Source organism: Pseudomonas sp. MF7453 (assembly GCF_016405455.1).
In the GTDB taxonomy this organism is placed as follows: Bacteria; Pseudomonadota; Gammaproteobacteria; order Pseudomonadales; family Pseudomonadaceae; genus Aquipseudomonas; species Aquipseudomonas paralactis.
The window spans coordinates 114,838-170,618 of the sequence record NZ_JAEKCN010000001.1; the positions used below are offsets into that span (position 1 = coordinate 114,838).

At 60.4% G+C, this 55,781-nt stretch carries 55 protein-coding genes (2 of these 55 only partly in view); 22 read left to right on the plus strand and 33 right to left on the minus strand.

Features of this window, described 5'->3' with window-relative positions; translation table 11 throughout:
• The 3 genes in view from dsbG to dsbD are tightly spaced (each overlapping or abutting the next) and all read right to left on the minus strand, a layout consistent with a single transcriptional unit that may run on beyond the window.
• Positions 1–217, minus strand: partial view of a thiol:disulfide interchange protein DsbG gene (gene dsbG / locus JFT63_RS00480; protein ID WP_198843179.1) — the start only. The gene continues 545 nt to the left of window position 1, outside the view; the window shows 217 of its 762 coding nt (coding positions 1–217); the start codon lies at positions 215–217; its stop codon lies beyond the left edge, outside the window.
• The gene (locus tag JFT63_RS00485; RefSeq protein ID WP_057700872.1) at positions 193–1,038 is read right to left on the minus strand and encodes a TlpA disulfide reductase family protein; all 846 of its coding nucleotides are present in this window, start codon (positions 1,036–1,038) and stop codon (positions 193–195) included. Before JFT63_RS00485 ends, dsbG begins: the two co-directional genes overlap by 25 nt.
• Positions 1,038–2,765, minus strand: a complete 1,728-nt coding sequence (dsbD, locus tag JFT63_RS00490; RefSeq protein ID WP_198843180.1) for a protein-disulfide reductase DsbD — start codon at positions 2,763–2,765, stop codon at positions 1,038–1,040. The genes JFT63_RS00485 and dsbD overlap by 1 nt, the downstream gene beginning before the upstream one ends.
• Before the next feature lie 444 nt (positions 2,766–3,209).
• Here dsbD and JFT63_RS00495 point away from each other — a divergent pair, with 444 nt between their 5' ends.
• From JFT63_RS00495 to JFT63_RS00515, 5 genes are all read left to right on the plus strand, one after another.
• On the plus strand, positions 3,210–3,890 hold the full coding sequence (locus tag JFT63_RS00495; RefSeq protein ID WP_057700870.1) for a response regulator: 681 nt from the start codon (positions 3,210–3,212) through the stop codon (positions 3,888–3,890).
• Positions 3,890–5,209 carry an ATP-binding protein gene (locus JFT63_RS00500; RefSeq protein ID WP_057700869.1) on the plus strand — a complete coding sequence of 440 codons (1,320 nt, stop codon included), beginning with the start codon at positions 3,890–3,892 and terminating at the stop codon, positions 5,207–5,209. The genes JFT63_RS00495 and JFT63_RS00500 overlap by 1 nt, the downstream gene beginning before the upstream one ends.
• 123 nt (positions 5,210–5,332) lie before the next feature.
• On the plus strand, positions 5,333–6,100 hold the full coding sequence (locus JFT63_RS00505) for an N-acetylmuramoyl-L-alanine amidase (RefSeq protein WP_057700868.1): 768 nt from the start codon (positions 5,333–5,335) through the stop codon (positions 6,098–6,100).
• Positions 6,101–6,371: 271 nt separating this feature from the next.
• Positions 6,372–7,769, plus strand: coding sequence for an aspartate aminotransferase family protein (locus JFT63_RS00510; protein WP_057700867.1), 1,398 nt, complete (start codon positions 6,372–6,374; stop codon positions 7,767–7,769).
• A gap of 82 nt (positions 7,770–7,851) precedes the next feature.
• Positions 7,852–8,076 carry an MbtH family protein gene (locus JFT63_RS00515; protein ID WP_049712200.1) on the plus strand — a complete coding sequence of 75 codons (225 nt, stop codon included), beginning with the start codon at positions 7,852–7,854 and terminating at the stop codon, positions 8,074–8,076.
• A gap of 114 nt (positions 8,077–8,190) precedes the next feature.
• On the opposite strand, the gene JFT63_RS00520 is transcribed toward JFT63_RS00515, so the two are convergent.
• The 7 genes from JFT63_RS00520 to minC form a co-directional block, all read right to left on the minus strand.
• On the minus strand, positions 8,191–10,368 hold the full coding sequence (locus JFT63_RS00520) for a mechanosensitive ion channel family protein (protein WP_057700866.1): 2,178 nt from the start codon (positions 10,366–10,368) through the stop codon (positions 8,191–8,193).
• A 72-nt stretch (positions 10,369–10,440) separates the two neighbouring features.
• Positions 10,441–10,617, minus strand: coding sequence for a hypothetical protein (locus JFT63_RS00525; protein WP_198708147.1), 177 nt, complete (start codon positions 10,615–10,617; stop codon positions 10,441–10,443).
• 191 nt (positions 10,618–10,808) lie between these two features.
• Positions 10,809–12,098, minus strand: coding sequence for a M18 family aminopeptidase (locus JFT63_RS00530; protein ID WP_057700865.1), 1,290 nt, complete (start codon positions 12,096–12,098; stop codon positions 10,809–10,811).
• 195 nt (positions 12,099–12,293) lie between these two features.
• A complete protein-coding gene (locus JFT63_RS00535) occupies positions 12,294–12,929 on the minus strand; it encodes an RluA family pseudouridine synthase (protein ID WP_057700864.1) in 636 nt (211 codons plus the stop codon).
• A gap of 202 nt (positions 12,930–13,131) precedes the next feature.
• Positions 13,132–13,386, minus strand: a complete 255-nt coding sequence (minE, locus tag JFT63_RS00540) for a cell division topological specificity factor MinE (RefSeq protein WP_003175252.1) — start codon at positions 13,384–13,386, stop codon at positions 13,132–13,134.
• Positions 13,387–13,389: 3 nt separating this feature from the next.
• Positions 13,390–14,202, minus strand: a complete 813-nt coding sequence (gene minD / locus JFT63_RS00545; RefSeq protein ID WP_003192835.1) for a septum site-determining protein MinD — start codon at positions 14,200–14,202, stop codon at positions 13,390–13,392.
• 199 nt (positions 14,203–14,401) lie between these two features.
• The gene (gene minC / locus JFT63_RS00550) at positions 14,402–15,139 is read right to left on the minus strand and encodes a septum site-determining protein MinC (RefSeq protein ID WP_057700863.1); all 738 of its coding nucleotides are present in this window, start codon (positions 15,137–15,139) and stop codon (positions 14,402–14,404) included.
• A gap of 119 nt (positions 15,140–15,258) precedes the next feature.
• Between minC and JFT63_RS00555 the strand changes: the two genes are divergently transcribed.
• Together JFT63_RS00555 and JFT63_RS00560 are read left to right on the plus strand one after the other, a co-directional pair.
• A complete protein-coding gene (locus tag JFT63_RS00555) occupies positions 15,259–16,194 on the plus strand; it encodes a lipid A biosynthesis lauroyl acyltransferase (RefSeq protein WP_057700862.1) in 936 nt (311 codons plus the stop codon).
• Positions 16,195–16,249: 55 nt separating this feature from the next.
• Positions 16,250–17,398 carry a patatin-like phospholipase family protein gene (locus tag JFT63_RS00560; RefSeq protein ID WP_057700861.1) on the plus strand — a complete coding sequence of 383 codons (1,149 nt, stop codon included), beginning with the start codon at positions 16,250–16,252 and terminating at the stop codon, positions 17,396–17,398.
• 108 nt (positions 17,399–17,506) lie between these two features.
• Here the strand turns inward: JFT63_RS00560 and JFT63_RS00565 are convergent, their stop codons facing one another.
• The 8 genes from JFT63_RS00565 to puuE all read right to left on the minus strand — a co-directional run bounded on the left by JFT63_RS00565 (position 17,507) and on the right by puuE (position 24,704).
• Positions 17,507–18,292, minus strand: coding sequence for an outer membrane protein OmpK (locus tag JFT63_RS00565; RefSeq protein WP_044271679.1), 786 nt, complete (start codon positions 18,290–18,292; stop codon positions 17,507–17,509).
• A gap of 23 nt (positions 18,293–18,315) precedes the next feature.
• Positions 18,316–18,687, minus strand: coding sequence for a hypothetical protein (locus JFT63_RS00570; RefSeq protein ID WP_157243895.1), 372 nt, complete (start codon positions 18,685–18,687; stop codon positions 18,316–18,318).
• A 44-nt stretch (positions 18,688–18,731) separates the two neighbouring features.
• Positions 18,732–20,075 (minus strand): nucleobase:cation symporter-2 family protein, encoded by a 1,344-nt coding sequence (locus JFT63_RS00575; protein WP_057700860.1) that lies wholly within the window; start codon positions 20,073–20,075, stop codon positions 18,732–18,734.
• A gap of 195 nt (positions 20,076–20,270) precedes the next feature.
• On the minus strand, positions 20,271–21,554 hold the full coding sequence (locus tag JFT63_RS00580; protein WP_186558490.1) for a urate hydroxylase PuuD: 1,284 nt from the start codon (positions 21,552–21,554) through the stop codon (positions 20,271–20,273).
• A gap of 51 nt (positions 21,555–21,605) precedes the next feature.
• The gene (locus JFT63_RS00585) at positions 21,606–22,109 is read right to left on the minus strand and encodes an ureidoglycolate lyase (RefSeq protein WP_003192823.1); all 504 of its coding nucleotides are present in this window, start codon (positions 22,107–22,109) and stop codon (positions 21,606–21,608) included.
• A 119-nt stretch (positions 22,110–22,228) separates the two neighbouring features.
• Entirely contained in the window at positions 22,229–23,224 is a 996-nt protein-coding gene (gene alc / locus JFT63_RS00590; protein ID WP_198843181.1) for an allantoicase, read from the minus strand.
• A 41-nt stretch (positions 23,225–23,265) separates the two neighbouring features.
• Entirely contained in the window at positions 23,266–23,781 is a 516-nt protein-coding gene (gene uraD, locus JFT63_RS00595; protein WP_047711477.1) for a 2-oxo-4-hydroxy-4-carboxy-5-ureidoimidazoline decarboxylase, read from the minus strand.
• Positions 23,778–24,704, minus strand: coding sequence for an allantoinase PuuE (gene puuE, locus JFT63_RS00600; RefSeq protein ID WP_057700857.1), 927 nt, complete (start codon positions 24,702–24,704; stop codon positions 23,778–23,780). The genes uraD and puuE overlap by 4 nt, the downstream gene beginning before the upstream one ends.
• Before the next feature lie 441 nt (positions 24,705–25,145).
• Here puuE and uraH point away from each other — a divergent pair, with 441 nt between their 5' ends.
• Both uraH and JFT63_RS00610 read left to right on the plus strand, forming a co-directional pair.
• The gene (gene uraH / locus JFT63_RS00605) at positions 25,146–25,499 is read left to right on the plus strand and encodes a hydroxyisourate hydrolase (protein WP_034126134.1); all 354 of its coding nucleotides are present in this window, start codon (positions 25,146–25,148) and stop codon (positions 25,497–25,499) included.
• A 158-nt stretch (positions 25,500–25,657) separates the two neighbouring features.
• Positions 25,658–30,889 (plus strand): dermonecrotic toxin domain-containing protein, encoded by a 5,232-nt coding sequence (locus tag JFT63_RS00610; protein ID WP_233102179.1) that lies wholly within the window; start codon positions 25,658–25,660, stop codon positions 30,887–30,889.
• Here the strand turns inward: JFT63_RS00610 and JFT63_RS00615 are convergent.
• A complete protein-coding gene (locus JFT63_RS00615; RefSeq protein ID WP_034126136.1) occupies positions 30,873–31,511 on the minus strand; it encodes a LysE family translocator in 639 nt (212 codons plus the stop codon). The genes JFT63_RS00610 and JFT63_RS00615 overlap by 17 nt on opposite strands.
• 66 nt (positions 31,512–31,577) lie before the next feature.
• The gene (locus JFT63_RS00620) at positions 31,578–32,924 is read right to left on the minus strand and encodes an NCS2 family permease (RefSeq protein ID WP_198843182.1); all 1,347 of its coding nucleotides are present in this window, start codon (positions 32,922–32,924) and stop codon (positions 31,578–31,580) included.
• Positions 32,925–33,216: 292 nt separating this feature from the next.
• Here JFT63_RS00620 and JFT63_RS00625 point away from each other — a divergent pair, with 292 nt between their 5' ends.
• Positions 33,217–33,819 carry a glutathione S-transferase family protein gene (locus JFT63_RS00625; RefSeq protein WP_034126138.1) on the plus strand — a complete coding sequence of 201 codons (603 nt, stop codon included), beginning with the start codon at positions 33,217–33,219 and terminating at the stop codon, positions 33,817–33,819.
• Positions 33,820–33,936: 117 nt separating this feature from the next.
• On the opposite strand, the gene JFT63_RS00630 is transcribed toward JFT63_RS00625, so the two are convergent.
• From JFT63_RS00630 to JFT63_RS00650, 5 genes are all read right to left on the minus strand, one after another.
• On the minus strand, positions 33,937–34,308 hold the full coding sequence (locus tag JFT63_RS00630; RefSeq protein ID WP_057700853.1) for a glutathione S-transferase N-terminal domain-containing protein: 372 nt from the start codon (positions 34,306–34,308) through the stop codon (positions 33,937–33,939).
• 101 nt (positions 34,309–34,409) lie between these two features.
• Complete coding sequence (folE, locus tag JFT63_RS00635) at positions 34,410–34,955, minus strand: GTP cyclohydrolase I FolE (RefSeq protein ID WP_057700852.1); 546 nt, start codon at positions 34,953–34,955, stop codon at positions 34,410–34,412.
• A 76-nt stretch (positions 34,956–35,031) separates the two neighbouring features.
• Positions 35,032–35,589, minus strand: coding sequence for a Smr/MutS family protein (locus JFT63_RS00640; RefSeq protein ID WP_057700851.1), 558 nt, complete (start codon positions 35,587–35,589; stop codon positions 35,032–35,034).
• Between the two features lie 75 nt (positions 35,590–35,664).
• Positions 35,665–35,985 (minus strand): hypothetical protein, encoded by a 321-nt coding sequence (locus JFT63_RS00645; protein WP_057700850.1) that lies wholly within the window; start codon positions 35,983–35,985, stop codon positions 35,665–35,667.
• A gap of 136 nt (positions 35,986–36,121) precedes the next feature.
• Positions 36,122–36,712, minus strand: coding sequence for a cysteine hydrolase family protein (locus tag JFT63_RS00650; RefSeq protein WP_198843183.1), 591 nt, complete (start codon positions 36,710–36,712; stop codon positions 36,122–36,124).
• 239 nt (positions 36,713–36,951) lie between these two features.
• On the opposite strand from JFT63_RS00650, the gene prmB reads away from it, so the two are divergent.
• The gene (gene prmB, locus JFT63_RS00655) at positions 36,952–37,860 is read left to right on the plus strand and encodes a 50S ribosomal protein L3 N(5)-glutamine methyltransferase (RefSeq protein WP_186558494.1); all 909 of its coding nucleotides are present in this window, start codon (positions 36,952–36,954) and stop codon (positions 37,858–37,860) included.
• A 152-nt stretch (positions 37,861–38,012) separates the two neighbouring features.
• Here prmB and JFT63_RS00660 read toward each other — a convergent pair whose 3' ends face one another.
• The gene (locus tag JFT63_RS00660) at positions 38,013–38,816 is read right to left on the minus strand and encodes a hypothetical protein (protein WP_057700847.1); all 804 of its coding nucleotides are present in this window, start codon (positions 38,814–38,816) and stop codon (positions 38,013–38,015) included.
• 99 nt (positions 38,817–38,915) lie between these two features.
• Entirely contained in the window at positions 38,916–39,878 is a 963-nt protein-coding gene (locus tag JFT63_RS00665) for an alpha/beta hydrolase (protein ID WP_057700846.1), read from the minus strand.
• 143 nt (positions 39,879–40,021) lie between these two features.
• Here JFT63_RS00665 and aroC point away from each other — a divergent pair, with 143 nt between their 5' ends.
• The 4 genes from aroC (at position 40,022) to JFT63_RS00685 (ending at position 43,359) form a co-directional block, all read left to right on the plus strand.
• Entirely contained in the window at positions 40,022–41,113 is a 1,092-nt protein-coding gene (gene aroC / locus JFT63_RS00670; RefSeq protein ID WP_198843184.1) for a chorismate synthase, read from the plus strand.
• 76 nt (positions 41,114–41,189) lie between these two features.
• On the plus strand, positions 41,190–42,353 hold the full coding sequence (locus tag JFT63_RS00675; RefSeq protein ID WP_198843185.1) for an MFS transporter: 1,164 nt from the start codon (positions 41,190–41,192) through the stop codon (positions 42,351–42,353).
• Entirely contained in the window at positions 42,350–42,880 is a 531-nt protein-coding gene (locus JFT63_RS00680; protein ID WP_198843186.1) for an acireductone dioxygenase, read from the plus strand. The genes JFT63_RS00675 and JFT63_RS00680 overlap by 4 nt, the downstream gene beginning before the upstream one ends.
• 209 nt (positions 42,881–43,089) lie before the next feature.
• Positions 43,090–43,359, plus strand: a complete 270-nt coding sequence (locus tag JFT63_RS00685) for a response regulator transcription factor (protein WP_057700842.1) — start codon at positions 43,090–43,092, stop codon at positions 43,357–43,359.
• 58 nt (positions 43,360–43,417) lie between these two features.
• Here the strand turns inward: JFT63_RS00685 and JFT63_RS00690 are convergent, their stop codons facing one another.
• Positions 43,418–43,696: a DUF3509 domain-containing protein gene (locus tag JFT63_RS00690; RefSeq protein WP_003172952.1), complete on the minus strand. Its 279-nt coding sequence runs from the start codon at positions 43,694–43,696 to the stop codon at positions 43,418–43,420.
• Positions 43,697–44,101: 405 nt separating this feature from the next.
• Between JFT63_RS00690 and JFT63_RS00695 the strand changes: the two genes are divergently transcribed.
• From JFT63_RS00695 to JFT63_RS00715, 5 genes are all read left to right on the plus strand, one after another.
• A complete protein-coding gene (locus tag JFT63_RS00695) occupies positions 44,102–45,928 on the plus strand; it encodes a long-chain-acyl-CoA synthetase (RefSeq protein WP_198843187.1) in 1,827 nt (608 codons plus the stop codon).
• 106 nt (positions 45,929–46,034) lie between these two features.
• Positions 46,035–46,550: an ankyrin repeat domain-containing protein gene (locus tag JFT63_RS00700; RefSeq protein WP_057700839.1), complete on the plus strand. Its 516-nt coding sequence runs from the start codon at positions 46,035–46,037 to the stop codon at positions 46,548–46,550.
• A 40-nt stretch (positions 46,551–46,590) separates the two neighbouring features.
• Complete coding sequence (locus tag JFT63_RS00705; protein WP_057700838.1) at positions 46,591–47,121, plus strand: hypothetical protein; 531 nt, start codon at positions 46,591–46,593, stop codon at positions 47,119–47,121.
• 69 nt (positions 47,122–47,190) lie between these two features.
• The gene (locus tag JFT63_RS00710) at positions 47,191–47,382 is read left to right on the plus strand and encodes a PLDc N-terminal domain-containing protein (protein ID WP_003172956.1); all 192 of its coding nucleotides are present in this window, start codon (positions 47,191–47,193) and stop codon (positions 47,380–47,382) included.
• Between the two features lie 801 nt (positions 47,383–48,183).
• Positions 48,184–50,271 (plus strand): LTA synthase family protein, encoded by a 2,088-nt coding sequence (locus tag JFT63_RS00715; RefSeq protein WP_198843188.1) that lies wholly within the window; start codon positions 48,184–48,186, stop codon positions 50,269–50,271.
• 173 nt (positions 50,272–50,444) lie between these two features.
• Here the strand turns inward: JFT63_RS00715 and JFT63_RS00720 are convergent, their stop codons facing one another.
• Positions 50,445–50,597, minus strand: a complete 153-nt coding sequence (locus JFT63_RS00720; protein WP_003192767.1) for a DUF3309 family protein — start codon at positions 50,595–50,597, stop codon at positions 50,445–50,447.
• Between the two features lie 327 nt (positions 50,598–50,924).
• On the opposite strand from JFT63_RS00720, the gene JFT63_RS00725 reads away from it, so the two are divergent.
• Both JFT63_RS00725 and csrA read left to right on the plus strand, forming a co-directional pair.
• Positions 50,925–51,740, plus strand: a complete 816-nt coding sequence (locus tag JFT63_RS00725) for an SDR family oxidoreductase (RefSeq protein WP_057700836.1) — start codon at positions 50,925–50,927, stop codon at positions 51,738–51,740.
• 127 nt (positions 51,741–51,867) lie between these two features.
• Entirely contained in the window at positions 51,868–52,071 is a 204-nt protein-coding gene (csrA, locus tag JFT63_RS00730; protein ID WP_057700835.1) for a carbon storage regulator CsrA, read from the plus strand.
• A gap of 8 nt (positions 52,072–52,079) precedes the next feature.
• Here csrA and JFT63_RS00735 read toward each other — a convergent pair whose 3' ends face one another.
• The 4 genes from JFT63_RS00735 to JFT63_RS00750 all read right to left on the minus strand — a co-directional run.
• Positions 52,080–52,307, minus strand: a complete 228-nt coding sequence (locus tag JFT63_RS00735) for a YheU family protein (RefSeq protein WP_003192759.1) — start codon at positions 52,305–52,307, stop codon at positions 52,080–52,082.
• A 75-nt stretch (positions 52,308–52,382) separates the two neighbouring features.
• Complete coding sequence (locus tag JFT63_RS00740; protein WP_057700833.1) at positions 52,383–53,567, minus strand: osmoprotectant NAGGN system M42 family peptidase; 1,185 nt, start codon at positions 53,565–53,567, stop codon at positions 52,383–52,385.
• 164 nt (positions 53,568–53,731) lie between these two features.
• Entirely contained in the window at positions 53,732–55,477 is a 1,746-nt protein-coding gene (gene ngg / locus JFT63_RS00745; RefSeq protein WP_198843189.1) for an N-acetylglutaminylglutamine synthetase, read from the minus strand.
• A gap of 3 nt (positions 55,478–55,480) precedes the next feature.
• Positions 55,481–55,781, minus strand: partial view of an N-acetylglutaminylglutamine amidotransferase gene (locus tag JFT63_RS00750; RefSeq protein ID WP_198843190.1) — the final stretch only. Its footprint extends 1,472 nt past the window's final position; only the last 301 of its 1,773 coding nucleotides appear in the window; its start codon lies beyond the right edge, outside the window — the gene reads right to left on this strand; it ends in the stop codon at positions 55,481–55,483.

Consider the following 55,781-nt stretch of genomic DNA (forward strand, 5'->3'; position numbering starts at 1 on the left):
TCACGTTTTTGCCGTCGGCGGTCAGGTACAGGGCCATGCCACGGTTCTGGTACTGGGCGGCGTAGCCGGTGAGGCCGCTGGGCGCATCGAATTTACCGATGATTTTGGCGCCCTTGGCTTCGATCTGTTTGATCGGCGCCGGCCAGTCTTCGGCCTGGGCCAGGGTGGCGGCGAGCGTCAAGGGCAGCAGGGTCAGCAGGTGGCGGAGGCGAGGCATGTCGGTTTCCTTGTCGTGGTGTCATCGAAGGGTTCCATGGCGCGGGCCAGGCTGGCTTCGGAGAGTTCGCCCAGGTGGCTGTTGATCAGGCGCCCATCGGCTTGGTAGAACAGCGTGGTCGGCAGGGCCATGGAACCCACGGCCTGGCCGAGGCGGCCGCTGGCGTCAAACAGCACGTTGTCCAGGTTCAGGCCCTGAGTGGCCAGGTAGGTGCTGACGCTTTGCATGCTTTCGGCCTGGTTGACGAACAGGAAGGTCACGTCGGGGCGCATACGCTGGGCGTTTTCCAGCACGGGCATTTCGCGCCGGCACGGGGGGCACCAGGTGGCCCACAGGTTGATCACCAGCGGGCCGCCCTGGTAGTCCGCCAGTTGCACCACTTCGCCGTTGGCGTTGCGCAGGGTGATGTCCGGCAGGCGCGTGCCTTTTTCATACAGGCTCAGGGACAGGCTGGCCATGCCCCAGAACAACAAGCCGGTGATCACCCCGGCGCTGAGCGGCTTGCGCAGTGCGGGGCGACGCCAGCCGTACACCAGTGCGCCGAGCACCAGCGCGATGATGCCGGGCCAGGCGAGGAAACCACCGTCACGCAAGTCGACCATCTCGACCCAGTCGTTGCTGTAATAACTCCAGTACATCAGCACGAAGCTGATGCGCGCGGCCAACATGCCCAGCAGGAACAGGCTGAACAACACCGATTCGGGGTTTTCACCGCCACGCTTGGCCACGCGCCAGCCCACCAGAGTGGCGAGAATCAGTGCGCTGATCAGCAGGATGTGATTCAGGGCGATGGCGAAGGTGCCGATGGTCAGGGTCAACATCAGCGCGCGTCTCGGGTTTGCGTCCAGCGTTGCAGGAAGGCGGTGGCATCCACTTCGCCGGTGATGCGTTGGGCACGGCGTTCTTCACCGTCCGGGCCGATCCACACGAAGCTCGGTGGCCCCGGCACCTTGTAGCGGCCCAGCAGCTCGCGGCTGGCGGCGTTGTCGGCGGTGACGTCCAGGCGCAGCAGGCGCACGTCTTTGAGTGCGTCCATTACCTCGGGTTTGCCGAATACCTGTTTTTCCATGATCTTGCACGACACGCACCAGTCGGCGTAGTAGTCCAGCAGCACCCATTGGCCCTGGGCCTTGGCGCTGTCGAGTTGGCTTTGCAGCACGGCCGGGTCGTTGATGGTGGTAAAGGCATCGTGGGCGCTCGGTGCACCGGCGACCTTTGAGCCGCTGTAAACCTTCAAGGGTTGCCACAGTTCATCGCTGCCACCGGCTGCGCCCACCACCAGCACCGCGCCCCACAGGCCCAGCACCAGGGAACCGGCGCCGAACACCTTGGCCGCCAGGCCGAACTCACGGGCCAGCGTCCAGCCGCAGTAAGCCATCACCAGCGCCAGGGCACCCCACAGGCCGATCCACAGGCTGTCGCCGACCACCGGGCGAATCATCAGCACCGCGGTGCCCAGGAACAGGAAGCCGAAGATGCCCTTGAGCACGTTCATCCAGGTACCCGGCTTGGGCAGGAAGCGGTTGCCCACAGTGACCAACAGCAACAACGGAATGCCGATACCGATGCCCATGGCGAACAGGATCAGGCCGCCGTGCAGCGCATTGCCGCTTTGGGCGATATACAGCAGGGCGCCGGCCAAAGGCGCGGTCATGCACGGGCCCACCAGCAGGCCGGACAACGCGCCGAGAATACCGGCGCCCACCAGGCTGCCACCGCTTTGCTGGCGGCTGACGTTATCGAGACGGTCACGCAGGAAGGCGGGCAGTTGCAGCTCAAAGAAGCCGAACATCGGCAGAGCGAGCAGCACGAACAACGCCGCAAAGCTGCCGAGGATCCACGGGGTTTGCAAAAGCGCGGCGAGGTTGGCGCCGAGTAGCGCGGCCATCACACCCAGGGCGGCATACACCAGCGCCATGCACACCACGTAGCTGCCGGCCAGGGCAAAGCCGCGACGCGGGCTGGCGCCGCTACCGACCACCAGGCCGGCGAGAATCGGCAGCATCGGCAGCGAGCACGGCGCGAACGCCAGCAGCAGGCCCAGACCGAAAAAGATCAATAGGCTCCAGCCCAGGCTGCGTTGCTGCAGGCCGCTGGCCAGGCTTTGGTCCTGGGCCTGCGCGGTAGCGGCTACGGCCGGGTTGCCACCCAGGTCCACAGTGATCGACTGCGGTGGATAGCACAGGCCCGCATCGGCACAGCCCTGCCAACCCAGCTTGACGTTGCCGGTGGCGCCGGCCGGGATCTTCACTTCCAGGCCCTGGCGGTACACTTGCTGTTCGCCGAAGAACTCGTCGCTATGGGCTTCACCCTCGGGCAACACGGGTTGTTCGGCCAAACCGTCGAACTTCATGCGTTGCTGGTACAGGTAGTAACCGTCGGCAATCTGCCAATACAGCTGGGTTTCGCCACTTTCAAGGCGTTCGGAGGTAAAGGTGAAGGCCTTGCCCACCGGGAGGAAATCGGGTTTGGTTTCGAAGGGGTTGCCCGGCGCTGCCTGGGCGAATCCCGCGAACAACACCAGCAGAAAGGTAAACAGATGCCGCATGGTCAAGCCTTAGTTCGATGCAAGTGAGGCACACAATGTGTGGCGTTGATTAACCGATGATTAACCGGACGCTATTCTAGGGGGCGTTCTCAATTAGTTTCCCCGCCGCGTTGTCGCCTTAAAGCGGGCCAGGCAAGGCGCAGGCCGCAGGGAATGGTTGTTCCCTTTCCAAGGCCTGCAACGCAGGCTGGCCCGCTTTAAGGCACAACCCGAAGGGCCGGGCCTGCTGTTGTGCAGGGCTGCGTTGCTCGAAGCTTATTTGGAATGACCAAACCACGCTTCTCGCGCCTTGCCCTGCACAACAGCAGACCCGGCGCGACGGGGAAACTAATTGAGAACGCCCCCTAGAGTGTAGGGATAATCTGATGTTGCGAACTTTAGCGGCATAATGCGCGCTTAATCTGCCCCTTTTCTAATCACCCCATCTTTCATGAAGGGTTCAGCATGCACGTACTGGTCTGTGAAGACGACGAACTGATCGCCAGCGGTATCGTGGCCGGCCTCGGTGCCCAGGGCTTTACGGTCGAGCGCGTGGCCACGGCCGCAGCCGCCAGGGCGATGCTCAAGGCCGCGGCGTTCGACATCATGGTGCTCGATCTCGGCCTGCCTGACGAAGATGGCCTCAAGCTGCTGCAACAACAGCGCAGCCAGGGCCTGGAAATTCCCGTGCTGATCCTTACCGCACGAGACTCGGTAACCAACCGCGTCGACGGCCTGCAAGCCGGCGCCGATGACTACCTGCTCAAGCCCTTCGACCTGCGCGAACTCGCCGCTCGCCTGCAAACCCTGTTGCGCCGAGTGGCGGGGCGCAGCGTCAACCTGATCGAACACGGCCGCCTGGCCTACGACCCCAGCAGCCGCGAGACCTTCCTGGGCGGCGAGCCGGTGGACCTGTCCCGTCGTGAGCAAGCGCTGTTGCAGGCGCTGCTGCACAACAAGGGCCGCGTGTTGTCCAGCGAGCAGCTCAAGGACAGCGTCTACGGGTTCAGCGATGAGCTGGAAAGCAACGCGCTCAACGTGCATATCCATCACCTGCGGCGCAAGTTGGGCAATGGCATCGTCGAGACCGTCAGGGGCCTGGGCTATCGCCTGGGCCCGGCTGATGCTGGAGAAAACACTCAGTGATGAGCTTGCGCCTGCGCCTGACATTCAAGCTGGGCGCCGCTTTTGTGCTGATCTGGGTGCTGGCGGCCGCCTGGATGCTCAACGATTTGCGTAACCAGATGATGTTTTCCCTCGACCAGCGGCTGGTGGCCTCGGCGCGCATGGTGGCTGGGCTCACCGAGCAGATGCCGGGTTTGGCCAGCGTCAGCGGCGGCGCGCATTTGCGCACCGAACAGTTGAATGTGCCGGGGGGCATGGCTTGCCAGGTCAGTTCCTTGCGCGGCGAGATCCTGGCCCGCAGCCATACCACCCCGGATGAAGGGCTTGAGTCGCGCCGCAGCGGCTTTCGCGACCAGATGATCGACGGCGTGGGTTGGCGCAGTTTCACCCTGTCTCGGGGCGACCTGCTGATTACCACCGCCGACCGCCAGGTAGAGCGTGAAGCGCTTAACCTGTCGATCCTGCTGGCGGCTTCGGTACCGGTCGGCGTGGCGTTGCTCGGTTGCCTGTGCCTGTTGTGGCTGGGCATTGGTCAAAGCCTGGTTCCGCTCAATCGTATGCGTGATGCCTTGATGCGCCGTAGCGCCGACTCTCTTGAACCCTTGCAGATTCATCCGTTGCCCAGCGAGCTCAAGCCGTTGCTCGACACCCAGAACCAACTGTTGCAGCGCATTGCCAAGACCATCGAGCGTGAGCGCCGCCTGACCGGTGACGCCGCCCATGAACTGCGCAGCCCGCTGACGGCCATCAAGACCCACCTGCAAGTGGCGCGTATGACCGAAGGCGCGGCGCGCGACCAGTCCCTGGCGCACGCCGAGGAGGGCGCCGATCGCTTGCATCGCACCCTGGAGCAATTGTTGTTGCTGGCGCGGGTGGAAGGCAGCTTGTCATTTGACGATGGTTTGCAGTCCAGTGCCGAAGAAGTCGCCCGGTTGGCGATCCAGGACGCCAACGCCGGTGATAATCGTCGGATCGACCTGGTGTTGGCCGATGATCTAGCCGGTACACCGCTGGAAATGCCCGTGGGCCTGGCCGTCGCGGCCTTGCGTAATCTATTGGATAACGCCTTGCGCCATACCCCGGCCGATAGCCGCGTGGAACTGAACGTGTCCAGCCACGCTGATCACGTGGTGTTTCGCGTGCGTGACCATGGCAAGCAGATCTCCAGTGAAGACCTGCAATACCTTACCCAGCGCTTCTGGCGTAATGGCAACAGCGAAGGCTGCGGCCTGGGCCTGGCGATCGTCCAGGCGATTGTGCAGCGCTGCGCCTGCTCGCTGACGTTCGACAGCCAGCCGGACGGCTTGCGGGTTGAGCTGGGTATGCCGCTGCGCCGCTGAACCTTGCTTTTCATGTGCCAAGTAATTACCGCCCGCCTGACATTCAACCCTTCAGGATGGCGGTAATTTTTTTGCGCTTGAACGGGCCGAATGATTCGGCCTGAAATGAAAAGGACGGTTCTTATGTTGGTGATCGACACCAGTTTCCCTGCCAGGGATTTCAATGAGCGCGCGGGCGAGCCCGTGCAGCAGGTTGTTCTGCATTACACTGCGGCGCCTTTTGCGTCGTCCCTGCGTACCCTCACGCACCACGGCGTCAGCGCCCACTATCTACTGCCCGATCCCGATGAACCCAGCTACCGCGCCGCGGGTTATGAAGAGCTGCGCGTGTTTCGCCTGGTGGATGAAGACAAGCGCGCCTGGCACGCGGGGGTAAGCCATTGGGCGGGGAGAGACGACCTCAATAGCCGCTCGATTGGCGTTGAAATCGTCAACCTGGCGCGGTATGACGCCGGGGTATTTACCTTTCCTGAATACCCCGAAGCACAGATCGACGTGCTGATTGCGTTGGTTCGCGACGTGCTTGCTCGTTATCCGCAGGTCGGCCCGACTGACCTGCTCGGGCATTCGGATGTGGCCTATTGGCGCAAGAGCGACCCGGGGCCTCGGCTGCCCTGGCGTGTTCTGCATGAGGCCGGGATTGGGGCCTGGTTTGATGAGCCAGCACGAGCAATGTACCAGCGCCGCTTTTGCGTCGCTTTGCCGCCAGAGGTCGAGGTGGAGCGGGCGTTTCAGCGCTACGGCTATAAGCCGGCGCAGAATCGCCGGGCTTTTGAACAGCGCACCCGAGCGTTCCAGATGCACTTTCGGGCCAGGGATTATTGCGGGTTCCTGGATGCAGAGACCTGCGCGATCTTGTATGCCCTGAACGAAAAATACCGCGGGATTTAATACCGAGCACTGTTCAAAGGTAGGAGCGAGCTTGCTCGCGAAAAACGTCAACGATACCGCGGGCTTTCTGGATAAACGCGGCGCCGGGGAGTTTTTCGCGAGCAAGCTCGCTCCTACAATTGGATCTTCATTCATCAGTTAACAGCCCTTGTCCCCTAAATCCTTTTCCCGCTGATGCGTTTCCACAACAGGAAATCCGTGCGCATGCCCTTGGGCCAGCCGCCAACGGATCGGCAGTTTGGTCATCATCAGCGTATTGAGGGATCGAGAGATGTCAGTCGCTACCAGCCGTATCGAAGACGCCCTGGCGCCTGCGGAAACGCTCTACCAGTTCGACGAAAGTCCGCTGCTGGCCCGCCAGCGCCAGCAGGAGTCCAACGCCCGCAGCTACCCGCGGCGTATCCCCCTGGCGCTCAAGCGCGCCAAGGGCCTGTATGTGGAGGACGTCGAAGGGCGTCGTTTCATCGACTGCCTGGCCGGCGCCGGCACCCTGGCGCTGGGGCATAACCACCCGGTGGTGATCCAGGCCATCCAGCAGGTGCTGAGCGATGAGCTGCCGCTGCACACCCTGGACCTGACCACGCCGGTCAAGGATCAGTTCGTGCAGGACCTGTTCGGCTTGTTGCCGTCGGAGTTGGCGCGGGAAGCGAAAATCCAGTTCTGCGGCCCCACCGGCACCGATGCGGTGGAGGCTGCATTGAAGCTGGTGCGCACCGCCACCGGGCGCAGCACTGTGCTGTCGTTCCAGGGGGCTTACCACGGCATGAGCCAGGGCGCGTTGAGCCTGATGGGCAGCCTGGGGCCGAAGAAACCGCTGGGGGCGTTGCTGGGCAATGGCGTGCAGTTCCTGCCGTTTCCGTATGACTACCGTTGCCCGTTCGGACTGGGCGGCGCCCAAGGTGTGCGGGCCAACCTGCATTACCTGGAAAACCTGCTCAGCGATCCCGAAGCCGGGGTAGTGCTGCCGGCGGCGGTGATTGTTGAAGTGATTCAGGGAGAGGGCGGCGTGATCCCTGCCGACCTCGACTGGCTGCGTGGCTTAAGGCGTATCACCGCGCAAGCGGGAGTGGCGCTGATCGTCGATGAAATCCAGAGCGGCTTTGGGCGCACCGGCAAGATGTTTGCCTTCGAACACGCCGGCATCATTCCGGATGTGGTGGTGATGTCCAAGGCCATTGGCGGCAGCCTGCCGCTGGCGGTAGTGGTGTATCGCGACTGGCTCGACACCTGGCTGCCAGGCGCCCATGCCGGGACGTTCCGCGGCAACCAGATGGCAATGGCGGCAGGTTCGGCAGTGATGCGCTACCTCAAGGATCACGACCTGGCCGGTCATGCGGCGGCCATGGGCGAGCGCCTGTGTGAGCACCTGCGCATCCTGCAGCGCGACTTCCCGCAGTTGGGAGATATCCGGGGCCGTGGGCTGATGCTGGGGGTGGAACTGGTGGATCCGACGGGCCCGCTAGATAGCCAGGGTCACCCGCCGGTGCATCGCCTGTTGGCGCCGCTGGTGCAGCGTGAGTGCCTCAAGCGCGGGTTGATCCTGGAGATGGGCGGGCGCCATGGCGGCGTGGTTCGTTTTCTGCCGCCGCTGGTGATTACCGCGGCGGAAGTCGACCAGGTGGCCGAGATCTTCGGGCGCGCTTTGGCAGCGGCGGTGGCCGGCGTCTAATTTTTTCGATGCCTGGTACGTTTTTACAGATATCAGCGCTGCGCGTGGTGCGCAGCCAGCCTTTGAGCGATGGAGAACAGCAATGACCTCAGTATTTGACCGCGACGATATCCTGTTTCAGGTAGTGGTCAACCATGAAGAGCAGTATTCGATCTGGCCTGACTATAAGGCTGTGCCGGAGGGTTGGCGTACTGTGGGCAAGAGCGGGATGAAGAAGGAGTGCCTGGCCTATATCGAGGAAGTGTGGACGGATATGCGGCCGTTGAGCTTGCGCCAGAAGATGGACGGCGCCGCACTGACTAACTGATTCACCATTGAGCCAATGTGGGAGGGGGCTTGCCCCCGATGGCGTCCTGCCGAGCCGCCCAAGATCAAAAGCAGATCAAGAGCGGCTCGCTTCGTATCGTAATTACCGGTGGGGCTACAGCGTTGTGTTGGGTTGCGGGTCCTTTTCCTGCACGCTGCCTGCCGTCACGACCTGCACACTCAAGCGCGGCGTTGCCAGGTCGAGTCCGGCTTCATCCAGGTGGCGCTTGAGCGAGAGGTTGAACGCTCGTGAGACTTCCCATTGTTTGATCGGCGCGGTCTTGAAGCGTGCGCGCAGGATTGCGCTGCCGGATTCGAAGCTTTCCACGCCCTGGATCTCCAGCGGCGACCAAATGTTGCGGCGCTGCAATGGGTCGTTGCGCATGGCGTGGCCGACATCGCGCATTAGCTTGATCGCGTCGTCGATTTCCATGTTGTAGGGGATCGCCACCCGGAAGATCGCGTAGCCGAACTCCCGGGAGTAGTTCTTGATGCTCTTGATTTCACTGAACGGGATGGTGTGCACAATGCCGTCGATATCGCGCAGGCGCACGGTGCGGATGGTCAGGCCTTCCACCGTGCCGAGGTGGCCGCCGACGTCCACGTAGTCGTCGATGGCCAGGGAGTCTTCGATGATGATGAACAAGCCGGTGATCAAGTCGGCTACCAGCGATTGCGCACCAAAACCGATGGCGATACCGATCACACCCGCACCGGCCAGCAGCGGCGTGACGTTCATGCCCATGTTCGCCAGCGCCACGATGGCGGCGATGATGAAGATGGTCACGAACAGCACGTTGCGGATCAGCGGCATCATGGTTTGCGCACGCGCGTTGGCCAGGCCTTTGCGCGAGCGGGTCAGGGCGTGGTGAATCGCGGTGTCGCTGAGGATCCAGATCAGCCAGGCAAACAACAAGGTCCCACCGAGGCCGAACAGCTTCACGGCTATTTCATGACCTTCACCTTCAGTAAAGCGAATCATCGACAGGCCCCAGACCCGCAGTCCCAATTCGATAAACACCAGCCACACCACCAGGTGCACCAGGGTGTAGACAAAGCCTTTGAGGCGTTCTGAGTACAGTGCGTGGCGTTTGTGCCCGCGTTGCGGCTTGAGAGCGTGGCGGCGCACCAGGCCGTTGATCACCATGCACAACACCAGCAACACCGTGCACAGCAGCGACTGGCGCAGGGCGGTGCTGGTGTCGCCGGCCGACAGGAAGGTGGCGAACAGTGAGATGCCCACCAGCAGCAGAGCCGGGATGTACCAGAAGGTGCCGATGATCGACAGCGTGTCGGTGAGGGCGCGGCGGGTCAGGCGGCGCGACAGCGGCTGGTTGCGGATCAAATGCGCAATCGGTCGGCGGAAACGCAGGATAAACACGCCGGTGGACAGCGCCGCCATTACATTGGCGACCGTCGCGGCGGTGTGGGCCAGGTGTTGGCCAAGCGCCTCGACCAGGCGCGGATCGCTCAAGGCTTCACCGAAGGCGGCAAAACTGCCGATCCACCACAGCGGACGGAACGCCTGGTGGCGCAGGATATACAGCGCGCGGTGGCGGTGCGGGCCGTCGAGCACGGAGAAGGCAATCACGCAGATTGCCGAGAAACAGGTGCCCACGACCAGGGCATAGGCCAGCACCATCGCCAAGGATTTGCCCAGGGAGGAAGGCAGGGCGTAGCTCAGGTAAACCGTGATCACCAGGGCGATCAACCAGGGGCCCAGCTTGCGCAGGGCAAAGCGCAGCATGTCCCAGGTGCGCGGGTGTTGCGGTAACTCTTCGGGTAGGCCGAAGCGCTCACGCACCCGGTGGCTGAGCCAGATCAGCGCGGCGGCCAGCAGGCTCCACACCGCCAGGATCACGGCAAAGCCGAAGATGATCGGCAGCCACTCGCTGGCCGGCAGCATCAGCGCGCCCAGTTCGTCCTTGGCCAGGTCGACTTCATTGGACCAGCGCCCCAACGGGCTGTCGGCACCGGAAAACTGCTGTTCAAAGCCCGACAGCGTGCTGCCGATCAGCCCGAGCACACCTTGTTCGGCAGCGGGTTGGGCCTTTTGCGTGGCGGCGCGCAGCTTCTTCAGGTCGCTCAGCAGTTGGGTGCGCTGTTGGTCGTTTTCGAGGGTCTTGATCACCTCGTCCAGCGACTGCCCCAGGGGCACTTCGGCCTGGGGTTGGGTCTTGCTGGAACCGCCCAGCATCCCGGGCAAGCCGACGGCTTGGGCGGATGACAGCGGCAGCAGCGTGAGCAGGGCGATCAGCAGGTAGCAGGGCAGGGCAAACAGACGGGAAAGCACGAGGCGGTCAACCTTGAAAACGACGAATTGACCGAGTGTACGAGGCCGCTATGCCCAATGCGAGCGCATTTGTCATTGCGCCAGCTTGGCGAGGATTTTGTAGACCACGGTGCCCAGGATCAACAGCATACCAATCCACATGCCGAATACGCCGAGGGGCTTGTCGCGAAAGTTGAAGCCGACCGCGAGCATGATCATGCCGATCACGATGGGGATGAGCATGGAGTGGAAGGAGGACATTGAGATCATGGCGAGGGGCGGCCTTGTCGGACTGGAAGTTCTGACAAGTCTAGGCCGGATTGGCAGAAGTGCAGTTGATGTGAGTCAGATAGCCTTATATCTGTTTGGAAACCCATCGCGGGCAAGCCCGCTCCCACACTGAAATGCATTCACAGATCAAATGCGGGAGCGGGCTTGCCCGCGATGGGCGCGCCTCGGTCTCAGGGTAAATCGCGACTGGCGTAGAACGCACCCAACACCTTCACCAGATGTGCCAGGTCATGGCTGCCGCACAGCTCGCGGATCGAGTGCATGGCAAAGGTCGGCAAGCCGATATCCACGGTGCGTACGCCCAGGTGGCTGGCGGTGATGGGACCGATGGTCGAACCGCAGCCCATGTCGCTGCGCACCACAAAGCTCTGTACCGGCACTTCCTCGGCCATGCACAGATGACGGAAGAACCCGGCGGTTTCGCTGTTGGTGGCGTAACGCTGGTTGCTGTTGACCTTGATCACCGGGCCGGCATTGAGTTTCGGGCCGTGGTTGGCGTCGTGCTTCTCGGCGTAGTTAGGGTGCACGCCGTGGGCGTTGTCCGCCGATACCAGCAGTGATTTCTGAATGGTGCGTACGAATTCATCACCTTCAGGCAACAGGCGGCGCAGGGTCTGTTCCAGCATCGGGCCATCGGCGCCACAGGCCGAGCAGGAGCCGACTTCTTCGTGGTCGTTGCACACCAGCACACAGGTTTCGTCGGTCTCGCTGGTCAGCAGGGCTTGCAGGCCGGCGTAGCACGACAGCAGGTTGTCCAGGCGCGCCCCTGCGATGAAGTCGCCATTGAGGCCGATAACTGCCGCGCTTTGGGTGTCGTAGAAGCTCAGCTCGTAGTCGAGCACCACATCGGCGTTCAGCCCATGCTCGCGGGCCAGCTGCTCGGTGAGCACGGCGCGAAAGTCTACGCGCTCGTCACCGGCAAATTGCGCAAGGATCGGCGGCAGCTCGGTCTGGGCATTGATCGCCCAACCCTGGTTGGCCTCACGGTTCAAGTGAATGGCCAGGTTGGGGATGATGGCGATCGGCAGCTTGAAGTCGATCAGTTGGCTTTCGACCTTGCCGTCGCGGCGGAAGGTGACGCGGCCGGCCAGCGACAGGTCGCGGTCGAACCACGGCGCCAGCAGTGCGCCGCCGTAGACTTCCACGCCCAACTGCCAGAACCCCTGCCTTTGCAGCTCAGGCTGAGGTTTGACCCGCAGGCACGGGCTGTCGGTGTGGGCGCCAACCAGGCGGATGCCGCCCAGCAGCGGCGAGTGGCGGCCGAGCTTGAAGGCGATGATCGAGGAGTCGTTGCGGGTCACGTAGTAGCGACCGTTGGCCTCGGTGGCCCAGGTGTCGCGCTCGTCGAGCCGCTGGTAACCGGCCGCTTCCAGGCGCTGGGCGAGGGCGGCTGTGGCATGAAAAGGAGTAGGGGAGGCCTTGAGGAAGTCGATCAGGCCTTGATTCAACGCTTCGCGCATAATTAGCTCCAGACAGCAGTGGCGAGAGTTTACCGTATTGGCCAGATATTTGGAGTGAGCGTGCATGGCCGAGAACCACACCAAACCCTGTGGGAGCTGGCTTGCCTGCGATAGCGGTCTTTCTGTGCCAGATGTAGTGGCTGGCACGCCGATATCGCAGGCAAGCCAGCTCCCACATTTGACCGCATCAGCCCTTCAAAAAGGGGCTGGGCACTCGAAGCGCAGGCGCTCGCCGCTTTGCGGATGGGTGAAGCTCAACATGCTTGCGTGCAGGCACAGGCGTGGCCATGCGGTCAGGGCTTGTTCATGGGCATACAAACCATCACCCAGCAACGGATGCCCGATGGACAACATATGCACGCGCAACTGGTGCGAACGCCCGGTGATCGGTGTCAACTCCACGCGGCACCAGTCGCCGCAACGCTCCAGTACTTTCCAGAAGGTCAGTGCATGTTTGCCGAACTCATGGTCGACCACGTGGCGGGGCTTGGTCGGCGGGTCATAGCGCAGGGGCAGGTCGATACTGCCGCTGTCCAGTGCCGGTTGGCCCCAGGCCAGGGCGGTGTAGGCCTTTTCGGTTTCACGGTCGTGAAACTGGCGGGACAGTTCGCGGTGGGTATCCGCGTCCCGGGCCAGAAGGATGATCCCTGAGGTTTCCCAGTCCAGGCGATGGACGATGCGGGCTTCGGGGTAGCCGTTTTCCTGCAGGCGGGTGATCAGGCAATCCTTGTTGTCGTCGGCACGACCAGGCACCGAAAGCAGCAGGGTCGGCTTGTTCACCACCAGGACGGCGTCGTCCTGATGCAGGATGTGGATATTGGACAGCGGCATTAAACAGCCTCGTAACAAACGCCAACGGCGGCTCCACTGACTGCCCCCTCACCCTGTAGGAGCGAGCTTGCTCGCGAAGAACTCATCGGCACCGCGTTCATTCAGGTGAAACGCGGTGTTCTCAGGTTCTTCGCGAGCAAGCTCGCTCCTACAGCAGTACAGGGGCCAGGTAGCGGAGCCGCCGTGGCGACCGCCCTTTCGATCAACGATCGGGCAGGGTGATATTGAGTTCCAGAATCGAGCAGCTGCCGTCATTTTCCAGAGCGACATGCACGTCATCGTTGCCGATATTGACGTACTTGCGGATCACCTCGACCAGTTCCTTCTGCAAGGCTGGCAGGTAATCCGGCGTGCTGCGTTGGCCGCGTTCGTGCGCCACGATGATCTGTAGACGCTCTTTCGCTACCGACGCGGTACTTGGCTTTTTGTTGGCGCGAAAGAAGTCGAGAAATTTCATTGTTTAGTTGCCTCCAAAGATACGCTCGAAGAATCCCTTCTTCTTAACATCGAGGAAGCGGTGTTCCACGGTCTTGCCCAGCAAGCGATCGACTGCATCGCTGTACGCCTGGCCGGCGTCGCTCTGGTCGTCAAGAATCACCGGCACGCCCTGGTTGGATGCCTTCAGGACGGCCTGGGATTCCGGAATCACGCCCAGCAGGGTGACGGCGAGGATTTCCTTCACGTCTTCAACGCCGAGCATTTCGCCATTGTTGACGCGCTCCGGGTTGTAGCGAGTGAGCAGCAGGTGTTCCTTGATCGGGTCCTGGCCTTCTTCGGCGCGCTTGGACTTGCTGGCCAAGAGGCCCAGCATACGGTCCGAGTCACGTACCGAGGAGACTTCCGGGTTGGTCACCACGATGGCTTCATCGGCGAAGTACATCGCCAGGTGAGCACCGGTTTCGATACCGGCCGGGGAATCGCACACCACGTATTCGAAGGTTTCCTTGAGCTCGGCCAGAACCTTGCCCACGCCTTCCTTGGTCAGCGCGTCTTTGTCGCGGGTCTGGCTGGCGGCCAGTACATACAGGTTCTCAAGGCGCTTGTCCTTGATCAGGGCCTGTTGCAGGTTGGCTTCGCCGTTCACCACGTTGACGAAGTCGTACACCACGCGGCGTTCGCAGCCCATGATCAGGTCGAGGTTACGCAAACCGACGTCGAAGTCGACGATGACTGTCTTGTGGCCGCGCAGAGCGAGGCCGGTACCGATAGCGGCGCTGGTGGTGGTCTTACCCACACCACCCTTGCCGGATGTAACCACGAGAATCTTGGCCAAGGTGTTTCACCCCTAAGGAAAAAGGACTTTCGGTCCCTGAAAAACATCTCTTGAAACTCGCTGCAGGCGGACAGCCTTTGCAGGAAAAAGAAGGAGTTTCCATGGGGAAACACCAACTTCCAATTAGTCCTACACAAGTCTTGCCGGTTTCGCTTTGCTATCAGAGTCTAGAGATGCTTGGAAAATGCGGCAGTATCCGTTAAAGCCGGATGATGTTCAACACATCGCCCGACAGGTTGACCTGTACCGAAGCGCCCCACAGCGGATCACGGCGCAAATCTTCGGAAACCTTGTACTGACCCGCGATGGAAACCAGCTCGGCGGTCAACTGCTGGCAGAAAATCCGCGCTCTGGTATCACCCTTGATGCCGGCGAGGGCACGTCCGCGCATCGGGCCGTATACATGGATGTTGCCATCGGCGAGAAGTTCCGCCCCCGGGCTGACCGAGGAGATCACCACAAGGTCACCGCCCTGCGCATAAATCTGCTGCCCGCCGCGTACCGGCGAGGTGATGATCTTTGTAGGCTTGATCGCAGGCTCGGGTGGTTTTTCCGGTTTTTTCTTCTCTTCACCGACCGGCGGTTCCAGGGGACGCTCGCGGGCACCGGACGGTGGCAGTACTGGCAGTTCAATGGCGATGGCGGCGGCAATGTCTTCGATGCGGCTGGCACGAATCGCCAGGGTGCGCAGGCCATGGGAGCGGCACACGCGCATCAGCCCGGGCAAATCAATCACGCCCTGGCCGGCCGGCAGCTTGTCCAGGGCCAGCACCAGCGGGGCGTTGTTGAAAAAGTTAGGCGCCAGGGCGACCTTGGCGGCCAGTTGGCGGTCCAGGGCATCGAGGTCATTGCGGGCCAGTTCCAGCACGGTAATGGCGAGCATGCTGCCTTTTAGCTGGAACACGGGATCTTGGTCTAGCGGTTCGGTTTGGCTCATGGTCGGCGAAAGCGGCTTGTCACGAAAAGTGTCGAGACTTATAACGAGAACACTCACCCGCCGCAAGCCGAGTCGAACCGTTGTAGAATGCGCGGCCCTTGTCTTTACCGGAATCTGTAATGGATCGCCCGCGTTTTCGAGCTGTATTTCTTCACCCGCGTTTTTGGCTGCTATGGCTGGGGCTCGGCCTGCTGTGGCTGGTCACCCAGTTGCCGTACCGGGCGTTGTTGACCATTGGTCGCCTGCTGGGCGCGAGCATGTACCGTGTGGCTGGCGATCGTCGCCGTATTGCGGCGCGCAACCTTGAACTGTGCTTCCCGGAAAAATCCGCCAAAGAACGCAAACGCCTGCTCAAGGAAAACTTTGCCTCCACCGGTATCGCCTTCTTTGAAATGGCCATGAGCTGGTGGTGGCCCAAGCCGCGCCTGGCGCGCCTGGCCCATGTTGAAGGGCTGGAACACCTCACCCAGGCGCACCTGGAAGGCAAGGGCGTGATCCTGATGGCCCTGCACTTCACCACCCTGGAAATCGGCGCGGCGCTGCTGGGGCAGAAGCACACCATTGACGGCATGTACCGCGAACACGGCAACCCGCTGTTCGACTTTATCCAGCGCCGTGGCCGTGAACGCCATAACCTCGATTCCCTGGCCGTGGAGCGCGACGACGTGCGCGGTATGCTCAAGCTGCTGCGCGCCGGCCGGGCCATCTGGTACGCACCGGACCAGGACTACGGCGCCAAGCAAAGCATCTTCGTGCCGCTGTTCGGTATCCAGGCGGCCACCGTCACTGCCACCAGCAAGTTCGCACGCCTGGGCAAGGCGCTGGTGGTGCCGTTCACCCAGGAGCGCCTGGCCGATGGCAGCGGTTACCGTTTGGTGATCCATCCGCCGTTGACCGACTTCCCGGGTGAAACCGACGAAATCGACTGCCTGCGCATCAACCAATGGGTCGAGGCCTCGGTGCGCGACTGCCCCGAGCAATACCTGTGGACCCATCGCCGCTTCAAGAGTCGGCCGCCGGGTGAGCCCAAGCTATACGAGAAGCGCCGTCGATAACCGTGCCGTGATATGACGTTGATAAGCCCAACTTTTCGCCACATGGAGTGACGCAATGCGCCCAGTTGAACCGGTCACAGGCTTGATTCTTTCCGGCGGCGGGGCGCGAGCGGCGTATCAGGTGGGGGTGTTGGCGGCAATTGCCGAGTTGCTGCCGCCGGGGGCGCCGAATCCTTTTCCGGTGATCGTCGGCACCTCGGCTGGTGCGATCAATGCGGTGAGCCTGGCCAGTGGGGCCAGTGACTTCTGCGCGGCTGTCCAACGGCTGACAGCGTTCTGGCAAGGCTTTCGCAGCCACCAGGTGCTGCGCAGCGATTGGCCGGGAGTCATACGCCAGGCCAGTCGCTTCCTGATCCACAGCCTGTTGGGCCTGGGTGCCCAGGTGCCGGTGGCGTTGCTCAATAGCTCCCCACTGCGCGACTTGCTGCAAGCGCGCTTGAACCTGGACGGCATCGACGAGGCTATCCGCCGCAAGCACTTGCAGGCGGTGGCGGTGACGGCCTTTGGTTATGAGTCCGGGCAAGCGGTGACCTTCTACCAGGGCGGCGGCACCATCGATGCCTGGTTGCGTCATCGGCGCATTGGCATACCGACCCAATTGACGGTAGAGCACCTGTTGGCAAGCTCCGCGATTCCGCTGTTGTTCGCTCCGGTCAAACTTGACGAAGAGTACTTTGGCGATGGCGCCGTGCGGCAGTCAGCGCCCATCAGCCCGGCCTTGCACCTGGGGGCCAGCCGTGTGTTGGTCGTCGGTGTGAGCGGCAATCCCAGGGGTAACGAAGCCTCGACGCAGCGCACCTACACCGGCCAGCAACCGACCCTGGCGCAAATCGGTGGGCATATGCTCAACAGTACCTTCATTGACAGCCTGGAAAGCGACATTGAACTGCTGGAGCGCTTGAATCAGTTCAGTCGGGTTGTCCCTGCCGATGCCGCGGTACAGGGCCTGGCGCCGGTGGATGTGCTGGTGATTGCGCCCAGCCAGCCCATCGATGAAATCGCTGCACGACATCGTCAGGAACTGCCAGCGGCGTTGCGTGTGTTTTTGCGTGGGCCGGGGGCGACCAAGACCAGCGGGGCGGGGGTGTTGAGTTATCTGCTGTTCGAGGCGGGGTATTGCAGCGAGTTGATCGAACTAGGGCGCAAGGATGCGCTGGCCAAGCGCGAAGAAATCGCTCGGTTCCTCGGCCTGACGCCGAACTGAATGTGGGAGCTGGCTTGCCTGCGATAGCGGTATGCCAGCCAACACTGCTGGTACAGACACACCGCGATCGCAGGCAAGCCAGCTCCCACAGGGAACCGCGATCGACCTTTAGAAGTGGTACTTGACCAGGAAGCTTGCTGTGTCCTGAGTCGTTTTGAATGCCCCCGAATCCTCGATCCCGTACTTGTTCTTCCAGTAGTCGTATTCAAAACCCACATACAACTGCTTGTCGCCCCAATGCAGCGCCTTGCCCAAGTCATATTTGACCTGCGGGTTGAAGTGCAGGTTGGCGTGATAAGTGCCGCGGGCGTTCTTGTCGTTATCCACCACCCAGTCCATGAAACCGTCGATCAGCACGTCGGAATTACCCACGGGAATGGTGTACGACCAGACCGGAGTGATCTGCCATACACCGTCACCCGGACGATTGCCCTCGGTCTGGCGCTGGTAGAAGTTCAACTGGAAGTAGTCGAAACCGGGGATGTTCAAGTCGAATGCCGGACCCAGCAGGTAGGACTCGTTATCGCCCTCGCCGAACTCATAGGTGAAGGCCAGCAACACGTCCTTGATCGGGCCGAACGACAGGTCCTTGTTCAGGATCTTGCCGAACGACAAACGCGGGCTGAACTCGCCGTAGTAAGTATTCGGGCCGACATTGCCGTCTTCCTTGCCGTTGTAAAAGATACGGTCGAGGAAGAAGAAGTTGTCGCCGTACTTCCATGCGTCGGCATGTTCGAAGGTGACGGTTTGCTGGATCTGCGGGTTGACGGTAAAGCTCTTGCCCCACAGGTAAGTCAGGCTGTTGTTCTGCCACTGCAACAAGTCACCGGCTACGGCCTGGCCACCCGCCAGCAGGGATCCCGCCAGCATCAGGCCTTTGAACATGGGTTTCATTCGGTTGCTCCCGAGTTAAAGTTTTATGGTTTTTTTTCTTCTACGCAGGCGCTCTGGTATGGCGCCTTTTGGTTCGCTGCAAAAATCGTCTGTTCGGTCAGCTTTAATGCTTTTAGCAAGAGCTGCGCCAAGGTGTTTGAAAAGCCAAAAAATCCCCGTCGGCTGCAGCGGATGCAGTCGAATTCAGAGGACTTTTGCGCACTTTGGCAGCAAACATAAGGCCGGGATAAGTTGGCCTTGAAGTCAGCTTTTACATTCGCTGTTTTTTTTTGAGTCGATTCGAGCGGGCGCGGAGAATACTGGCTCCCAGGCCTGGGCTCAAGTGCGCTGTAACAGAGCGCAAGGGGCGAGAATGGGGCGCGGCGTGTGGCCGGCCCCGGTTCAAGGCTGTGCATGTGGGTGTTCCCTGTTTGTTGTTATTTTTGTACTAACAAAGGAATCAATGCGTATGGGCGACTTCGGGGCGTTCAGCGCCGCCGAGGATGTTGAACAGTATGTTCAGCGACAACGCGCTGAGGGTGGCCATGGCGATGCCGCTGTGGGTAATCGGGCTCATCCACAGTGGCAGCTGCGCGAAGAACTCCGGGCGTACCACGGGGATCAGGCCCATGCCGATGCTCACCGCCACCAGCAGTTGGTTGCGGCGGTCGGCGATGTCGGCTTCCTGCAGGATCTTGATCCCGGTCGCAGCCACCATGCCGAACATGGCTATCGCTGCGCCACCGAGTACCGCCGGTGGGATCGACGCCACCAGGTAGGCGGCCTTGGGCAACAGGCTCAGCACAATCAGAAAGGCCCCGGCCATGATCGTGACCGAGCGGCAACGCACGCCGGTCATTTGTACCAGGCCGATGTTCTGGGCGAATGAGGAGTGGGTAAAGGTGTTGAAGAAACCGGCAAAAAACGACGCACCGGCGTCACACAACAGGCCGCGGCGCAGCATTTTCGGCGTGACCTCCTGGCCGGTGATCTTGCCCAGGGCGAGGAACATACCGGTGGATTCGACAAAGATGATCACCACCACCAGGCACATCGACAGGATCGGCGCCAACTCGAACTTGGGCATACCGAAGTGCAACGGTGTCACCACCTGCACCCAGGGCGCCTGGGCCAGGCCGCTGAGGTCAACCATGCCGATAGCACCGCACAATCCGTAACCCAGGCCCATGCCGATCAGCACCGAGATATTCACCCAGAAGCCGCGCATGAAGCGATTGATCAGCAGGATGGTCGCCAATACCAGGGCGGCAATCGCCAGGTACACCGGTGAGCCGAACGTGGCGGCAGCGCTGCCGCCACCGGCCCAGTTCACGGCCACGGGAAACAGCGAAAGTCCGATGGCGGTAATCACCGTACCGGTCACCAACGGCGGGAAAAAGCGCACCACCTTGGACATGAATGGCGCGATCAGCATACCGAAGAACCCGGCGGCTATGGTCGCGCCGAAGATGCCCTGCAAACCGATACCGGGCATACCGGCCATGGCGACCATGCTGCCGACCGCGGCAAAACTGGCGCCCATCATCACCGGCATACGGATACCCACCGGGCCGATGCCGAACGACTGCACCATGGTGGCGATACCGGCCACCAGGAGGTCGGCGTTGATCAGAAAGGCAATTTCTTCACGGCTCAAGCCTGCGGCCTGGCCAATGATCAGGGGGACGGCGACAGCGCCGCCGTACATCAGCAAAACGTGTTGCAAGCCAACCAGAATCAGTTGCAAGAGGGGCAGCCGCACCATGGCGGGCGCGGCAGGAGTCTGCGTTTCTAACTGGGACATGCAACACCTCGAATCTTTTTATTTTTGTGTTGTTTGGCATTCAATTGCCGGATGAAACTTAATCTTCAAACCATCACTGATCTCCCTTGTGGGAGCTGGCTTGCCTGCGATGGCGGTGTGTCAGTCACCGAAAATGTTGGTGATCTGCCGCTATCGCAGGCAAGCCAGCTCCCACATGGGAACGGTGTGAAACAGTCAGTTGGTGCGGGCCCCCTGGTTGATCCAGGTGCCAATCAAATCCCGCTCCTGCTGGGTCATCTGGGTGATGTTGCCCAGCGGCATGATCTGGCTGGCCACGGCCTGCGCTTGAATCCGCGCGGCCTGCTGCTGGATCTGTGCCGGTGTGTCGAACATCACCCCAGCCGGGGCGGTGCTGAACAGCGGGCTGGTGGGCTTGGCCGAGTGGCACACGGTGCAGCGTTGCTCGATCACATGGTGTACCTGACCGAAGTCCGTGGTGGCCTGGGCGGGTGCCGGTTCAGCGGCGGGTGCTGACGGCGCTGCGGGTTTCAAACCACCGCCCAATGCGGTTTCCGGCAGCGGCTGATACTCGATCGCCGCCGGTGCCTTGGCAATCGGTTCGGCAGGCTTGGGCCCGGTCACATACGCCAGGCTGATCATTGCCAACGCGCCCACCGGCAAGGTCCACGCATACTTCTGGCTGTCATGCCGGGTATTGAAGTAATGCCTTACCAACACCGCCGCCACGGCGATCCCGGCCAGGATCAGCCAGTTGTATTGGCTGCCGTAGGTGCTCGGGAAGTGGTTGCTGATCATGATGAACAGCACCGGCAAGGTGAAGTAGTTGTTGTGCCGTGAGCGCAGCAAACCCTTGGCCGGCAGCGCCGGGTCCGGTGTGCGGTTCTCGGCGATGGCCGCCACCAGCGCACGCTGGGCGGGCATGATGATGCGGAACACGTTACCGACCATGATCGTGCCGATCACCGCGCCCACATGCAGGTAGGCGCCACGGCCGCTGAACACCTTGCTGAAGCCATAGGCCGCTGCAATCAACAGCACAAACAGGATCAAGCCGAGCAGGGCAGGGCGTTTGCCCAGGGCCGAGTCGCAGAGGAAGGAGTAGATGAACCAGCCGGCGAACAGTGAGCCGATGCCCAGCAATACGCCTTCGGTGCCGCTGAGGCTGCTGCCGGGGGCGAGCAGGTACAGCGTCGGGTTGAGGTAGAACACCACGCACAGCAGCGCGACGCCCGACATCCAGGTGAAATAGGCTTCCCATTTGAACCAGTGCAGGTTGTCCGGCATGGTCGGCGGGGCCAGTTTGTATTTTTCCAGGTGGTAGATACCGCCACCGTGGATCGCCCACAAGTCACCGGCCAGGCCGTTTTTGGGGTTGACGCGATTAAGGTTGTTTTCCAGCCAGACAAAGTAGAAAGAAGCGCCGATCCAGGCGACGCCAGTGATCATGTGAACCCAGCGCACGCTCAGGTTCAGCCATTCCAACAGATGTGCTTCCACAGTCTTTACCTCTCGCCTGTCACCCTTGTTGTCGGGTGATCAGACCTTCTCTTATTGGTGGGGGGCGAGGATCAAACGCTCATCCTCTTTGAAAAAATGCTCATCGCAGTTATTGCCTGTGCCACTGCGATCAACCACCAGGAAGTCATCCCGCTTTTCGATCGTCAGCACCGGGTGGTGCCAGACGCCGCGATGGTAATTAATGCCCTGCCTGCCGTTGGTAACGAAGGCGCGGACCAAGCCCGATACAGGTTCATCGCCAAGTGGCGCGACCACGATCAGAAAGGGGTTGCCGAGCAGCGGTATAAAAGCCTGGCTGCCCAGCGGGTGTCTCTCCAGCATGCACACGGTCAGCGGCATGTCCTGCGCGTCGGCGCGGAAGATGCTGATAATGGCGTGGTCTTCCGGCTTCGCGGTTTCGACCGTGGCCAGTTTGTGAAAGCGCATGGTCGACCCGTTGTTGATCATGAAGTGATCGCTGCCATCGGTTTCGATAACGTCTCCGAAGGGGGCGAAGGCTTCTTTGGTCAAAGGTTCGATCATCAGTGTGCGCATGGCTGTCTTCTTATCCGAATACTGTGTTGTTTGTTCTATTGCTATCGCGGGCAAGCCCGCTCCCACATTTGGAATGCATTCCCCTGTGGGAGCTGGCTTGCCTGCGATGGCATCACCGCTTATTTCGACACTTTGCCCAGCACGCGCAGGCGACTCACACCACCATCCGGGAACACGTTCAAGCGGATGTGGGTAATCGGCCCCAGCGCCTTGATCTGCTCGGCGAAGGTGTGTTCGGCGTGCATTTCCAGTTTCTGCGCCGGCAACAGTTCACGCCAGAACAGCGACTGGGTTTCGACCTGGCTGTCGGTGCCGCCTTTCACGAAGGCGCCCTGGATCGAGCAGGTGTCCGGGTAGTTGCCCTTGAAGTGCAGGGTGTCGACCACGATTTTCTCGATCTCGCCCGGGTGGCCCAGGGCGACGATCACCCAGTCATTGCCTGGCGTGCGACGACGTGCGGTTTCCCAGCCATCGCCCATGTTGATGCCGCGGCCCGGGTTGAGGATGTTGCTCATGCGGCCGAAGTGTTCGTCGGAACAGGCCAGGGCACGACCGCCATTGAGCGCGGCGGCCAGGTCGACCTGTTCGTTGTCGCCCACCGAAGACCAGTCGCGGAACGGCACGCCGTACACACGCAGACGGGCCACGCCGCCATCCGGGTAGATGTTGAAGCGCAGGTGGCTGAACGCCTGGTCGTTGTTGATCTCGTGGTAGTGGTGGCTGTTGCCTTGCAGCTCGACGGCCGACAGCACTTCCACCCACTGGGTGTTGGCATCCGGCTCGCCCGAGGCCAGGAAGCAGGCTTCCAGGGAGGCCGACGGCGGGAAGTTGCCGGTGAAGAATGAAGTGTCGATGTCCACGCCTTTGATCGAACCCGGCACGCCCAGGCGGATCACCGCACTGTCGTAGCCTTCGAAGCGCTTGCGGCGTGACTCCCAGCCGTCCATCCACTTGCCGTTGTCATCGAAAACGCCCTCCTTCCACACGGCCGGTGTCGGCTGGAACAGGCGGTTGGCGTCAGCGAACCAGTCATCGGTCACCGAGATGATCTTGGTGCCCAGGCGGGCGTCGGCCAGGTTGACGAACTTTTCGAAAGGTACGGCGTAAGCTTTCATTCTTCTTGTCTGCCTTAGATAGAGTGGCTGGGGATGGACTGCTAGAGGGTCAGTAAACGGAACAACGCGATCTTGTTGATCTCGTCCAGCGCGCACTTGAACTCGGCGTCCGCAGAGTTGTGGATGCGCGTTTCGAACGCGGCGAGGATCTGATGCCGGTTGCTGCCTTTTACCGCCATGATGAAGGGAAACTTGAACTTGGCTTTGTAGGCCTCGTTCAGCTCGGTGAAGCGAGAAAACTCTTCGGCCGTGCATTGGTGAATACCCGCGCCCGCTTGTTCATCGGTGCTGGCTTGGGTCAGTTGGCCCTGGACGGCAGCTTTTCCGGCCAGGTCCGGGTGAGCATTGATCAGCGCCAGTTGCGAGGCGTGATCAGCACTCAACAGGATATCGCTCATGCGCTGGTGCAGGGTTTCGATCTGGTCGATCGACGCGTCCTGGCCCAGGTCGAAGGCCTTTTCGGCCACCCATGGCGAGTGTTCGTAGATGTCGGCAAAGGCCTGGACGAAGGCGTCGCGGCTCAAGGTCGAAGGTTTGAGGGTTTGGAACGCAGTCATTTCGCCGCTCCCGGAAAAGGGTGGGTTTGGTGCCAGTGACGGGCGATGTCCACGCGGCGGGTGAACCACACCTGTTCATGGCCTTTGACGTATTCAATGAAGCGCTTGAGCGAGGCCAGGCGTGCCGGGCGGCCGATCAGGCGGCAATGCAGGCCGATCGATAGCATCTTCGGCGCTTCGGCGCCTTCGGCATACAGCACGTCGAAGGCATCCTTGAGGTACTCGAAAAAGTCATCGCCCTTGTTGAAACCCTGCACCTGGGTGAAGCGCATGTCGTTGGTGTCCAGGGTGTAGGGGATCACCAGGTGCGGCTTGCCGTTGGGGGTGTTGGGTTCCCAGTAGGGCAGGTCATCGTCGTAGGTGTCGCAGTCGTACAGGAAGCCGCCTTCCTCCATCACCAGGCGACGGGTGTTGGGGCCGGTGCGACCGGTGTACCAGCCCAGTGGGCGTTCACCGGTGAGTTCGGTGAGGATGCGGATGGCTTCGAGCATGTGCTCGCGCTCCTGGGCCTCGTCCATGTACTGATAGTCGATCCAGCGGTAGCCGTGGCTGCAAATCTCGTGGCCGGCGGCGACCATGGCGCGGATCACATCCGGATGACGCTGGGCGGCCATGGCCACAGCGAAGATGGTCAGCGGGATGTCGAATTCTTTGAACAACTTGAGGATGCGCCACACACCGGCACGGCTGCCGTACTCATACAGCGACTCCATGCTCATGTTGCGCTCGCCTTGCAGCGGTTGGGCCGAGACCATTTCCGAAAGGAAGGCTTCGGACTCTTTGTCGCCATGCAGGATATTGCGCTCGCCGCCTTCTTCGTAGTTGAGTACGAACGACAGCGCAATGCGTGCCTTGCCCGGCCAGTGGGGGTGAGGAGGGTTACTGCCGTAACCGATCAGGTCGCGTGGGTAGTCAGCGCTCACTGCAGTCTTCCTTCTTGTTCGTGGTAGCAGATGTGTGTGGCGTCCGGGCAGTGAAATGACTGAGTGGCGTCACAGCGATGAGTGATTGTATACAACTTATTGCGAACTTTGTAAGCCTGCATTTCTGCATTTTTTCTGAACGGTCTCTCTGCGGGTCTCTGCAAGAAACTTGCCTGCGTGGTCAGGTTAAAATGAAAAAGCCCACTGCAGGAGCGAGCTTGCTCGCGAATAACCTGAGGGCGCCACGTTTCACCCTGAAAGCCCGCGTCATCGTTGGCGTTTTTCGCGAGCAAGCTCGCTTCCACGGGGGATTGGAAGGCTGTTGAATTTATTGTGTACAATTTTTCTGAAAAGTGTCTTAATCAGCCATCGCCGGCTTTTTCACTGCCCTGAAAGAGTGCGGGTTTCTCTATGACTGACTTCGGGAGGCGCATAAACGCCATGGGACGTTTAACCACACACGTTTTGGACGCCGCGCACGGTTGCCCCGGCAGCGCAATCAAGGTTGAGCTGTACCGCGTCGAAGGTGCGCAGCTTGAGCTGGTCGCTACCGCTACAACCAACAGCGACGGCCGCTGCGATGCGCCGCTGTTGCAAGGCGACGATTACCGCAGCGGTGTCTACCAGCTGCAATTCAACGCCGGCGATTACTACCGCGCCCGTGGCGTGCAATTGCCGGAGCCGGCTTTCCTGGATGTAGTGGTACTACGCTTTGGCATCAGCGCCGAGCAAGAGCATTACCATGTACCCCTGTTGATTTCGCCTTACAGCTATTCCACCTATCGCGGTAGCTGAGTCGTCACCTCGCTTCATACCCCCAAATGCTCTTCGTTGGTTTCGCCCGCGCACACTGCGGGCTTTTTTTCGCCCGTGGTGTGTTCAACTATCTAACGCCTTTTGAGCCGCTACGCTGCCTAGGCTGGTGTTTGTCCTTCCATCAAGAAGAAAGCACCATGACTTCAGCCATCGGCAACATCTATTCAGATGATCCGGATATCGCTGCCGAACGCCTGCAGCAGATGCGCGATCAACTGACTCGGCGCATCAACACTCATCCCCAGCCCGGCCGCCTGATCAACCAGCTCGCGCAGGCCGACCGGCGGTGCGTCGATTCGACCAGAGCGCTCGCCCGCTTGATAGGTCATGCGCCCCGGGTTCTGGGCGTGATTCGTGCCGCGCTGCGCAAGGAATTTGAAATTGACCCTGACAGCCTGCTGTTTACCCAGGCGGCATTGCCGGGGGCGGCCGCCAAAGTTGACAGTTTGACCGACCGGGCGCTGCTGTCGCTGGCATTGCCTTCGGTACCGGACAATCTCAATCAATTCACCTCCTTGAGTGTCAAGGGCGATCCAAACCGTCGGCTGCCGTATACGCCTTTGCAGGTGTTGCGACGCATGATCGCGATGAACCTGCTGGAGCGGTTGCCTCAAGCGGTCACGGAATATTGGCAGGCCTTGGCGCATGGATCGTGGCACACACGTCAGGAACGCTGGGCCGAATCATACGCCGCAGCTTTTGCCGAGCAGGCATTCATGGCACGGCAACTGGACGAGATATCACTTGCGGGAATGACGCTGGTCCAGCAATTGGTGGATGCCCCCGACACCGAGGCGCGCCAGCGCGCCGGGGGCAGTTGGGCCAGCGTGCGGGTAAGCCAATTGATGTGGCCAGGCTTGCCGGCAGTCGCGATTCCCGGGGCACTGCATATTTATCGAGACGGCGACCCCGAGGGCGCGCCGCATGTGATTTATCTGCCGGGCGTGGCCCGCCATTTTTACGAGTACCCGTCGTTCTTCTCGCTTCAATGCGGCCTGTTGGCGTTGGCCGGTCAGACGCTGTTCGATGAACTCTGGCAATGCTTGCCATTAAAGCGTCGTCACCAATTATGCCGACCCGATCACCTGAGCCCAGCCTCCGTTGTCGTGCGTGGCGCGGCGGTGACGGAGGATGCGTTGGCGCTGAGCGCCCGGGCGTTGCTGGATGGCCAGTGGGCGAATGAGTTGGCCTGCGCGCTGGCGATCAATCACGCACATGTGTTCGCTGCAAGCAGGCCGCGGCCTGAAACGTTGTCGGCCACGGCCTTTCTCCGTTCGATCGAGCAAGCTCGCAAACGGCTGGCAGGCAGCGCCCGGCTGCACAACGTGTGCGACCAATTACTTACCTGGGACCGGCAACGACGGGAGCCAGAAATCCTGTTTGCCAGTGCGATGCCCGAGCTGGCCCGGCTTACGGCAGAGCAACAGGTCAAACGCTATGAAAAAGGCCTGGTTGCGTTGCTTAACCAGGATGATCCGAGTGCGCAGAGCGCGGCGTTTGAACAGGTGTTGGCGCTCGAGCGTCAGCGCAAGGAGCACACGCAGGTGTTGAGCGCACAGATCAAGGATGCGCAGCATCAACTGTTCGATTTGCCGTTCTGGCTTGCGCGCCCTGGGGGAGGGCGCAGGCGTGCTGCGCTGTTTTTGCGCGCCCAGGTCGAAGCATTGCGCTGTGAGGTTGAGTTGCAACACCAGCTCAAGCTCATATCCACGGCGCATCGTGACGTGATTAGCGAAGTGCTGGACCAGCCTGCAGCGCGCAAACGCCCTGGCAGTCGAACCCAGGTGCTGTCGGTCTCGGTGGGCAGCGCGCCGGATGCCTTCTATCCGCTGCATAACGTGTGGGTGGTGACGCGAGTGACTGCGCTGAAAAAATCGGCAGGCGCAATTCCGGTGGTGCTGTATGCGTTTGGAGGCTATGGCGGGCTTATGGCTTTTTCCGGCCTGGAGGCGCTGACGCAGGGGCTCAAAGCGACACTGGGCAGCAGTGACTATTCCAGGTTATGGGGTTGTGTCGAACGGGATAAGCTCCACGACTTGCGCGCCCATGCGGTGCGCAACACGCTGGCTGTGCGTTACGAGCCTGTCGACATCAGCCCCACGGGTCTCTCGCTGAAAAACCTGGTGATGTACTACGCAGGTTTGAGCAAACGCATCGGTGGCATGGCGGGGCTTTTCGGCGAGGTGAAGGATGCGATGGTCAGCCGCTTGTTGTGGGTGGTCGAGTTGCACCAACATCTCGCGTTTCCTCCCAACCATGCCTTGAGCCAGGCGTTGGCCAATGTGGACGTGCTGCGTAAAGTTGCGCTTGAGATGAAAGAATCTCCACCGTGGCTGGCCAGCGCAACGCGTACCCAGCTCAAACAATTCCAACGCCTCAAGCGCAGGTACCTGGGCAGTGCCGTTGCCGCTGAAAGCGGGCTCGTGCAGATCCTGCCTGACCTGGACACCTTCGCCCGCAGTGCGTTGATCGCTCGTTTGACTGAAGACGGTTTTTACCCGGAACTGGACATCGACAAGCCGTTGATCGACTTGCCGGATGACACCTACAGCAGTTTTTGTGGCCACGAAAGTCGCTGCACGCCGGGCGATCGCAAAGTCATCGTGACCCCCAGCCTCAAACGCCACACGTTCAGTATGCTGCAACTGGCGTTGCATAACCTTGACTCGCAAGCGCCCTGGACACGCCCGCGATTGACACGCGGCCGCTATCTGCAACCGCAGTGGCGCCAGCGACTGAACGCCGATTATCTGATCAACACCGTGTCTTCGCTGGATATCGGCGGTCATTACGCGATACGGGCCCACCGTGCATTTTACCCTGCGGGGGCGAGCGGTCAGAGGGAAGAGCGTATCCCTGTGCTGATAAATCGCACGTTGCGGGACTGCGCGCAGATGCAGCTTTTTTCGGCGATCGCCCAGGGTTTGAGCGCCCAGGCGCAGAGCCTGTTCAAGGTTGCAATGGCAGCCCGCACGGCTGAAGACCTGTTAAAGAACGGGCATCGGCTGACGCTGTTCGTGGTACATCTGGTAGGGCACACGATGCTGCACGATCGTTACATCGCAGGCATTGTGGTGATGGCGGACCAGGCCAGCGGACGTTGCGTGGTTTACTGGCCGGCCGCGCCCCACGCGTTGGTCATCAGCGAATACACCAGTGTGGGAGTAGCCCTGGCGGCGCTCAATCGTATGGCGGCAGCGCCCGATTACGTTAAGGTTCTGGCGCGACAGGTTGCACCGGGTTGGGCATTCGAGGCCATCGCCCATAACGTCGATGCAACGAACAAGAACAGCTCGATTTATTACGTGGACTATATCCTCGCCGGTTTTTCATTCGTCGCAGGTGTGTGGAAGAGCTATGAGTTTTTCCGCTCATTCAAAATCACGCACCTTGAGCCTACGCCAGCGGTCAGTGAAATCGAAGAGCTGATCCACGAGCAGATTGCCAGTGCACCGTCGAACTGGTTGGCGGTGGTGCCCACCACCTACTGTGACGCCATGGCACTGCTGTATGCGGCCAGCTCGCTGGAGCTGCAAGGGCGGGTTCAAGCCGTCAGTAACTCCAGCTGGATGTTGGCGACTTATCGGGTTCAACGTCTTGAAGAGCAGAGCGAGGTCACCAGGCGCGGGTTGCTGGGTATTTTGATTCCGTTATTCGGTAAGGCTAACGACTTCCATGATTTGCTGTTGGCTGCCCGACGCTATCATCGCTTTGGTGACCCTAACGATGCCGTGGATGTGGCGTTCATGACCCTGTTTCTGGCGGTCGAACTGGCGACAGACTTTGCGCCTGTTCCCAAAGTGAGGGGCGGTAAGATCATAGGTATGCGTTCGCCGATGAAGGTTCTGAGTCGTATCCGTCGCTTGCCGATGGCAATACGTAGTCATTTGCCCAGCGCGTCTTCGTCGCTGGTGACGCAATCGAAGCTCTTGGACCGTTTCAGAATCAAGGGTAAGCCTGAGGGCGCCGTAGCGTTGAAAGGGCCGGGCAGGCAAGGCGTGCATGTCAAGAACGGCGAGCAGTTCGTTGCGGACAATACGCACCATTACCCGGTTTACCAGCGTGAAAACGAAGAGGTATTTCGCCTGCGAAATAGCCGGGAACCGGGGCTGGATGAGTTGGTCCTCAACATTCAAGAGCCTAAAGAGTGGTTGTTGGGCATGAATGCGCCACAACCTGGGCCCAGCTCCGGGGTGCATAACCCATGGCCCGTTTCCCCATTGCCGGATTGGCAACCCCCTCGTACACGCACGGCTACCGAGAACCGGATTGTGCAGTCACGTACAACGGATACTCAGTGGCTGAGTTGGCGTGTTCAAGTCCAACCCAGTCAAATTGTGGACTTTCCGGCGGCTGGCGTGTTTGAGGTAGGCGTGGGTCCCAGAGGTTCTGAGCTCAATGCCAGGTTTTTACGCGTGGCTCCTCCTTATACCGCCATCCAGGATCCGAACAGCGGTTTCTACCGGATGCTCCCGCAGGGTGATCGTGCACCGTTGAACGGCCTGGTGTTTATCACCCGAAATGAGCCACCGGGGCGATCCGCGCTAGCCGATATCATGCGCTGGACAAGCACTGATATTCGCGACCAGCCTATTCCCGTATCACGCCTGCCTTCAGGGGGGTGGCAAAATCATCCGGCACTGTTCGACAGGCCGTTGAGGCAGTATGTGACCATGGCCTTTCCCACCCTGACGAATGACGCTCGAACGTTTGCCGTCATAAGGTTGGTTGAATTGTCAGGTCCTTCCCGGGCTGCCACGGCAAGCCATTTGCTTGACATCCGCGCGACGCTGGACGAATGGCTACCCGCGCCTCCTGCGAGGAGCGGTCAAACGGATGATTTACTCCGGATGTTGCGACCTAATGAACGGCGCAGCGAATATCTATACATCGGTTTTGAAGGCAAGGCGCCCGGCTTCACGCGTGTAGACTTCATACCGCCTCATCCGTTAGACCCGAGCCTGCAATATGCTGTCACACCGGTCAGGACGCAGAGGCTTGAAGCAGAGCGCGCCGCCGTCAGAACCGTGTTGGAGCAGCAGGGTTACCGCATTGTGGACTTGTCTGTGCGACGCCCAGGGTTACCTCCTGGAGAAAACAGTATTGAATCAGTCGTGACTCATCCCCGTTCGAGCACAATTTACTACGTGGCCTACCAATGGTTTGAGATAGGGCGAATTAGCGTGAGAACGAAGCTTTCGGACAAGTGGGTTCGGGTAGCCATCAACTCCCACCCTGACTCGGCTTTATTAAGGGCGGTTGACAACGCGATGCAAGAACAACGCTTGGTGCGGATTGTGGCCGGTATCCAGTGGCCCACAAAGGGCCAGCTGGCCCCCACTGTTTATTTCGTCAAATTGAACCCTTAGCGTTGATGAGAGCCATTGCACCGGCGCCGCCAAACAGCGCAGCGCTGGTGCGGTTGAACCAGCTCTGGCCCGAACCGCTGCGCAAATACCGCGCGGCGCCATGGGCGCCCAAGCCGTAAGCCAACTTGCATAACAGGTCGAGCACCGTCCAGGTGGCGATCATGATCAACAATTGCGGTAAAAACGCCTGCTCGGCGCTGAGAAACTGCGGCAGGAAGGCCGCAAAAAACAGGATGTCCTTGGGGTTGCTGGCCCCCAGTACGAAGGCCCGGCCAAACAACGCACCAAAGCGCGGCACCGCCGGGGACTGCGGCACTTCGGCGCCTGCGCTCGGCAGGCGCGATTGCTGCCAGCTTTGCCAGGCGAGGTAGAACAGGTACAGCGCGCCGACGATCTTCAGTGCGCTGAACAATTGCTCGGATGCCAGCAATAGCGCGCCGAGGCCAAGTGCCGAGGCGCTCAGCAGGCAGATCGAAGCAAATACGCCGCCCAGAAACGCCGGGTAAGAGCGGCGCAGGCCGAAGTTGAGGCTGTTGCTGATCATCAACAATGACAGCGGGCCGGGGATCAGGATCACCACCAGCGCAGCGCCGCTGAACAACAGCCAGGTATCCAGGTTCATCTACAGTTCTCCCTTACGTGCAAAAGCCCCACCCGAAGGTGAGGCGGTTTTTCAGCCCTTCCTGAACTACAGAAAGATGAACTTGGCGATAAAGATCGCGCACAGCACCCACAGGCTGATGGAAATCTCGCGGTACTTGCCGGTGCCGGCCTTCAACGCCACATAGGTGATAAAGCCCAGGGCGATTCCGTCGGCGACCGAAAATGTCAACGGCATCATGATCGCGGTCACGATGGCCGGGATGCTGTCGGTGGCTTCATCCCAATTGATATGGGCCATGCTCGCCATCATCAGCATTGCCACGTAAATCAACGCGCCCGCCGTGGCATAGGCGGGAATCATGCCCGCCAGCGGCGCGAAAAACATCGCCGCCACAAACAGCACGCCTACGGTCACGGCAGTCAAGCCGGTGCGGCCGCCGGCAGCGACACCGGCAGCGCTTTCCACATAGCTGGTCACAGGCGGCACGCCAACCATGGCGCCGAACACGCTGGAAGCACTGTCGGCCTTTAGCGCACGAGACAGGTTGTCGATCTTGCCGTCTGCCTTGACTAGCCCTGCGCGTTGGGCAACGCCCATCAGTGTACCGGCAGTGTCGAACATGTGTACAAAAAGAAAGGCAAATACCACGCTTATCATGCTCACATTGAACACACCCATCACGTTCATGGCCATCCAGGTCGGTGCCAGGCTCGGTGGGGTAGAGAGAATGCCGTTGTAATGCACCAGGCCCAGGCCCCAGCCCGCCAGGGTCACGGCGATGATACTGATCAGGATCGCGCCGAATACGCGGTGGTAACTGAGGATGGCGATCAGCAGGAAGCACACCGCCGCCAGCAGTGGGGCGGGTTCATGCAGGGAGCCGAGCTTGATCAGAGTGGCCGGGCTGTCGACGATGATGCCGGCGGTTTTCAGGCCGATCACCCCCAGGAACAGGCCCACGCCCGCGCCCATGGCATGACGCAGGCTGACCGGAATACTGTTGAGCAACCATTCGCGGATACGCGACAGCGTCAGGATCATGAACAGCACACCCGAGACAAATACCGCACCGAGGGCGGTTTCCCAGTTGTAGCCCATGGTGCCGACCACGGTGTAGGTGAAAAACGCGTTCAAGCCCATGCCCGGCGCCAGGCCAACCGGCCAGTTGGCGTACAGGCCCATCAACAGGCAGCCCAGGGCGGCGGCGATGCAGGTGGCGACGAAAGCCGCGCCGTGATCAATACCGGCGTCGGCCATGATGTTGGGGTTGACGAAGATGATGTAGGCCATGGTGATGAACGTGGTGAGGCCGGCGATCAACTCGGTCTTCACTGTGGTGCCATGCAAGCGCAGTTTGAACAGGCGCTCCAGCCAGCCGCCTCGGGGCGCGACCAGATCCAACGTAGGGGCTTCGGTTTTACGGCTATCCACAGCGAGTACTCCTCAATCGTTTTATTGTTATGTCCAGCGCCGGTCACATGAGTGGGCGACAGCGCTTTGAGGTACCGGCGGGCTTTGTTGACCAAAAGGTCAGGAACTCGCACGAAGCGAATTATGCTTTTGTATACAAATAAAGCAAATAATGTTTTCGATTATCTGGGCGAAAAGGGATGAAAGGCCCAGGCCAAGGGATTTATTCTGCACGACGCCTTGAAACAAGCCTTCGATACCCGCACCTTGTGGGCGCAAGCATTCGGTCAGCGCGGCGAAAAAGGGGAGCCCCATGTACAAGGTTTATGGCGATTACAAGTCGGGCAATTGCTACAAGGTCAAATTGATGCTCAATCTGTTGGGCATCCCGTATGAATGGATCGATATCGACATCCTCAAGGGCGATACCCAGACCCCGGCGTTCCTGGCCAAGAACCCCAATGGCAAGGTCCCGGTATTGGAGCTCGAAGACGGCACCTGCCTGTGGGAATCCAATGCGATTCTTAATTTCCTCGCCGATGGCAGCGAATTTCTGCCGACCGAACCGCGCCTGCGCACGCAAGTCCTGCAGTGGCAATTCTTCGAGCAATACAGCCACGAGCCCTACATTGCGGTGGCGCGCTTTATTCAGTTTTACCTGAACATGCCCGAGGATCGGCTGGAAGAATACAAGACCACCCACAAAGGCGGTTACAAGGCCTTGAGGGTGATGGAGCGTCAGCTTCAAGCCACGCCTTATTTAGTGGGCGAGCAATTTTCCATTGCCGATATTGCGTTGTATGCCTACACCCATGTGGCCCATGAAGGCGGCTTTGATCTGGCGCCGTATCCTGCGGTGCAGGCGTGGTTGCAGCGCGTGGCCAGTCATCCCAAGTACGTGGCGATGCTCGACTGACTCCCTCGGTCCAATGTGGGAGCTGGCTTGCCTGCGATTGCATCACCTCGGTACATCTGCTGCACCGCGGTGCCCGCATCGCAGGCAAGCCAGCTCCCACATTGACCGCAGCGGGCTTCAGATCGCTGCGAAGCGCTTGTCCAGGTAGTCGATGATCACCTTGGAGTCGTACATCCAGGTGGTTTGGCCGTTCTCTTCGATGCGCAGGCACGGCACCTTGATCTTGCCGCCTTGCTCCAGCAGGGTCTGGCGGTCCTGCTCGTTGTTTTTCGCGTCTTTAAGGGCTACCGGCACGTTCAGGCGATGCAGGGTGCGGCGCGTTTTCACGCAAAACGGGCAGGCGTGGAACTGATACAGCGTCAGCGCTTTGGCCGCTTCGTTCACTTGCGCCTGTTGTTCGGCAGGGCGTTGCTTTTTGCGTGGACGGGTCAGGAAATCGCCGGCGATGATGATCTGGCCGAGGCCCACTCGAAGTGCTTTGACGAACATGGCTGTTACCTCTTGCCCATAACTGAGGGGGCGCAGCTTACCTGATTTCTGCAGGCGAAAAAAAACCGGCGATGAACGCCGGTTCTTTTCTGCCCCGCCCGTTACTTGATCAGGCTGAGGAATTCGCTGCGAGTGGCCGCGTTGTCGCGGAACTCACCGAGCATCACCGAGGTAATCATCGACGAGTTCTGTTTCTCCACACCGCGCATCATCATGCACATGTGCTTGGCTTCGATCACCACGGCCACGCCCAGGGCGCCGGTCACTTCCAGCACCGCATCGGCGATCTGGCGGCTGAGGTTTTCCTGGATCTGCAAGCGGCGCGCGTACATGTCGACGATGCGTGCGACCTTCGACAGGCCCAGCACTTTGCCGCTTGGGATGTAGGCCACGTGGGCCTTGCCGATAAACGGCAGCAGATGGTGTTCGCACAACGAGTACAGCTCGATGTCCTTGACCAGCACCATTTCGCTGTTATCGGAGCTGAACAAGGCACCGTTGGTGACTTCTTCGAGCGTCTGTTCATAACCGCGGCAAAGGTACTGCATCGCCTTGGCGGCACGCTTTGGCGTGTCGAGCAGACCCTCGCGGGAGACGTCCTCGCCGAGTTGGCCGAGAATCTCTGTGTAATTCTGTTCCAGGGACATGAAACTACCTGTGGGATTTTCGCAAAGCGCAAGGTTACGGTGGCGGGCACATCGCTGCAAGCCTGACGATGGCACTTTACTCGTCGCGGCCTTCGAGCATGGTGCGCTTGAGCATCACATACACCGCACCGGCGCCGCCGTGGCGGGCCTGGCAGGAGGTAAAACCAAGCACTTGGGCATGTTGACGCAGCCAGGTGTTGACGTGGCTCTTGATCATTGGCCGCTTGCCATCCAACCGCACGGCCTTGCCGTGGGTCACACGCACACAGCGGATTTCGAATTTGGTTGCTTCGGCGAGGAAGGCCCACAGGGTTTCCCGGGCCTTTTCCACGTTCATGCCGTGCAGGTCGAGGCTGCCTTCGAACGGGACCTGGCCGGCCTTGAGCTTGCGCATCTGGCTTTCCTGCACGCCGTCGCGGGCCCACATCAGCTCGTCTTCGGGGCCGACGTCAATCACGAACTGATCCGACAGGCCATCCACGGTGGTGGCATCGGTGCGCACGGTCGCGGCCTGGCGCAGCTTGGCGATCTGCGCCCGGTCGGCCTTGGGTTTGCCGGTGTCGGCGCGGTCGTGCTTGATCGGCTTGACGCCGCGCAGCTCGTTTTTGAACAGGGAAAAATCGTCGTCTTGCATGTCAGCCTCCGCGAAGGGCGGGCAGTTTACCTAAATCGCGGCGGCCAGGGCGTAGCAAACGCTATCCAAGCGCCATCAGTCGTGCTTTTTCATCAGATGCGAGGCGATATTCAACGACAAGGGCTGGCGCATCCGCCGACGGCTGCGGCGCCATAACCATACGCCCAACCACAGCACCAGCAGGCCGATCACCAGCAGAATCGCCGAGCCGCCTGGGCTGGCATTTAATTCGCCCAGTGCCGGCGAGTGCCCAAACAGGCCGGCGCCACCAGCGCCCGCCAACAACAAACCTATGATCGCCAGCAACGCGGCAATGCCCGCCACCAGGCGCAGACGCCAGTTGCTCGGGCCCTTGGGGCGCAAGCGACGAGCATCAAAACCATCGGATATCTTCATTCCGACCTTTCCTCCAGGGTATCGGCCCTTCGACCGGACAATACACAGGTTGTTCCGGAGAGAGGGGTAAATGCGCCAAATGAAAGGGCTTTGCGGATGAGCGGAGCAATAAACGCGCCGCTCAACGCAGGAATGATCAGATCAGATCTTTAGTCAGTGCGAGGGTGGCGAAGTTGTCGGCCATGATCGCCATTTCGGTCTGCTGCACGTGATCGGCGCTCAGGATGCCGCCCTTGTAGGGCAGGTCGCGGGTGGCGCAGGCGTCTTCCACCAGGGTGCAGCGAAAGCCCAGGTTCTTGGCCGCACGCACGGTGGTGCTGACGCTGGAGTGGCTCATGAAGCCGCAGACGATCAGGTCCAGGGAGCCAAGGTCTTGCAGGTGTTTTTCCAGGCCGGTGCCGTGGAAGGCGCTCGGCAGCAGTTTGCCGATGATGGTTTCGTCACCTTCAGGCTCAAGGCCCGGGATGAATTCGCCGCGCTCGCCCTGTGGGTCAAACAGACCGCCTACGGTGCCCAGGTGGCGCACATGCACAATCGGGCGCCCGGCGTTGCGCGCGGCGCTGACCAGTTGTTTGATATTAGCGACAGCTGGGTCCATGCCCGAGAGGGCGAGCGGGCCGCTGAGGTATTCCTTCTGGGCGTCGATGATCACGAGGGTCGCATGACTGAGGTTGGCTGCTGCGTAACCGCGACCGCTGAGTTGAAACATCGTCTTTGGAACGGACATTCTGGGGCTCCTGTGAGTGGGGCTTTTGCGACATTGTCCACTGGCTGAGCGCTTCTGTGAATCGCTACTATCGTAAGGTACGCCGTTGCTGGCGTGCAGCCATGTCAAGAGGTGAGCCTGTTTAACACAATGCGGGTCAATTGGATGAAAATCGACGTACGGTGCCAGGCTTTTCGTACATCGTCGGTACAGGTGAAGGCTGTTAGAATCGCCAGTCGTTTTTTCCAGGAGCTTGCCCCGTGATCACTTCCCGCCTGCGCACCTTGCGCGACCATATCCGTTGGGCTGTCAGCCGTTTCCATGGGGAAGACCTGTTTTTTGGCCATGGCACCGACAATGCCTGGGACGAAGCCCGCCAATTGGTGCTCGGCGCCTTGCACCTGCCGTGGGAAATTGCCGACAGCTACCTCGATTGCAACCTCGAAGAAGAGGAAATCTCCCATGTGCAGCGTTTACTGCATCGTCGTATTCACGAGCGTGTGCCCACCGCTTACCTGTTGAAAGAGGCCTGGTTCTGCGGCATGTCGTTTATTGTCGATGAGCGCGTGCTGATCCCGCGTTCACCGATTGGCGAACTGATCGAAAGCCGCTTCGAACCCTGGTTGGCGCAGCCACCGGCGCGCATTCTTGACCTGTGCACCGGCTCCGGTTGCATCGGCATTGCCTGTGCCTACGAGTTCCAGGAGGCCGAAGTGGTGCTGGGTGACCTGTCCTTCGAAGCCCTTGAAGTGGCGAACCAGAATATCGAGCGCCATGGCGTCGATGAGCGGGTCTATACCGTGCAGGGCGATGGTTTTGACGGTTTGCCGGGCCAGCGTTTCGACCTGATCGTGTCAAACCCTCCGTATGTGGATGCCGAAGACTTTGCCGACATGCCGGACGAATACCAGCACGAGCCGGAACTGGGCCTGGCCTGCGGTGACGACGGTTTGAACCTGGTACGCCGGATGCTGGCCGAAGCGGCGGACCACCTGACCGAGAAGGGTTTGCTGATTGTCGAAGTGGGCAACAGCCAGGTGCATGTTGACGCGCTGTACCCGGAAGTGGACTTTGCCTGGCTGGACTTCCAGCGGGGTGGGCATGGGGTGTTTATGTTGACGGCTGAGCAGTGCCGCCAACACCAGGCCGTTTTCGCTGCCCGGATCTGATTGTAGACACGCTGTAGGAGCGAGCTTGCTCGCGAAAAGCGCCAACGATAACGCGTGTTTCCTGAATAAACGCGGCGCCTATGGGTTTTTCGCGAGCAAGCTCGCTCCTACTGGCATCAGGGCAAGCCACACACTGACCGCATTGCAGCCTATCAGCGGTGCGTGGCAATCCAGATCAACAAGCCCGCCTGAAACACCGTAAACGCCACCAGGCAGGTGATGGTAAAGCGCAGCCCGCTGTCCTCACGCTTGAACTTGATGACTTTTTCCTCTTCCTTGCGCAGCTTCACTTCCTGTTCCGCCAGGTTCTGATCGGCCTGTTGCAGCATCTGCGCGGCTTCGAGGATCTCCACGAACTGCACCTTCTCGGTGTTCCAACTGTCCAGCACGTCGCCGACCTTGCCCGGCTGCACATTGCCTTTGAGGTGCTGCACATCGGCATAGGCCACATCAAAGCCCTGGATACGCAGGAAGTGATCGCGGCGCAGGCGCGTGGCTTCGTTGAGGGCGTCCTTGTTGGCCAGGTCCACACCGTCGACGCGGTAGTGGGACCACTTCTTTTTCGCCCAGGCGGCGGCCTGAGCCACCAGGAAGCGGCCGATACCGCGGTTGGCCGGTTCGATTTCCAGGCTGTTACCAGGGCCGAAATGCACGCGGTGTTTATCGTGGTCCACCCAGATATCCAGGTGGTTCTGCTCGCTGCGTACCCGCTGGCCGGGCAGTTGAACAACCATGCGCAACAGGCTGTGGTGCCTGTCATGGCGCTCGGCATAGCCGAACTGCACAAAGCGCAACGGTCGTGCACCCGTGGCACGGTCGGTTGTCAGCGGAGCCAGGCGCAGCATCTTGAAATGTTCGGCGTGGACGTCCGCCCACGGCAGGGCCGCCGCCTCGACGGCCGCGGTTGCAGTCGAGGTGTCGGGGGTAGATTCGGGTGTTGCTTCGGTGGTTGTCATGCGGCGCGATCCTGTCCAAGCCCAGCAAGCCGACAGTCTTTTTACTGTCGACTCTGGACTTATCGGCCGCTTTCCCCAGGACTGGAGGCAAATTGTCGCTTAACGGGGTTGAAGTCCGTCGATAAACGCGACGATACGCTGGCCCAGTTCGGCGGCCAGCGGCAGTTTCGGGTCATTGTAGGAGGCCAGTTGCTGCTTCACGTTGTTGGGCACGATGCGCATGACGTGGTTCATGCCTTCGATGACCCTCAACTGCGCGTCGGGCTTGGCTTGTTTGAGCTGCTGGGCATCCGCGACACCGACCTGAATATCGTTGGTGCCCTGGATGATCAATGCCGGCATGTTCAGCCTGGCGAAGGCGGCCGATGGATCGGCGCGGAACAGGCTGATCAGGTAGGGCTGCACGCTCGGCCGGAAGATGCCCTCCAGTGGGCGCGGTACGTCGGTATCCACCTGGCCGGCCTTGAGGTGGTCGAGGATTTCATTGCTGCGCAGCAACAGGGCAGGGGGCAAGTGATCGGCCAGTTGCTGACGAATCACCTGGTCGACCGGACGCGCGCTGCCAGACAAGGAAATGACCCCGGCCGGTTCAAGCTGCGGCGCGGCGAGGGCGGCGACCAGCGCGCCTTCACTGTGGCCCAGCACAATCAGTGGGCCCATGCGCTTGTCGGCCTTGAGCAACTTGCCCCAGGCCACGGCGTCGGCCACATAGGCGTCGAGGGTGAGGTTGCGCTCATCCGGCGTGGCGGCCAGGCTGGCGGCCACGCCGCGCTTGTCGTAGCGCACGCTGGCGATGTTATGCCGGGCGAGCACCCAGGCCAGGCGCTTGAGGCTGTCATTGCGGGCGCCGTCGGCGCTGTTGCCATTGCGGTCGGTAGGGCCGGAGCCGGCGATGATCAGCACCACCGGCACGGGTTTGTCGGATTGAGGCAACAATAATGAGCCAAACAGTTGGCCGCTGCCGGTGTCCAGGCTGATAGGGCGTTGCAGTACCACAGGGGAGGCGGCCTGGACCGCGGCGGTAAACAGGGTGAGGGTGAACAGCAGAACTCGCAGCATCATCGCGCCATCATCAGTGAGGTGCCGGTTGGACCAATGTCTACCGGTAAGGTTTCGAGGATGAACTAGTCGGTTAGCCTGCGTATACTGGCCGCCTTAAGTTATTACGGTTGACTTGATTCAACTGATTTCACGGAGCGCCCTGCATGTCCGGCAATACCTTCGGCAAGCTGTTCACTGTCACCACCGCCGGCGAAAGCCACGGCCCGGCGTTGGTCGCCATTGTCGACGGCTGCCCACCAGGCCTGGAGCTGTCCCTGGAAGACCTGCAGCGCGACCTCGACCGCCGCAAGCCCGGCACCAGCCGCCACACCACCCAGCGCCAGGAGCCGGACGAAGTCGAAATCCTTTCCGGGGTGTTCGAGGGCCGCACCACCGGCTGCGCCATTGGCCTGTTGATTCGCAACACCGACCAGAAGTCCAAGGACTACTCGGCCATCAAGGACCTGTTCCGTCCGGCCCATGCCGACTACACGTACCACCACAAATACGGCGAGCGCGACTACCGCGGCGGTGGCCGCAGCTCGGCGCGCGAAACCGCCATGCGCGTGGCCGCCGGTGCCATCGCCAAGAAATACCTGGCCACCCAGGGCATTGTCATCCGTGGCTACATGAGCCAGTTGGGCCCGATTGAGATCCCGTTCAAAACCTGGGACAGCGTGCAAGACAACGCCTTCTTCTGTCCCGACCCGGACAAGGTGCCCGAGCTGGAAGCCTATATGGACCAGCTGCGCCGCGACCAGGACTCCGTCGGCGCCAAGATCACCGTGGTGGCCGAAGGCGTGAAGCCGGGCCTGGGCGAGCCGATCTTCGACCGCCTTGACGCCGAACTGGCCCACGCGCTGATGAGCATCAACGCAGTGAAGGGCGTGGAGATCGGTGCGGGTTTCTCCTGCGTTGCCCAGCGCGGTACCGAGCATCGCGATGAGCTGACGCCTGAAGGTTTCCTCAGCAATAACGCCGGTGGCATCCTTGGCGGTATTTCCTCCGGCCAACCGATTGTTGCGCACTTGGCGCTCAAGGCGACTTCGAGCATTACTACCCCGGGCCGTTCGATCGATGTACACGGCAACCCGGTGGACGTGATCACCAAGGGCCGTCACGACCCGTGCGTCGGCATCCGCGCCACGCCGATTGCCGAGGCCATGATGGCCATCGTGTTGATGGACCACCTGCTGCGCAACCGTGGGCAAAATGCCGATGTGCGTGTGATCACACCGGTACTGGGTCAGCTGTGATCGCCGCCGGCACGCGAGCGAGCTTGTTGTGGCGAGCAAGCTTGCTCGCGCTGGGCGGTGAAGCAGCCCCAATAAAATGACCCCCGTGCTCCCATACTGGCGCCTCTCCAGCTTCTACCTGTTCTACTTCGCCCTGCTCGGGGCGACAGCGCCGTTCCTGGCGCTGTACTTCGATCACCTGGGTTTTTCCAGCGCGCGTATCGGCGAACTGGTGGCCATCCCCATGCTGATGCGCTGCGTGGCGCCGAACCTGTGGGGCTGGATCGGCGACATCACCGGCCGGCGCCTGGCCATCGTGCGATTTGGCGCGGTCTGTACCCTGGCCAGTTTTTGTCTGATCTTCTTCAGCAAGACCTACGCCTGGCTGGCGATGGTCATGGCCCTGCACGCGTTCTTCTGGCACGCAGTGCTGCCGCAGTTTGAAGTCATCACCCTGGCCCACCTGCACAAGCAAACCTCGCGCTACAGCCAGATCCGTCTGTGGGGCTCCATCGGCTTTATCCTCACCGTCGTGATCATGGGGCGCCTGTTTGACTGGCTGAGCCTGGATATCTACCCGGTCGTGGTCGTGGTGATCATGGCCGGCATCATCGGCGCCAGCCTGTGGGTGCCCAATGCCCAGCCGGCCAGTCAGGGCAACCGCCTGGCCGGTGACGGTTTCCTCAAACAACTGCGCAGCCCCGGGGTGCTGGCGTTCTATGCTTGCGTAGCACTGATGCAAATGAGCCATGGCCCGTATTACACCTTCCTCACCCTGCACCTGGAACACTTGGGCTACAGCCGTGGCGTGATCGGTATGTTGTGGGCCCTGGGGGTGGTGGCGGAGGTGCTGATGTTCCTGTCCATGAGCCGCATCCTTGCGCGCTTTTCGGTGCGCCGGGTGCTGCTGGCCAGCTTTGTGTTGGCAGCGTTGCGCTGGTTGCTGCTGGGCTCCTTCGCCGAATTTTTCTGGGTGTTGCTGTTGGCGCAACTCATGCACGCGGCCACATTCGGCAGTTTTCACGCGGCGGCGATTGCCTTCGTGCAGCGCAGCTTCGGTGATCGTCAGCAGGGCCAGGGTCAAGCCCTGTATGCTGCTTTGGCCGGTACCGGCGGTGCCCTCGGTGCTCTGTATTCCGGGTATAGCTGGAACCTCTTGGGTCCGACCCTGACATTCAGTATCGCCAGCCTCGCGGCCCTGGCCGCCGCCATTATTATTGGCCTTCGATTGCAAGAGCCGAACCAAGGAACCGTGCAATGAGTTATGTAGCCGTCTACCACATCGCCACTGCAAACACCCCCAACAAGGTGTTGACCCATTTCGACGACATCCAGTCGACCCTGGCCGAGCACGGCGTAGGCTTTGAACGCTGGCAGCCCGGCGTTATCGAGAAAGGCGCCAGTGAGGCGCAAATGATCACAGCGTACCGTCCACAGATCGATGCCCTTGGCTATGCCACGACGCAGGTGGTCAGCGTGACGGGTGATCATCCCCACAAGCCCGAGTTACGTGATCAGTTCCTGGTAGAGCGCACCTACAGTGAAGATAGCGCGTGCTTCTTCATCGCCGGCCAGGGCCTGTTCATGTTGCATGTGGGGGATTACGTATACGGCGTGCGTGCCGAGAAAAATGACCTGTTGGTTATCCCCGCGGGTATGCCGCACTGGTTCGACATCGGCGAGAACCCGCATTTGGTGGCGCTGCGTTTGTTCAACACCGCCCAGGGCGAGGTGCCGACGTTCAGCCCAGATCCTATTGCCGCTGGTTTTCCAGGGCTGGACGACTAAGCATACATATCTAAATGTTCAACCCAGGCAAGTTGGAACTTGTTGTGGGAAAAAGCCTGAATATTCGTAGGGTAAAGCTGTTTGTTCTGTGTTGTACGCTTTCATTCCGCTCGTTATGTAACTCTCTGTGCGGCGCCAATGTTTATGTCATCTGTCAATAGGAGGAGTCCGAAAGGCGGTGCCGCATCAGCATATATAAGGAGAGAGCAATGAGCAGCCCAGACCAGACGTGTCACCCCATGGATAGCGTGCCGACGGCTATCAGAAAACGCCTGAACTTGTCCGGCAAGCCCCTTACACCAACGGAGCTGGAAATCCTGCGGTGGGCTTCCGAGGGCAAGACCATCTGGGAGATCAGCCAGATTCGCGCCACCTCCGAAGCGGCGGTCAAGTTCCATCTGCGCAATATCTACGGCAAGCTGGACGTCACCAACCGGGTACAGGCGAAAAACGAAGCCACTCGCCAAGGCTTGTGCTGAAGGCACAAAAAAGGGCCGCGACGCTCAACGGCGTCGCGGCCCTTTTTATGTGTGTCGTTTATGCCGAATGGTAAGTCGGCAGCGCGAAGCGGTTCTGGCTTTGCAGCATCGAAATCTGTGGCAACTCGCTGGCTTGCTCGGCCAGGTCACGGCGAATGGCGCTGATCACCCAAGTCAGTTGATCGGCGGTGTGCAGTTGCTGGTACGAGATCGAGCGCTTGACCTGTTTGCCTTCGCTGTTGCGCAAGGTCAACAGGATGCCACCGTCTGGACGGGGCTGGGTGGTGACGTCGTAGTTGGAGAATACTGAAGCGAATTTATCTTGGATCAGGCTCATGTCTATCAGCTCCATTGGCTCAAGTTGGCAAGCATGGAGTGATAAGTGCAGTGATTGTGCCAGTATTGGTTAAAGAAAAAAGTCTTTTAAAATCAGTAAGTTATAAAATTTTCTGATTTTCATTTTCGTGCAATTTGCATGAAAGGCCATCGTGCATCCTGCATTTTGCGTTATTTGCTCGACGACTTGGGGGCGGTGTCGGGCTTGCCTTACCGCTATTGACCGCTTTTTTTGCAGGAAAATTCCATTGATCGCGGCAGCTGTCCTTTGGGATACAAAACTTTGCAAATCCCGCGTGTACAGCCAAAGAAGGGCTGACGTATTTTCCTGTAACGCATCGCGCGAACCCAAGGGCCTGTCGATGTATCCGGACCCGACCAAAAATAAGAAAAAGGACGTCCCGCCATGAGCCATCGGCAAAACGACATGATTACCTGGGGCATGATGCTGCGAAAGGTGCCAGCCATCGTTCGAGCGCTCCCCCGTGTGGTTCGCGGTATGCGTGCGGCCAATGTCACTGACCCCAGGCAACCTTGCGGCCTGGGTTGGCATTTCCAGCAAGCGACCTTGCGCAATCCTGACGGGGCTGCGCTGCTTTACGCTGACCGGGTGATCAGCTATGGCGACGCCAATCAGCAGGCCAATCGCATCGCCCATTACCTGCACGACCAGGGTGTTCGCAAAGGCGACGTGGTGGCGCTACTGATTGAAAATCGTCCCGAGTTGCTGCTCAGCGTATTGGCCGTGGCCAAGTTGGGCGGTGTCTGCGCCATGCTCAATACGTCGCAGACCCAGGGGACGTTGGTGCACAGCCTGACGTTGGTCAACCCGGTTGCCATTGTGGTGGGGGCAGAGTTGCTGAGCGCCTACGCGGCGGTGCGCGATCAGGTGCAGATTCCGCCCCAGCGCACCTGGTATGTGGCGGAGCCACCCGACAGTGCGATTCCCGAGGGCTATATCGACCTGATGGCCGCCAGCGCCGGGCACCCGGTAGACAACCTTGCGATCTGCGCGCAGATTTCCTACAACGATCCCTGCTTCTATATTTATACCTCCGGCACCACCGGCTTGCCCAAGGCCGGCATCATGAAGCATGGACGCTGGACCAAGACCGCCGTGAGCTTCGGCAGCATTGCCCTGGACATGTCACCGCAGGACGTCCTCTATTGCACCTTGCCGCTGTATCACGGCACCGGTTTGTGTGTGTGCTGGGGCTCGGCCATTATTGGCGCGTCCGGCTTCGCCATTCGACGCAAATTCAGCGCCAGCCAGTTCTGGGAGGATGCGCGCAGGTTCAACGCGACTACTCTCGGCTATGTCGGTGAGTTATGCCGCTATTTGCTCGACCAGCCGCCCAGCGACCAGGATCGCGATAACCGCGTGACCAAGATGGTTGGCAATGGCCTGCGCCCCGGCGTGTGGGCGCAGTTCAAACGGCGCTATGAGGTCGAGCATATCTGCGAGCTGTATGCGGCCAGTGACGGCAATATCGGTTTTACCAACGTGCTGAATTTTGACAACACCATCGGCTTTTGCCTGCAGCATTGGGCATTGGTGGATTACGCCCCTGATACAGGGGAGCCGTTGCGCGGCAGTGACGGGTTCATGCACAAGGTCTCCACGGGCGGGCAGGGCTTGTTGCTGGCGAAGATCGATGAAAAGTCGCCGTTCGATGGTTACACTGACCCCGAGAAAAATCGCAAGGTGGTGATCAGCGACGTCTTCGAGAAAGGCGATCGCTATTTCAATACCGGCGACCTGGTACGCAGCATCGGCTTCGGTCATGCGCAATTTGTTGATCGCCTGGGCGACACCTACCGATGGAAGGGTGAAAACGTCTCGACCACCGAAGTGGAAAACGTGCTGCTGCAACATCCGCAAATCGCCGAAGTGGTGGCTTATGGTGTCGAGATCGCGAACACCAATGGCCGTGCAGGCATGGTCGCCATCACCCCCAGTGAGTCTTTGGCTGCCCTGGACATGCGCGAACTGCTGCAATTTGCTCACGGCCAGTTGCCGCATTATGCGGTGCCGCTGTTCCTGCGGATCAAGGTGAAGATGGAAACCACCGGCACCTTCAAGTACCAGAAAATGAAACTCAAAGAGGAAGCGTTCGACCCCGCCCTGGCCGGCAATGACCCGGTGTATGCCTGGCTGCCGGGTTCGCAGAGCTACGTGCCGGTTACCGGGCAGTTGTTGGCGCAGATCCAGGGCGGGCACTTTCGTTATTGATTCTGGCTATGGCGGCTTTTGACAAAAAAGCCATGACAGCGGGGAACTCCATCGCGACACTGGGCGCCTCATCCAGTTACACAAGCCGCCTCAGCAAGGAGCCCCCATGTCAGACCAGCCTAAACAAATGACCGAAGACGAAGCCGCAGAATTTGCCGAGCAGGTTTTCGACGTGGCTCGCCGCGGCGACGCCGCCATGCTCGCTGCGTTGTTGGCCAAGGGCTTGCCGGCCAACTTTCGTAATCACAATGGCGACACCTTATTGATGCTCGCGGCCTACCACGGCCACGCCGAGGCGGTGAAAGTGTTGCTCGAATTCAAGGCCGATCCCTTGATCGCCAACGACAAAAATCAGCTGCCGATTGCCGGCGCAGCGTTTAAAGGCAACCTGCCGGTGGTTCAGGCGCTGATCGAGGGCGGCACGCCGGTTGAGGCGGCCTCATCGGACGGGCGTACGGCGTTGATGATGGCGGCGATGTTCAACCGCGTTGAAATGGTCGAGTACCTGCTCGGTCAAGGCGCCAATCCCAAGGCTATCGACGCGCAAGGCGCCACGGCGCTGGCGGCGGCACAGACCATGGGCGCGGTGGATACGGCGGCGCAGTTGCAGAAACTGGTGTAGGCTACGCGCCCTCCAAAACCCGCTCGCTACAGGATCGCCCATGAAAACCGCCCTCGTCGAACTCATCAGCAAAATCAGCGCCGGCGTCATGGCTGAGGATGAGGTGGCGCGTATCGCCGACGAAGCGGCGCAAGCCTACGCAGACCCGGTAGCGTTCCTGGCGGCAAACCCGGATATCAACTACGACGACAGCTTCCCGATCCCGCTGGGAGAGTGGGTGGTGGTGGGCAGTCTGCCCGATACGGTGTTGTTCCAGGCTGATACCTACGGCGACCTGTTTGCCCAGATCGTCGCCTCGTTTGGTCCGGGCGTGGCCTTCAATCTCAAACCCAAGCAATTGGCCAAGACTGAAGACCTGACGGCGTTGAACCGCATCCAGATTCAGATGAGCGCCCTGAGCCCGGAAGACGGCGGTTATGTGCTGATGAACTTCAGCCAACTGCTGGATGACGAAATCCAGGCCGTATTGGTGTTCGGCAATGACCTGCCGCGCGTGCTGCAACTGTGCGCTGAAGTGGGCATCAAGGCTGAACCGTCGCTTGAAGCACTGAAGATCGCCGTACACGTCTGAAATTAAAACGGAACCCCCGCCAAGGCTGACTATCCTACAAGTGCATGCCCTCACTTTAGGAGCGACACCATGGGTTCCACTTTCAACGGTCTGATTGGCCTGATCATCCTCGCGCTGGATATCTGGGCGATCATCAACGTGTTCAAAAGCGGCGCAAGCACGGGCGCCAAAGTGCTGTGGATCCTGTTGATCCTGCTGTTGCCGGTACTGGGTCTGATTATCTGGGCTATCGCAGGGCCACGCGGTAACGTGCGGATCTAAGACCTCACTCCTTCTGGAGTGGGCTCAGTCAATGTGGGAGGGGGCTTGCCCCCGATGGCGGCCTAAGAGCCGGCCAGGATGTTGGGCTTTGATCGAGTACATATCCGTTATTTGGGTAACGGCTGCTATTGGTTCCGCTTTTACAGCGGGTCACTTTTGGAAAAGAGCCCCAAAAGTAACCAAAAGGGCTCTTGCCCCACCACTCGGCACCTCGCCTAGGCTCGGTGTGCCCGTAATCCGCCATGGATTTGGGGGGCCGCCGCCACGCGCCATCCATGGCGCGGGGCGGCTAAACCGGCATCCCTGCCGGTTTACCCCCCAAATCCCTGTCGAATTCCGGCCAGCGTGGTTTGACGGGGCGCCTGAGATCAAGATCAAAAGCAGATCAAAAGCAGATCAAAAGCAGATCAAAAGCAGATCAAGAGCGGCTCGCTTCGCATCGTGGTTAGGTCGGCAGCGGCTACAAAAAGTTGTGTAGATACCCATGGTTATCGGGGGCAAGCCCCCTCCCACATTGGTTTTCACTGCGACAACTGGATTTGTGTGTCGAAAGTATTCGCTGCACGAAATTTTCACATCCCATCCAAGACAATTTGCCGGCTTTATCCCCTTGCCAAGGCTCTGACTGCAACGCTCTTAAAGGTTGGAGCGTGGTACACGTTCAGTAATTAATAGCCTTGCCGGCCTTGATCGGGCACCATTTGTGCCACCGCGTAAACCGCTTACCCCAGCCAGCCTGGGCGAGGGCGGACGCCACTGCATTATTTCGCAACTTAAACTTCCAATGGGTCCTAAAACGACATGGCAAACCCGGACGCCCTGAATCAGCAGCGAGCCTCAAATCGCCTGCTGCAACCGACCGTCAAATCCCATCTGGCGTACACGCTGCTCTGCGCACTGGTCATGATGGTGATGTTCTCCCTGCTGCGCCTGGCGTTGCTGGTCTACAACCGCGAGATGATCCTGGACACGCCGGCCTCGACCTTCCTGGAAGCGTTCGCCAATGGCCTGCGCCTGGACATTCGCCTGGTGATGTACCTGCTGATTCCGCTGCTGCTGGCATTGTTCAGTGTACGGGCCATGGCGGCACGGGGATTCTTCCGTTTGTGGCTGACCGTCGTGTCCAGCATCACCCTGTTCCTGGGCCTGATGGAGATGGACTTCTACCGTGAATTCCACCAACGCCTCAACGGCCTGGTCTTCCAGTATGTAAAGGAAGACCCGAAAACCGTGATGAGCATGCTCTGGTACGGTTTCCCGGTGGTGCGCTACCTGCTCGCCTGGGCCGTGGGCACGCTGATTCTGAGCATGGCCTTCAAGGGCGCCGACCGTGCAACGCGCCCGCGTGGCCCGTTCAGCGGCGGTACCATCAGCACGCGCCAAGTGGCTCCGTGGTACAGCCGCATCGCCGTATTCGTGGTGTGCCTGCTGGTCGCCGTGGTCGCCATCCGCGGCACCCTGCGCCAGGGCCCGCCGCTGCGCTGGGGTGATGTCTATACCACCGATTCGAACTTCGCCAACCAGTTGGGCCTCAATGGCACCCTGTCGCTGATCGCGGCGGCCAAGGCGCGGTTCGGTGAAGACCGCGCCAATATCTGGAAGGCGACGCTGGAACAACCGCTGGCCACCCAGACCGTGCGCGACATGCTGGTGCTGCCGCAAGAGAAGCTGGTAGACACCGACACCGCTGCCGTGCGCCGTGACTTCACGCCACCGGCCGAGAAAACCCTGCCGATCAAGAACGTCGTCGTGATCCTGATGGAAAGCTTCGCCGGTCACTCGGTGGGCGCATTGGGCCGTCCGGGCGATATCACGCCGTACTTCGACAAGCTGACCAAGGAAGGCTTGCTGTTTGACCGCTTCTTCTCCAACGGCACCCATACCCACCAGGGTATGTTCGCCACCATGGCCTGCTTCCCGAACCTGCCGGGTTTCGAATACCTGATGCAGACGCCCGAAGGCAGCCACAAGTTGTCGGGCCTGCCGCAGTTGCTCAGTGCACGTGATTTCGACGATGTGTATGTCTATAACGGCGATTTCGCCTGGGACAACCAGTCGGGCTTTTTCAGCAACCAGGGCATGACCAACTTCATCGGCCGCAACGACTTTGTCGACCCGGTGTTCTCCGACCCCACCTGGGGCGTGTCCGACCAGGACATGTTCAACCGTGGTCTGGAGGAGCTCAAGGCGCGCGAAGGCGGCAAACCGTTCTACGCGTTGCTGCAAACCCTGTCCAACCACACGCCGTACGCGTTGCCGACGCCATTGCCGGTTGAGAAAGTCACCGACCGTGGCAGCCTCAACGAGCATTTGACGGCCATGCGCTACTCTGACTGGGCCCTGGGCCAGTTCTTTGAAAAGGCCCGCAAGGAGCCTTACTTCAAGGAAACCCTGTTCGTGATTGTGGGCGACCACGGTTTCGGCAATGAACAACAGATCACCGAAATGGACCTGGGCCGCTTCAACGTGCCGATGCTGATGATCGCACCGGACATGCAGGAAAAGTTTGGTGTACGTGACCACACCGTGGGCACCCAGATCGACATTGTGCCAACCATCATGGGCCGCCTGGGTGGCGATACGTTGCATCAGTGCTGGGGGCGTGACCTGTTGAACCTGCCGGAAGGCGATAAGGGCTTCGGCGTGATCAAACCTTCGGGCAGCGACCAGACCGTGGCCTTGCTCACCGGTGATCGCGTGCTGGTATTGCCCAAGGAAATGCCACCCAAGTTGTGGGAATACACCCTGGGCGCAGAACCCACTGGCAAGGTGATCCCCGATTCGCCGGACGAAGCCGCACTCAAGCAGAAACTTGAGTCGTTCCTGCAGACCGCGACCAAGAGCCTGCTGGATAACACCGCAGGTGTGGTAGATGGCAAACCGGACTAACTGACCGGCAATAAAAAAGAGGCCCTCTAGAGGGCCTCTTTTTTTGCTTGTGAATTGTAGGCGCTCGCTTGCTCGCGAAGAACGTCGATACACCGCAGTTAACCAGGCAGTGCGCGTTACCGTTGACGTTTCTCGCGAGCAAGCTCGCTCCTACAAAAAGCGTAGCGCGGCGTTTATATCTTGCCGAGCAACAACAGCACCAGCAGGACGACCAGCACCACACCCAGGATACCCGACGGACCATAACCCCAGTTACGCGAGTGCGGGAACACCGGCAGGCCACCGACCAATAGAAGGATCAGGATAATGATTAGAATGAGGCTCATGTTTTATTCCTTATAGGTTCTGTGCAAAAACCGGCTGTTTGACCGTTATCTCGTCCATGTGTATTGGGACGCCTTAACCATTCCGACTCATGCACTTGGCAGAAAATTCATTGTTTTTCTAAAACATTTTGATTAGTTGCTTATTTCTTTTAACCCGTACGCAACTTGAACTAATCAGTTGAAAAAAATGGAACTTGAGCTATATGTGCGGCTGCGACCCAGCCACGGGTTTGCTTCTGGCATTCATCAATCTGATGGTGCGTGGGTGCGGGAAAAACCTTCGCTACACTGCCGGTCACTTCTTCGGTAAACCACAAGGTTACTTCTATGCAAAACCGCATGATGATCACTGGCGCCGGGTCCGGCCTGGGTCGTGAAATCGCTCTGCGCTGGGCCCGTGAGGGCTGGCAGTTGGCGTTGTCGGATGTCAGCGAGCCCGGTTTGCACGAAACCCTCAAGCTTGTGCGCGAGGCGGGGGGTGACGGGTTTACCCAGCGCTGCGACGTGCGCGACTACAGCCAGCTCACCGCGTTTGCCCAGGCGTGTGAGGTCAAGCTCGGTGGCATTGATGTGATCGTCAACAACGCAGGCGTGGCCTCGGGGGGGTTCTTCGCCGAACTGTCCCTGGAAGATTGGGACTGGCAGATCGCAATCAACCTGATGGGTGTGGTCAAGGGCTGCAAGGCGTTCCTGCCGCTGTTGGAAAAGAGCAAGGGCCGGATCATCAACATCGCGTCAATGGCTGCACTGATGCAGGGGCCGGCCATGAGCAACTACAACGTGGCCAAGGCCGGCGTGGTGGCGTTGTCGGAAAGCCTGTTGGTAGAACTCAAGCAGCAGGAAGTGGGCGTGCACGTGGTGTGCCCGTCGTTTTTCCAGACCAACCTGCTCGACTCCTTCCGTGGTCCGACCCCCGCCATGAAGGCGCAGGTGGGCAAGTTGCTTGAAAGTTCACCTATTTCGGCGGCCGATATCGCTGATTACATCTACCAGCGCGTGGCCGCAGGCGAATTCATGATCCTGCCCCATGAACAAGGGCGCATGGCCTGGGCATTGAAGCAGAAAAACCCGCAGTTGCTGTACGACGAGATGACCCTGATGGCCGACAAGATGCGCGCCAAGGCGCAGGCTATTAAGGGCTGATTTAGGTGGAGTCTGTCAGGCAAATTACCTACCAGCGTAGGTAGTGCCTGATTTTCCAGCAAGCCATTGCCGGTCCATTTTCAAGGGTGCATGGTCCAGGTCCTGCTACTTGAAAAGGACACACGCCATGCTGGTCTTAAGCCGCGCCATAGGCGAAGCCATCGCTATCGGCGATGACATCACCGTCTATATCCTCGAAGTGAACGGCGCACACGTGAAATTCGGCATCGAAGCTCCTGTGGGCGTCAACGTGCACCGTGCCGAGGTCTACCGCAAGATTCGCGAACGCCAGGGGCCCGTCACGCATCCCGTGCCGGTACCCAACCCTTAGGCAGGTTTTCAATCGAACAGATGCTTGGGCACATCGTGCTTGAGCATCAGCTGGCATTGCTCGCTCTCGGGGTCAAAGACAATCAGCGCCTGGCCCTTGGTCAGTGCCTGGCGTACGCGCAGTACGCGGGTTTCCAGCGGCGTGTCGTCGCCATTGTCGGTGCCGTCGCGGGTGACAAAGTCTTCGATGAGGCGGGTCAGGGTGTCGACTTCAAGTGCATCGTAGGGAATCAGCATACAAGCCTCAGGTGTCAGGTCCCGGCGATGCTACTGCGCCGGGACCCAGGTTGCCAGTAGCAGCTTTCGCTGGCGTCAGGACTTGTTGCCGACCAGGCTATCCACCGACGGCACGCGGGTGTCGCTCTCCATTTGTGTTTCATGCTCGATCTGATGACTGAACCGATCCAGGGAACCCTGGGCAGGTTGCGCGTCACTGGCAAATACCGGCGGGCTGAGGATATAGGCGCCCAGCAAGCGGCTCAGAGCGGCCAGGCTGTCGATATGAGTTCGCTCGTAGCCGTGGGTGGCATCGCAACCGAAGGCCAGCAGGGCAGTACGAATATCGTGGCCGGCGGTGACCGCCGAGTGCGCATCGCTGAAGTAATAGCGGAACAGATCGCGGCGCACCGGCAGGTCGTTATCGGCGGCCAGGCGCAGCAAGTGCCGCGACAGGTGATAGTCGTATGGCCCGCCGGAATCCTGCATCGCCACGCTTACCGCGTGTTCGCTGGAGTGCTGGCCCGGGGCGACCGGGGCGATGTCGATGCCGACAAATTCACTGACGTCCCAGGGCAGTGCGGCGGCTGCGCCACTGCCGGTTTCCTCGGTGATGGTGAACAGCGGGTGGCAGTCGATCAGCAGCGGTTCGCCACTGTCGATAATGGCCTTGAGCGCCGCGAGCAGGGCGGCGACACCCGCCTTGTCATCCAGGTGGCGGGCGCTGATGTGCCCGCTCTCGGTGAATTCGGGCAGTGGGTCGAAGGCCACATAGTCACCCACGCTGATCCCCAGGGAATCGCAGTCGGCCCGGGTGGCGCAGTAAGCGTCCAGGCGCAGCTCGACATGGTCCCAGCTCACCGGCATTTCATCCACGGCAGTGTTGAACGCGTGCCCGGATGCCATCAGCGGCAATACGCTGCCGCGGATCACACCGTTATCGGTGAACAGGCTGACCCGGCTGCCTTCGGCAAAGCGGCTCGACCAGCAGCCCACCGGTGCCAGGGTCAGACGGCCGTTGTCCTTGATCGCGCGCACGGCGGCACCGATGGTGTCCAGGTGCGCAGAGACGGCACGGTCAGGGCTGTTTTTCTGGCCCTTGAGGGTGGCGCGAATGGTGCCGCGCCGGGTCATTTCAAACGGGATGCCGAGTTCTTCCAGGCGCTCGGCGACATAGCGCACGATGGTGTCGGTAAACCCGGTGGGGCTGGGAATGGCGAGCATCTCCAGCAGCACTTTTTGCAGGTAGGCGAGATCGGGTTCTGGGATGGTTCGGGTCATGGAAACTCCTGATGAGTTGAGGGCATCGATGGTTTCGATGAGGGGGCTGGAGCGTCGTCGCCTGGGCCGGCCTCATCGCGGGCAAGCCCGGCTCCCACATTGGAATGCAGTCACTGTGGGAGCCGGGCTTGCCCGCGATAGCGCCGGAGCAGGCGACACATCGTTCAAGCCGTCGGCTGACTGTGTGGAAACAACAAATCTACAAACTTCTCAGCGGTCGGTTGCGGTTCATGGTTGGCCAGCCCGGCCCGTTCATTGGCTTCGATAAACACATACTCCGGCTGATCGGCCGCGGGCACCATCAGGTCCAGGCCGACCATGGGAATATCCAGGGCGCGGGCGGCGCGTACGGCAGCGTCCACCAAGGTCGGGTGCAGGATGGCGGTGACGTCTTCCAGGCAACCGCCGGTATGCAGGTTGGCGGTTCGTCGCACGGCCAACGTCTGACCACGGGGCAGGATGCTGTCGTAGTCGTAACCGGCGGCCTTGAGCGTACGCTCGGTCTCGCCGTCCAGGGGGATCTTGCTTTCACCATCGGTGGCGGCCTGACGACGTCGGCTTTGCGCTTGGATCAAAGCGCGAATCGAATGCTGACCATCGCCGATCACTTCAGCAGGGCGGCGAATCGCGGCGGCGACCACTTCAAAGCCGATCACCAGGATGCGCAGGTCCAAACCCTCGTGAAAGCTTTCGAGCAACACCCTGCTGTCGAACTGGCGTGCCGCTTCGATGGCCTGCTGCACCTCCTCGATCGTTCCCAGGTCCACCGCCACGCCCTGGCCCTGTTCGCCATCAAGCGGCTTGACCACTACGCGCTGGTGCTCGTCGAGAAACTCCAGGTTGTCGTCGGCACTACCTGCCAACTGCTGCGCAGGCAACTTAAGGCCAGCGGCCTTGAGTACCTTGTGGGTCAGGCTCTTGTCCTGGCACAGGGTCATGCTGATGGCACTGGTCAGGTCGCTCAGCGACTCGCGGCAGCGCACGCGGCGCCCGCCGTGGCTGAGGGTGAACAGCCCGGCATCGGCGTCATCCACCTGCACATCGATGCCGCGCCGATGGGCTTCTTCGACGATGATTCGCGCATAGGGGTTGAACCCGGCCTGCGGCCCGGGGCCGAGGAACAGCGGCTGGTTGATGCCGTTCTTGTGCTTGATCGCAAAGGTGGTCAGTGCGCGAAAACCCAGCTTGGCGTAAAGGCTCTTGGCCTGGCGGTTATCGTGCAGCACCGACAGGTCCAGATAGCTCAAGCCACGGCTCATGAAGTGCTCCACCAGGTGGCGCACCAGTACTTCTCCAACACCGGGGCGGGTGCACTGCGGGTCTACCGCCAGGCACCACAGGCTGCAACCGTTCTCCGGATCGTGAAAGGCTTTTTGATGGTTGAGGCCCATTACGCTGCCGATCACCGCGCCGCTGTCTTCGTCCTCAGCCAGCCAGTACACCGGGCCGCCTTGATGGCGCGGCGTGAGGCGTTCGGCGTCGACAGGCAACATGCCGCGGCCCTGATACAGCAGGTTGACGGCGTGCCAATCGGCTTCGCTTTGCACCCGACGGATCCGAAAGCCGCGAAACACGCGGGTGGCGGGGCGGTAGTCACTGAACCACAGGCGCAGCGTGTCGGATGGGTCCAGAAACAATTGCTGCGGATCGATCCCGAGGATTTGCTGGGGCGCGGCCACATACAGGGCGATGTCACGCTCGCCGGGTTGTTCGTTGAGCAGCTCCTGGGCGAGGCTGGCAGGGTCGGCAAAGGTATGCCCGATCAACAAGCGCCCCCAACCGCAATGCACGGCAATCGGTTCGGGGCCTTGCGGGCTGCCGTCTTCGGCGAGCCGGGCCTGCAGGCGCTCGTAGGACGGCGCCTGGCCCTTGATCAAGCGTTGGCTATACGCCGCGGCGTTAGGTTTCATGGATCAGATTCCTTGTTCGCTGAGCCACAGGTTCAGCGCCGCCAGTTGCCACAGCTTGGAGCCGCGCAATGGGGTCAGTTGACCCTGTGGGTCCGTCAGCAGGCGGTCGAGCATGGCGGGGTTGAACAGGCCGCGGTCCTGGCTCGGATCCAGCAGCAGTTCGCGCACCCAGTTCAGGGTGTCGCCCTGCAAGTGCTTGAGGCCGGGCACCGGGAAGTAGCCTTTTTTACGGTCGATGACTTCGCTGGGGATCACTCGGCGCGCAGCCTCTTTGAGCACCTGCTTGCCGCCATCGGGCAATTTG

What these genes read in the sequence shown, in the direction of transcription:
- JFT63_RS00650 (WP_198843183.1), bottom strand. Translation starts at nt 36,712, where the DNA reads ATGTCCGTTCCAAAGACGATGTTTCAACTCAGCGGTCGCGGTTACGCA.
- JFT63_RS00740 (WP_057700833.1), bottom strand. Translation starts at nt 53,567, where the DNA reads ATGACCCGAACCATCCCAGAACCCGATCTCGCCTACCTGCAAAAAGTG.
- minC (WP_057700863.1), bottom strand. Translation starts at nt 15,139, where the DNA reads ATGAGCCAAACCGAACCGCTAGACCAAGATCCCGTGTTCCAGCTAAAA.
- uraH (WP_034126134.1), top strand. Translation starts at nt 25,146, where the DNA reads ATGGGACGTTTAACCACACACGTTTTGGACGCCGCGCACGGTTGCCCC.
- JFT63_RS00510 (WP_057700867.1), top strand. Translation starts at nt 6,372, where the DNA reads ATGTCAGTCGCTACCAGCCGTATCGAAGACGCCCTGGCGCCTGCGGAA.
- JFT63_RS00575 (WP_057700860.1), bottom strand. Translation starts at nt 20,075, where the DNA reads ATGTCCCAGTTAGAAACGCAGACTCCTGCCGCGCCCGCCATGGTGCGG.
- folE (WP_057700852.1), bottom strand. Translation starts at nt 34,955, where the DNA reads ATGTCCCTGGAACAGAATTACACAGAGATTCTCGGCCAACTCGGCGAG.
- JFT63_RS00630 (WP_057700853.1), bottom strand. Translation starts at nt 34,308, where the DNA reads ATGTTCGTCAAAGCACTTCGAGTGGGCCTCGGCCAGATCATCATCGCC.
- JFT63_RS00660 (WP_057700847.1), bottom strand. Translation starts at nt 38,816, where the DNA reads ATGACAACCACCGAAGCAACACCCGAATCTACCCCCGACACCTCGACT.
- JFT63_RS00735 (WP_003192759.1), bottom strand. Translation starts at nt 52,307, where the DNA reads ATGCTGATTCCCTACGATGCACTTGAAGTCGACACCCTGACCCGCCTC.
- JFT63_RS00495 (WP_057700870.1), top strand. Translation starts at nt 3,210, where the DNA reads ATGCACGTACTGGTCTGTGAAGACGACGAACTGATCGCCAGCGGTATC.
- JFT63_RS00665 (WP_057700846.1), bottom strand. Translation starts at nt 39,878, where the DNA reads ATGATGCTGCGAGTTCTGCTGTTCACCCTCACCCTGTTTACCGCCGCG.
- JFT63_RS00615 (WP_034126136.1), bottom strand. Translation starts at nt 31,511, where the DNA reads ATGAACCTGGATACCTGGCTGTTGTTCAGCGGCGCTGCGCTGGTGGTG.
- JFT63_RS00720 (WP_003192767.1), bottom strand. Translation starts at nt 50,597, where the DNA reads ATGAGCCTCATTCTAATCATTATCCTGATCCTTCTATTGGTCGGTGGC.
- JFT63_RS00560 (WP_057700861.1), top strand. Translation starts at nt 16,250, where the DNA reads ATGCGCCCAGTTGAACCGGTCACAGGCTTGATTCTTTCCGGCGGCGGG.
- JFT63_RS00525 (WP_198708147.1), bottom strand. Translation starts at nt 10,617, where the DNA reads ATGATCTCAATGTCCTCCTTCCACTCCATGCTCATCCCCATCGTGATC.
- JFT63_RS00485 (WP_057700872.1), bottom strand. Translation starts at nt 1,038, where the DNA reads ATGTTGACCCTGACCATCGGCACCTTCGCCATCGCCCTGAATCACATC.
- JFT63_RS00710 (WP_003172956.1), top strand. Translation starts at nt 47,191, where the DNA reads ATGGGTTCCACTTTCAACGGTCTGATTGGCCTGATCATCCTCGCGCTG.
- uraD (WP_047711477.1), bottom strand. Translation starts at nt 23,781, where the DNA reads ATGACTGCGTTCCAAACCCTCAAACCTTCGACCTTGAGCCGCGACGCC.
- aroC (WP_198843184.1), top strand. Translation starts at nt 40,022, where the DNA reads ATGTCCGGCAATACCTTCGGCAAGCTGTTCACTGTCACCACCGCCGGC.
- JFT63_RS00625 (WP_034126138.1), top strand. Translation starts at nt 33,217, where the DNA reads ATGTACAAGGTTTATGGCGATTACAAGTCGGGCAATTGCTACAAGGTC.
- JFT63_RS00515 (WP_049712200.1), top strand. Translation starts at nt 7,852, where the DNA reads ATGACCTCAGTATTTGACCGCGACGATATCCTGTTTCAGGTAGTGGTC.
- JFT63_RS00645 (WP_057700850.1), bottom strand. Translation starts at nt 35,985, where the DNA reads ATGAAGATATCCGATGGTTTTGATGCTCGTCGCTTGCGCCCCAAGGGC.
- dsbD (WP_198843180.1), bottom strand. Translation starts at nt 2,765, where the DNA reads ATGCGGCATCTGTTTACCTTTCTGCTGGTGTTGTTCGCGGGATTCGCC.
- JFT63_RS00695 (WP_198843187.1), top strand. Translation starts at nt 44,102, where the DNA reads ATGAGCCATCGGCAAAACGACATGATTACCTGGGGCATGATGCTGCGA.
- JFT63_RS00530 (WP_057700865.1), bottom strand. Translation starts at nt 12,098, where the DNA reads ATGCGCGAAGCGTTGAATCAAGGCCTGATCGACTTCCTCAAGGCCTCC.
- JFT63_RS00570 (WP_157243895.1), bottom strand. Translation starts at nt 18,687, where the DNA reads ATGCACAGCCTTGAACCGGGGCCGGCCACACGCCGCGCCCCATTCTCG.
- minE (WP_003175252.1), bottom strand. Translation starts at nt 13,386, where the DNA reads ATGAAATTTCTCGACTTCTTTCGCGCCAACAAAAAGCCAAGTACCGCG.
- JFT63_RS00705 (WP_057700838.1), top strand. Translation starts at nt 46,591, where the DNA reads ATGAAAACCGCCCTCGTCGAACTCATCAGCAAAATCAGCGCCGGCGTC.
- JFT63_RS00565 (WP_044271679.1), bottom strand. Translation starts at nt 18,292, where the DNA reads ATGAAACCCATGTTCAAAGGCCTGATGCTGGCGGGATCCCTGCTGGCG.
- JFT63_RS00690 (WP_003172952.1), bottom strand. Translation starts at nt 43,696, where the DNA reads ATGAGCCTGATCCAAGATAAATTCGCTTCAGTATTCTCCAACTACGAC.
- JFT63_RS00725 (WP_057700836.1), top strand. Translation starts at nt 50,925, where the DNA reads ATGCAAAACCGCATGATGATCACTGGCGCCGGGTCCGGCCTGGGTCGT.
- JFT63_RS00685 (WP_057700842.1), top strand. Translation starts at nt 43,090, where the DNA reads ATGAGCAGCCCAGACCAGACGTGTCACCCCATGGATAGCGTGCCGACG.
- JFT63_RS00640 (WP_057700851.1), bottom strand. Translation starts at nt 35,589, where the DNA reads ATGCAAGACGACGATTTTTCCCTGTTCAAAAACGAGCTGCGCGGCGTC.
- JFT63_RS00505 (WP_057700868.1), top strand. Translation starts at nt 5,333, where the DNA reads ATGTTGGTGATCGACACCAGTTTCCCTGCCAGGGATTTCAATGAGCGC.
- alc (WP_198843181.1), bottom strand. Translation starts at nt 23,224, where the DNA reads ATGAAAGCTTACGCCGTACCTTTCGAAAAGTTCGTCAACCTGGCCGAC.
- JFT63_RS00700 (WP_057700839.1), top strand. Translation starts at nt 46,035, where the DNA reads ATGTCAGACCAGCCTAAACAAATGACCGAAGACGAAGCCGCAGAATTT.
- JFT63_RS00500 (WP_057700869.1), top strand. Translation starts at nt 3,890, where the DNA reads ATGAGCTTGCGCCTGCGCCTGACATTCAAGCTGGGCGCCGCTTTTGTG.
- JFT63_RS00675 (WP_198843185.1), top strand. Translation starts at nt 41,190, where the DNA reads ATGACCCCCGTGCTCCCATACTGGCGCCTCTCCAGCTTCTACCTGTTC.
- JFT63_RS00535 (WP_057700864.1), bottom strand. Translation starts at nt 12,929, where the DNA reads ATGCCGCTGTCCAATATCCACATCCTGCATCAGGACGACGCCGTCCTG.
- csrA (WP_057700835.1), top strand. Translation starts at nt 51,868, where the DNA reads ATGCTGGTCTTAAGCCGCGCCATAGGCGAAGCCATCGCTATCGGCGAT.
- JFT63_RS00715 (WP_198843188.1), top strand. Translation starts at nt 48,184, where the DNA reads ATGGCAAACCCGGACGCCCTGAATCAGCAGCGAGCCTCAAATCGCCTG.
- ngg (WP_198843189.1), bottom strand. Translation starts at nt 55,477, where the DNA reads ATGAAACCTAACGCCGCGGCGTATAGCCAACGCTTGATCAAGGGCCAG.
- JFT63_RS00555 (WP_057700862.1), top strand. Translation starts at nt 15,259, where the DNA reads ATGGATCGCCCGCGTTTTCGAGCTGTATTTCTTCACCCGCGTTTTTGG.
- JFT63_RS00585 (WP_003192823.1), bottom strand. Translation starts at nt 22,109, where the DNA reads ATGCGCACACTGATGATCGAACCTTTGACCAAAGAAGCCTTCGCCCCC.
- JFT63_RS00610 (WP_233102179.1), top strand. Translation starts at nt 25,658, where the DNA reads ATGACTTCAGCCATCGGCAACATCTATTCAGATGATCCGGATATCGCT.
- JFT63_RS00680 (WP_198843186.1), top strand. Translation starts at nt 42,350, where the DNA reads ATGAGTTATGTAGCCGTCTACCACATCGCCACTGCAAACACCCCCAAC.